The following is a 57,671-nucleotide window of genomic DNA, read 5'->3' on the forward strand; positions in this document are numbered from 1 at the left end:
ACATAAGCGAACCCCTGCCAGGTGCTGAGTAGAGTAAGAGGCAGGGCGTAGTCGGACTATTTCCCTGCCTCTCCTCCCCGAACCGGACGTGTGTTACCGGTTCAATATTCCAGACAGACTCGTGGTTCATTTAAGCATCCATGCTCGCCCTGAACTCCGGGCACACCATAGGTAAAATCAGCCACCCAAAGCTGGTTGGGACGTTCTGCAACGAACTGCCGCTGCACCAGGTCGTCTGTTGTACACCGTTCTTTACCGCTGTGGGTTGTTTTCACTCCTTTTCCACGGGTAACCCCTTCTAAGCCCAACGTTTTCATAAGACGTTCGACGGTGCATCTCGCCACCTTGATACTCTCTCGCGTTAACTGCCGCCAGACCTTACGCACGCCATAGACCTGCTTGTTCACTTCGTAAACACGCTGTATTTCTACACAAAGTGCGTCGTCCCGTTTATCCCGAGCACACCACGTTTCTGGATGCTGGAGCCGCTGCCTGTGCCAGTAAAATGTTGATGGGGCGATAGCCAACTCCTGGCATACCGACTCGACCCCGTGCTTAGCGCTCAGGCTGTCTATTAACGGCATTATCTTTTCCAGTAGCGGTCGAGTTCCGCCTGCGCAAAATAAGCTGATGCTTGGCGCAGAATATCGTTGCTGCGACGAAGTTCACGAACCTCACGCTCCAGTTCGTTTAAACGCTGGCGCTCACTGGTCGTCAGGTTGCTATCACTGGTACTGGTTCCAAAATCGCGTTCATGCTGGCGGACCCAGGCCCTGAGTGTGTCGGGATTACAGTCAATTTTAGGGGCGATGGACTTGAAAGCGGCGTGTTCAGATTTGTATTCACTGCGCTGTTCCAGAAGCATTCTTACTGCGCGTTCCCGCAGTTCGGCTGGATAACGATTTGCTGATTTTGATGTCATCTTGGATCTCCTTTCACTAAGAGTTTAGTCTCCAAGATTCCCGGTGCGGTTCAGGCAGCAGGTGAGCATGGTGGAACATCGCCCACTGAGTACCTATGAGGAGTTGCTGTGATGCATGAGCTTGAAGCGCTGTTGGGGCGTCTGAAAATGGAGCACCTGAGTTACCACGTTGAAAGCCTGCTGGAGCAGGCGGCTAAAAAAGAGCTCAACTACCGAGAGTTCCTGTGCATGGCGCTGCAGCAGGAATGGAACGGTAGACATCAGCGCGGAATGGAATCCCGGCTGAAGCAGGCACGCTTCCCGTGGGTTAAAACGCTGGAGCAGTTCGACTTTAGCTTCCAGCCAGGTATTGATCACAAGGTCGTCCGATAACTGGCGGGACTGGCGTTCGTGGAGCGCTGCGAGAATGTGATCCTGCTGGGGCCACCAGGTGTTGGTAAAACTCATCTGGCCGTTGCTCTCGGAGTGAAAGCGGCAGATGCAGGTCACCGCGTGCTGTTCATGCCGCTGGATAGACTGGTCGCTACGCTGATGAAAGCGAAGCAGGAGAACCGGCTTGAGCGTCAGTTGCAACAACTGAGTTATGCCCGGGTGTTGATCCTGGACGAGATAGGCTATCTGCCAATGACCAGAGAGGAAGCGAGTCTGTTCTTCCGGTTGCTGAACCGCCGATATGAAAAAGCGAGCATCATCCTGACGTCCAACAAAGGCTTCGCAGACTGGGGAGAGATGTTCGGAGATAACGTGTTGGCAATGGCGATCCTGTATAGACTGTTGCACCACTCAACGACACTGAATATCAAAGGAGAAAGCTATCGGTTGAAAGAAAAGCGCAAAGCAGGTGTTCTGTCTAAAAACGCAACGCCAATCAATGAAGATGAGATGGCGGAAAGCGGGCAACAAAAGTGATCAAATAGCGGACATTAAAAATGGCGAAAAACGGTCATAAATCTTGGCGTTGACAGTGTGGCTAAAATTAGTTGACCACTACAAACTCCGGGCACACAGTAGGTAATGTCACCCGACCATTTCTGCTCTGGCCCACAGGCGGTAAAGTCTTATTTCAACAGGTTTTCTGACACCAGCAAACCATGCTCGCGGTAACTGACCGGCCTGAACCGGCGCGAGGCCTTTGCGCGCAGCCCCTGACGACGCAGGCTGCCTGCGATGGTTTTGACGTTGTACGCTGGAGGCTCATCAGCAAGACGCGGCGCACCATACCGCTGTTTTGCGTCACTGAATACCTTTCGAACGGCCTCATCGCAGACAAGACGGAACTGCTGACGCGGGGTTATCTGATGTCGACGCAGACGCCAAGCATACCAGCCGCTGCGGGCGACACGGAGCACCCGACACAGGGCTTTGATGCTGAACTCAGCCTGATGTTTTTCGATAAAGACATACTTCATTTCAGGCGTTTCGCGAAGTATGTCGCGGCCTTTTGGAGAATGTCCAACTTTTCATCTCGTTCTGCCAGTTGGCGCTTGAGCCGGGCATTCTCGGTCGCAAGTTCCTGCTCACGTTCGGAAGCTGACAGGCTCTGCTGTTGCTTGCTCCGCCAGGTATAAAGTTGCGATTCGTAGAGACCGAGTTCACGCGCGGCTGCGGCCACGCCAATACGCTGAGCGAGCTTAAGCGCTTCGTCACGAAAGGCTGGCGTGTGTTGTTTGCGGGGCTTGTTTTTCGTTGCTAATGGGTTAGCCATGAGTCACCTCTGGGTTACGAGTTTACTCACTTAGTGCCGTGTCCACTATTACTGGGTAAGATCAGTCACACGTAATCACTGTTGCCGGACAATGTGGCAATTGCTGAAAAATGTGGGTCAGTTTATGAAAGCCGCCTCCCCCTTCCCGGGCAATAAACCCGGCTTAGCAAAAGTGGAGCTGTATTAGGCGCAGGTATTTAGGCCAGCAAGAGGTAGAACTGATAATAAAATTAATTATTTGGGCTTTCGAAAAAGTAAAACTGCATACATAATTATTTAAATGCTCACATACTATCAGTAAATTACAGCAACGATATGGTTTTGAATCATATAAAATCATAAATTTTTCACAGAATAGTGAGTTTCACTTCTCCTGTTAATCACGTGAGGATCATTATGGGCGAAAAGAAAACCATCGTGCTTGTTGAGGATGATATAGGCTTGGCAACATTGATTCGTGAATTCCTAATTAATCATATGTTTGATGTGATCGTGGTCAACGATGGCAATTCGGCAGTTTCTCGAATCCAACAGCATAATCCTCATTTAGTACTGTTGGATATCATGCTGCCCGGTAAAAGTGGCATGGATGTCTGCAAGGATATCAGGGAGTTCTATCATGGCCCCGTCATTATGCTAACCGCATTGGGGGATAGCCTAGACCAGGTTTTGGGATTAGAGCTTGGTGCTGACGATTACATTGTTAAGCCGATTGAACCCAGAGTTTTGCTGGCACGGATCAGGGCTCAGTTACGGCGCGTTAATAAATCGGCTGAAGTCAGGAGCAAGCCTGCAACTAGCTCTGTGCTAGACCTTGGGCAGTTGGTGATCTCTCCAGATTCACGTACGGTTTCTCTCTACCGGCAAGAGGTTCCCATGACAACAGCAGAGTTTGACCTGTTACTGCTGCTGGCTAAAGATGCAGGCAAAGTACTGACGCGCGATCAACTATTGATGGATCTGAAAGGCATTGATTTCGACGGGGTAGATCGTACGATAGATATTCACATATCCCGGCTGCGCCGAAAGTTGGATGATAATACCGAACACCCTGATAAAATAAAAACGGTCAGAGGGAAGGGGTATCTGCTTAATCGTAACGGCTGGCAATAATATAGCAACGTAGGTATTCAAGAATGAAGATAAAAAACCGATCCAAACTATTGATATTTTTTAATTTTTATCTTTTTTGCCTGCTATTTGGTTCGGGTGCTTATGTTATTATCGATTACGTGAAGATACGCACTTTAGAGTCTTTAACCGCTCAAGCACGTTATGAAATCATTCGTGAGTCTATTGATTTATTGGAAAAAAAATACCTCGCGTATAGTGGGAGTGATGTAGATGGTAAATTCAATGAGTACGGTGAATACTCTATTTACTCGTTAAGGATAGAGAATACATTAAATCTACAAAAAATTCTCCCTCCAGATAAATATGCCAGAATGCTTAATGGAGAGATGATTTTATTTGAAAATGACCTCGCGTTTAAAAAAATAAAAGGTACAAATAAGGTTATCTCTTTCGATATAATGGCGTTAAATATCGACACATCACGGAATAACAGTGCTATACGAAATCGTGTTTATATTAATGGAATGATATGGCTCTCTCTACTGCTTGCCATTTTCTGTTACACGTGGCTGAATCCTATCTGGTGTGACGTAAAAAATGTGCGTGAAACAGCCTTGCTCCTGAGCTCAGGGGAGTTGAATGCCAGAGTTGGTAAGGCATCATCAACAATATTTAATCCGATTGCTACGGCGTTGGACGATATGGCAGATAAAATTAAAGATGCAACTCTGATGCGTAGAGCGATGACAAACACTATGGCTCATGAATTACGTACGCCGATTGCCAGGATACGCTTTCATCTGCACAACTATCTTGAAACAACGGACCATAGTGAAAAAGAGTTGATAATAGAAAGCATCTATCAGGAAATTCATGATGTAGAGTCACTGATTGACACTGCGCTGAGCTATGCCAGCGTAGAGAATTATAATAAAATCCTGTCGCCTCAGAAGCAATATATCTCAACCTGGCTTGATGGAAAAATAAACAGCGATATGATCGGAAGTAAGAATATCCGATTTATAAAAAATTATGACAGCGACCTGGGGTGGGTCTATATGGATATGAATCTGATGGCCCACGTGTTGAGTAATCTGTTGGGTAATGCTAAAAAATATGCCAAGAGTATAATTCAAGTTAGTGTTACACGCACTGAATATGTACTTACTCTCTCTGTTGAAGATGACGGTAAAGGCATTGCCCCTGAGGATTTAAATCATATTTTCAAACCCTTCTACAGAGGGAAAGGGAATAAGAAACTGGGCATCAGAGGTTTTGGTTTGGGATTAACAATTGTTGATAAAATCATTTATTTACACCGGGGGAGTGTATATGTGTCAACGTCTGAGCTAGGGGGGGCCTGTTTCACGGTTAAAGTTCCTTGTAATTATCAGCAGTAATTTAGGTTGTGTCGCATTAGGGTGCAGTTCGATGGTGAACAGTAGCCCACCTGCGACGGGAGCTAAGACTCTGTTAGAGAATGAGTTTCTTCAGGCATCGTAGCTCGCTATACTACCGTGTATGCACTGCGTATTACGGTGATTCTGACCATTGATTTCGGTGATTCCGATCGCGTTTTTCCCGCGCGCTTTTTCTCTCTTTGTTTTTACTCTATGTGATCAGTTTGCGCCAGTTTTCGCATCGACTCTCCCTTGAGTTCGACCCGATGGCCATTGTGCATAAGCCTGTCCATCAGCGCATCCGCTACCGTCGGATTGCTGATCATTTTGTACCACTCGCTAACCGGTAATTGGCTGACGATCACCGTGCTACCATTGCCGTACCGATCTTCCATCACTTCCAGCAGATCCGAGGATTGGCGCGCTGATAACTTGTCCAGTCCCCAGTCGTCCAGGATCAGCAAGGGCGTCTTTGACAGTTTGAACAGCTGTTTCTGATAGCTGCCGTCCGCATGACCGGTCCCAAGATCCTCCAACAGCCGGCTCAGTCGCCAGTAACCCACCGCGATATGCTGCCGGCAGGCTTGTTCCCCAAGCGCGCACGCCACGTACGTTTTTCCGCACCCGGTTGGCCCGGTTATCAATACGTTCTGGTAACGCTGGTGATAACCGCCGCCCAGTAGCTCCGCCATTTGCTGACGGTTAAGGCCCCGGGCCGCACGGTAGTCCAGCCCTGATGGCACTGCCGACAACCGCAGCTTCGCCTGCCTTCGCAAGCGCTCAACCTTGCCTGATTCACGTTGTAACAACTCGTGGTCCAGCAGTAACCCCAGACGTTCATCGAAGCTCAGGTCAAGGTAAGTGCCCGGTTGCGACCATTGCTGTTCCAGCGCCTGACTCAGGTGGCTTAACCTCAGGGCGCGGAGTTGCTCCAGTAACCCGCTTTGCATCGTCATTCTCCTCGTTAGTGGTAATAACCGGCACCACGCACGTTGCCGTGCTGGCTCGGGGTTTCATCCTCGGCTGGCGCGGCCGGTATTTCATCACGCCGGTTATCCAACAGGTTCACGATCACCTGCCGGTGCGGCTTTTCGAGCAGTAACGCCTGACGGCAGGCATTTTCCAGCCGTCCATCTCCGTATTTTCTCGCCAGTGACAGCAGGCCCAGGCAACTGCGGTAAGCCTGCTCCGGGTGTTTTCGTTGTTGCAGATGCCACGCCACCACGGCGCGGGTGGCGCTGCCGATGTTGGCACCCCAGTCCAGTAGCCGTTCCGGACTCCAGCGTTGCTGTTGATGAGACTCGGGCATATGTTCCGTCAGGGTACTGAAGCCGCTTTCCGTGACGTTGCGGGGATGCTGGGCCACCAGTTGCCCCCGGTGATAGAGCCTTATCACCTTGGCACCGGCCTCCAGGTCGATATGGGCGCCGACCAGGACATGGGGAACAGAGTAGGCATGCCGCCGCCAGAGGATGTGATAATCCGGCCCCACTTTCGCTCGGCCGGTTTCCGTGTAGTCATAGCGCTGACGCGGCAGTGCCATCAGCGCCGGTTGGTCCAACTGCTCGAATCGGCTTCGGCGGTTGCCTGGGTAAAGCCGGAACGCCCGCTCGTTCAGTTCTTTAAGCAGACCGGCAAGCGCCTGATTGAGCGACATGAAGGTGTGGAACACCTGGCGGCGCATGAACCGCCCCGGTTTTCTTGGAGAGTGTTTAGTCCGTGAACTCAGGGCTGCCAACGTCTTATTCATTATGGATGCATGATACGCTTTTTCTGCCTCATCTGCCTTTCTACAGCATCCCTCGACCATAAGCTGGATTCAATCAATGTACCGCAAGCCACAGTTACACCCCCCCATTTGGGTGTCATACCCTTATCGTGCCTAATACCCTTGGGGGGGCTCGCCTAACAGTGTTTACGGCAAAAAATAACAAAAAAGCGTGAATCGATAAAAGCCAACAGCGCCAGAAATGATACTGGCGCCGTTGGCATATTCTGGCTTTTGTGGCCGGTTACTGTGTTATGGGCAGCGTCTGCATGACTTCCCCGTGCTCCAGGCTATCGATGTAATCAGCATACCACTGCATCATTTCCCGACGTTGGTCCAAATACAAAGCATGGTTATAAGTACCGCGGATACTGTTCTTGTCCACATGCGCCAACTGGAGTTCAATCCAGGCGGTGTTAAAGCCTTTCTCATGCAAGATGGTACTTAGTGTATGCCGGAAGCCGTGGCCGGTTGTCCTCCCTTTATACCCCAAAGCATAAAGCATATGGTTAATGACCGCTTCTGCACGAGGTTTATCGGGTTCACTGCGTCCAGGTAATAACAGGCGGTGCCCTCCCGTCAGTGTTTGAAGCTGTTTTAATAACGCAACCACCTGACGAGACAACGGAACCAGATGAGGCCGTCGCATTTTCATCTTCTCTGCCGGTATAATCCACACCGTATTCTCCCAGTCAAACCCTCCCCATTCTGCCAGTCGTAACTCCATGGTACGGACTCCAGTCAGTAGCAGTATCTTGGTAGCAATCTGTAATACCGGATTGGCTTCATAGGCTGATAGCGTGCGAAGAAATTCAGGCAATTCTTCTTCTTTCAGATGCGGTAGGTTTTCAGATACCGGAGTTTTGAGCAGCTTTGCCAAATCACTGGCCGGATTGGAATTGACCAGCTCAAGCGCAATGGCGTACACAAAGATTTGGTGGCAGTGCTGACGTACTTTACGCAAGCGAACAAACACCCCCCGTTTTTCCATCCGACGCAGCACGTCCAGCAATAATCTAGGCGTAATATCCCGAATGGGAATTTTGCCAATATGGGGAAAGACATCATTGACCAGCCCCGATTTTACATCGTCAGCGTGGGTTGCCACCCAGGCACCAGATTGTTGTGATTTGTAGTTAAACCACTCCATGGCGATGGCTTCAAATGTATCTTCATGATGCCGTTTCTCAGAAATTCGAGTGGTTCGTTTCAGCGTGTTGGGATCTTTGCCCTCAGCCAGCAGTTTACGGGCATTTTCCCGTTCGAGACGGGCCTGTGCCAATGAAACTTCAGGATATACACCAATAGCCAGCTTTTTCTCTTTGCCATAGATGCGATACTTCATACGCCAGTATTTGGCTCCGTTGGGTTTAACCAGCAGGTAGAGCCCGTTACCATCATATAGTTTGTACTCTTTATCACCGGGTTTGGCGTTCCTGATATCCAATGCACTCAGGCTCTTGGCAGGTTGTCGTGACATGAGAACCTCGGGTAGAAATGCTGTTTAGGGCCCCCATTTGGGCCCCAAAATAGTTGTTGATAGAGGGTAGCGTCAGTTGAACTGTGTTGACAATGAAAATCGATAACCATTTATAAAATAAAGCTAAAAACTAATATTGGTCGAATTGAGTGGAGTTGTGTTGACTTGATGTTTGCTTCCGTACAGGCAGCTTAGAAAGATGTCAGTGAATGGACACTGGACAGCGCAGGGTTCACTGCCGTACAGGCAGCTTAGAAATGGGCGATGAGTTAACCATTTACCCGTATTTCGTTCACTGCCGTACAGGCAGCTTAGAAAAAATATAAAAAAGCGGTGTATGCCTTGGCTAAGTTCACTGCCGTACAGGCAGCTTAGAAATTCGCCTCCGGTGTCCTCACCGCCAAACAGATGTTCACTGCCGTACAGGCAGCTTAGAAAATGCATTAGCCGCCAGGGTCGCCCAGCGTGACGTTCACTGCCGTACAGGCAGCTTAGAAAGACGGGAATTCTTCGTCTTTGCCGGTCAGCGGGTTCACTGCCGTACAGGCAGCTTAGAAAAGCAGGAAACGGGGGAGACAATGACGGTTCAGGTTCACTGCCGTACAGGCAGCTTAGAAATTACTGAAGGCGCGGTTTTTTCCATTCGCTCAGTTCACTGCCGTACAGGCAGCTTAGAAAGAAATCTTGCGCCGCCTGGCCAACGTTATTCGGTTCACTGCCGTACAGGCAGCTTAGAAACACTGGACGTCGGGCCAGACCGGCAATAACCAGTTCACTGCCGTGCAGGCAGCTTAGAAAAAAGGTAATGTGACGCTGCTGAGCTTTGATGGGTTCACTGCCGTGCAGGCAGCTTAGAAAATACAACAAGATCGCCAGATTTTCAGGTGAATGTTCACTGCTGTGCAGGCAGCTTAGAAATGGATCAGACCTTGCCCGCGATACCTTCAGCGGTTCACTGCCGTGCAGGCAGCTTAGAAACGCTAGGGAGATCTAGCGGCAATCTGGGGCCGTGTTCACTGCCGTACAGGCAGCTTAGAAAGGAGCCGGTGGATTACCGGGGCCATGATGGGAGTTCACTGCCGTACAGGCAGTTTAGAAAGTCCAACATATCCAATATCTGTATCGGATCGGGTTTCGTTTCCTGTTACTTTCTGCTGGAAGACTGAAATGTGTCAGGCACTGTGCGCCACTTCAATACCCACTGCAAATTGGCTTCCGCTTATCGTAAGCCGTTGATAAAGTAACCGGTGGGTAGGTGGAGGGAAGCGAGCATGGTCGAGTGCATTAATTATCAGATTGAAAAATACAGCTTTGCGGACGTTAATGAAACGCCGCGTATTGCGAAGCAATGGGCTGAAGTCATCGAAGAATGCAGTCAGATCAGGGCTGGAAGTGCCGAGCGTCTGCGTATCGCCTTGCTGAATGTGGACTACGTCACCAGCTTTGAGCTGCCCTTTCGTCTGCTGTTGGTGCGTGCCCCACAACTGATTGCCGATCTGCGTGATGAATTGCCACTTAGTCAGAAAAACGTTGTTTTTAACGGCAAACGTTTTGGCTGTGTCTACAGCGTGAAATCTGATGTAAATCAGGTGCCGGAGGAGTTTCACTACCGTTTGTCAACCCGCATTCGCCGGGAAGGAGCGTCAGGCGATACCGCTGCGCCTTACCGTGAGATTGCCAGGGAAATAAAAGTGCCGCGCGAGCGGCTTAAGCGGGCGCTGGAGAACGGATTGGCGGTGACGGCGCTGGATGGCCTGTTTTGGTTTGGTATGCAGCGGATCGCAGCCGACATAGCGGTACTCAGAAAAAAGGGGATGCGTATTGCGACCTCTGAGGTCCAGGTCTTGGACAGTCTGACCGCAACCCTCCGCCCGGTACCGGTCTACCGTTGTGCCTGATACGCGCCTTGCCATTGCTGTCGTCTTTTCCTTATATGCCTTTTCGACCCTACCGGCGTTGAAGAAAACACGTATTTATTTGCGCCGAAAACACCGTCGCTGACCCAACGCACGCTTGTGGCAGTAGTTTGGTCGCCCCACGTTAATTTATGCGGCCTGTTTTCTCCGCTCTGGGTTGAGCGTGGCGCTAAATGAAAAGCGTTCACCGAATGGTTAACGTCAGAAATAAATCACGCTCAGCTTAAAACAGCAGAATACATTCACACAAGGAATGTATTTGTGTGTGAGAGACGCTTTTTAAAATCATGATATCCCCTGATCCCGATGTCCTTATAAAAAACATTGGGCAATAAATGCCTTTCTCAACCCTATTATTTACACGTTAATCGGTTGCTGATCGGCTCACTGCTCCGTACCGCCCCTTGCCTGATAAGCGTTGGTGACGCTTGCTTGGAAAATTCTTAATAATCATCATGCTGAGAGAGGTCGAATGATGATTTTTTTGTAATATTTAGTTACATTACTGAGTTTCACTAATGTGATCAAGGTTTCTACACTGCCCCCGATGATTTTTATCCGAATGATCTCAGTATTCAGATAAACCTTATTTACACAGCGCTCTGCCATTATCCGGTAAGGAATGTGCTGGCTTGTGACCCTCTTTTTCGTCTGCATCCGATGATGCAAAAAAGGAAGTTGTTGTCTGGCAGGGTTAGCCATTCTTATTGATCCCCCAGGGGCAGACCGTTCTTTTATTGTCTTAATTGAACAGGGAGACCCATGTCCAATTCCTACCAAAATGAATTGCCGAAAGCGCGCGTTAACATAAAACTCGACCTGCACACCGGCGGCGCACAGAAAAGCGTCGAGCTGCCGCTCAAACTGCTGGCGATGGGCGATTACAGCAATGGGCAAGAATACCGCCCGCTGTCTGAGCGCGAAAAAATCGGCGTCAATAAAAATAACTTCGACAGCGTGTTGGCCGAATTCAACCCTAAGCTCGCCCTTTCCGTGCCCGATACCCTGTCCGATAACCCGAGCGACACCGCCGTCAACCTCAGCTTCAGTGCCATGAAAGACTTCGAGCCGGAACAGGTGGCGCGTCAAATCCCGCAACTGCGCGCCATGCTGGCCATGCGCAATCTGCTGCGTGACCTCAAATCCAACCTGCTGGATAACGCCACTTTCCGCCGCGAGCTCGAAATCATCCTGAAGGATGAGGCGCTGAGCGACGAACTGCGGATGGAACTGGAAATACTGGCACTCGAAAACTGTTAATCGCCCGGGAAGATAAGGAAAAGCCCCATGTCTGGACAGGAAGAAACATTGCAGGAAAGAACGGCACAACGTCAGAGCCCTACCACCACCGTGCTGGAAAAAAACGCCCCGGCGGCGCACAGCGTTTACGCGTCATTATTTGAAAAAATCAACCTTAACCCGGTTTCCCAGTTGAACGGCATTGAGGCCTTTCAGGACGGCGATGCCCTGGCGGACGTCTCGGCCGATGAGCGCGTCACCGCCGCCGTCAGCGTCTTTTTAGACCTGCTCAAGCAGTCGGCGCAGAAGGTCGAAAAACTCGACAAGAACCTGCTGGACAGCCATATCGCCGCGCTGGATGAAAAAATCAGCCGCCAACTGGATGCGGTGATGCATCACCCGGAGTTCCAGAAGGTGGAATCCCTGTGGCGTGGCCTGAAATCGTTGGTGAACAAAACCGATTTTCGCCAGAACGTGAAGCTGGAGCTGCTCGACGTCTCCAAAGACGATCTGCGTCAGGATTTTGAAGACAGCCCGGAAATTATCCAGAGCGGCCTGTATCGCCATACCTATATTGCCGAGTACGACACCCCAGGCGGTGAGCCGATTGGGGCAGTGATTTCCAACTACGAGTTTGATGCCAGCGCCCAGGACGTCGCATTGCTGCGTAACCTCTCCAAAGTGGCGGCCTCTGCCCATATGCCATTTATCGGTGCCGTTGGCCCGGCGTTTTTCCTCAAAAACTCGATGGAAGAAGTGGCGGCCATCAAAGACATTGGCAACTACTTCGATCGTGCCGAATACATCAAGTGGAAATCTTTCCGTGACACCGACGATGCGCGTTATATCGGCCTGACCATGCCACGCGTGCTGGGCCGTCTGCCGTATGGCCCGGATACCGTTCCGGTGCGCAGCTTCAACTATGTGGAAGAAGTCACCGGTCCGGACCACGATAAATACCTGTGGACCAACGCGTCGTTCGCCTTTGCCGCCAATATGGTGAAAAGCTTTATCGACAACGGCTGGTGCGTGCAGATCCGTGGCCCGCAGGCCGGTGGCGCGGTGCAGGACCTGCCGATCCACCTGTACGATCTGGGCACCGGCAATCAGGTGAAGATCCCGTCTGAGGTGATGATCCCCGAGACTCGCGAGTTTGAATTCGCCAACCTCGGCTTTATTCCGCTGTCGTACTACAAGAACCGCGACTATGCCTGCTTCTTCTCCGCCAACTCGGCGCAGAAACCGGCGCTGTATGACACCGCGGACGCGACGGCCAACAGCCGCATCAACTCACGCCTGCCGTACATCTTCCTGCTGTCGCGTATCGCGCATTACCTGAAGCTTATTCAGCGCGAGAACATCGGCACCACCAAAGATCGTCGCCTGCTGGAGCTGGAGCTCAACACCTGGGTGCGTGGCCTGGTGACCGAGATGACCGATCCGGGCGATGACCTGCAAGCCTCTCACCCGCTGCGTGATGCGAAGGTGACGGTAGAAGACATCGAAGACAACCCGGGCTTCTTCCGCGTCAAGCTGTATGCCATCCCGCACTTCCAGGTCGAAGGGTTGGATGTGGCGCTGTCCCTGGTGTCGCAGATGCCGAAAGCGAAGGCGTAAACGGAGACGGAATGAAAATCTATCGTCCGTTATGGAATGAGGGGGCCTTGCTGTCCCCTCAGCAGTTTCAGCAGCAGTCTGCCTGGGGCGCTTTTTGCAGCTCTGGCGTAGCTGCGCTGACCTCCCCGTTCCCGTGGGGGGTGGAGAACGTTGAGTTTGACGACGCGTTGCTCTCTTCGGGGGTGATCCAGGTCCGTCATCTGCGGTTGTGGCTGGCGGATGGCTCGCTGATTGACACGCTTGAGAGCGACTTGCCTCCTGAGCCTCGTGAACTGAGTGCGGCGGACGTCGCCGGTCATGACGTGGTCACCTTGGTGCTTGCCCTGCCGCTGATGCAGTCGGGGATGAGTAACGTTCAGCAGGAGGGCGCGGTTGCCGAACGTCCACTGCGCTACCGTGAAGAATGGATCACCGTGCCTGATGCCTTCGGCCCGGAAGAAGAATCGATGGCGGTGGCTCACTTCAACCTGTCGATCCGTTTTCAGCATGAAAGTAACGCCTCGTGGCAAACCTGTCCGATCGCACGTCTGGTGCGTGACGGGCAAGGGGGATGGCGACAGGATCCGGCCTTTATACCACCGATGGCGCTCTTCTCTGCCAGCGCTGCGCTGCGCGAGCGCCTGGTTCTGCTGAACCGCCAGTTACGTTCCCGCCGCCAGCGTTTGATGTCGATGCGTCGTGAGAGTAACGAACGGTTGGCCGATTTCGCGGTGGCCGATGTTTCCCTGTTCTGGTTGCTCAATGCGCTCAATTCCCATGCCCGCGTGCTGACTGAATACGAGCGTTTTCCTGCGCGTCATCCCGAGCAGGTGTGGGCAGAGTTGGCGCGCCTGGCGGGGAGCATGTTGACCTTCTCGCTCGAGCATGACCTGGATGCTATTCCAGGCTATGACCATGCCGAACCAGCCAACGCCTTCCCGCCGCTGTTTGATCTGATCACCGGCTTGCTGGAAGCCAGCCTGCCATCACAGGTGATCGCTCTAGAGATGTCGCGTCCTGATGCGCAGACCTGGAGAGCTTCTCTGCACGACATGCGTTTGCGGGAAGAGGCGGATCTGTATCTTTCTGTGCGTTCCGATATTCCGGCCTGGCAGATTGCCGAGCGTTTCCCCTCACTCTGCAAGGCGGGGTCTCCTGATGACGTCAATGAAATTTACAGCGTGGCGCTCAATGGCATACCGCTGATTGCCGTCAACCGTATCCCTGCCGCGTTGCCGGTACGTCTGGAGAACCAGTATTTTGCGCTGGATATGGAGAGCGTGGCAGCCCGCGACATGCTGGAGCAGGGGGTGTGCATGTTCTATGTACCTTCGCTGCTGGGTGCGCTCGAACTTGAACTCTTTGCGGTGTTGCGATCATGAAACAGGATATCGATATTGACCAACTGATGGCGGAAACCTGGCTGACCGTCACCCTGCTGCGAAATGGGGCCACTACGCCGGACGGCAAGGCGCTGTACCAGAATTGCTGCCGGCAGGTTGAACACGTCCGAGAGGCGCTGGCCAGGGCGGGTTACGATGACGACAGCGTCGAGCATATCTCCTATGCCCAGTGCGCTCTGCTGGATGAAACCGTGATGAGCCGCAGGCCGAACAACGGGGAAATCGATGAGGGGCAGCTCGCCTGGCGTACGGCCCCGTTACAGGCACGCTATTTTGATTCCCTGCATGCCGGGGAGGCGCTTTGGGATCGGCTTTCCAAGGTACTGCGCCAGCCCGCGCCGGTTATGGCGGTGTTGACTTGCTATCACCGGGTACTTTCTCTGGGCTTTCAGGGGCTATACGGCGTGAAAACGGTGAGCCAGACGCAGCGTGATGAAACGCTGAACATGCTGAACGAGCGGGTCGCCCCTCCTGTGGCCGATCTCTCACTGGTGGTGCGCAAAACGGGCCGGCGGAGTTACACCCTGTTGCGCTCTGTCTGGTTCTGGGTCGCGTTTGCCGTGGTGGTGACGGGGGGGCTATGGTGGGGCGGCCATCTTTGGCTTCAGGCCTTGTTGTCTGCGCAATTACCGGAGTTGCCACGTTAATGCGTAAATCCGTCCTTGTGTCCGTAGTGTTACCGATCCTCGTCAGTGCCACTGCGTTGTTATGGCTCTTGTGGTCCTTTTTTCCTCTGGCTGTCTGGGTCAAAGGCGTGGTGACGCTGATATTGGTCATTGTGGCCTGCCGCTTGGGCTGGCAGCGTGCGGGTCGTCTGTCAACGGCTGCCGTTACGGCTTCTGCCGCCCATTTACCGCCTCTGACGCAGCAGGGAGCCGTAGTGCTGGTGTGTGGTGACGGGTTGGCGGCGTTGTTTGCCGAACAGCCATTGAGAGAAACTTCACAAGGTTGCTGGCTGCGCGTCGGAGATGTCGGTGCATTGGCCGACGTGATACGCACTATCCAACGGCAACAGCCGCACCAGCTCGGCCAGCTTTCAGTGATGTACCACTGCCTGCCGGACGAACATAAGGATGAGGCGGCGTTGCGGGCCTCGCTGAAAGCCTTGCGCCAGCAGATCATACAGCTACGCACCCTGACGGGATGCCCGCTGCCGCTGGTCTTGAACGGCCAGTTTTCCGGCCCTGAAACCCCCTGGACGTTGGTGCGGGGTGACAGCGCGCTTATCTGCCCTACAGATGCGGTGCCGCTTCCGTTACAGGACTGGTTGCAGACTGCCGATCACCTCACTCGGATGCCGGTTCTGAATCAGGCGTTCAGCTTTATCCGTGACATTCTGCTGGATGAGCTGGAGAAAGCGGACCGGTTTTCTCCACCGGTGCATGCTTTTGCCGTGGCGCTGCGCACTGGCGCGCCGCGCGGCGAAGACCATACGCTGTGGTCACGATGGTTATTTCGCCGGACGTGCCTGCGCGTGCCTTATACCCAGAGGTCTGAAGAACCGGCATCGCGTTTTGTCGATCCGTTGCTGCCTTTGCTATCTCCTTTTGCCATTCCCGCACAGGGGGGGCAAACCGCTCGCCGGGTGGTGGTTTTGCTGGGGTTGTGCGCCATGATGGCCGTGGGCTTTTCTGTGGTCAACAACCGTGCGCTTATCGGCCAGGTCAGCGCAGATTTGCAGCGCTGGCAGGCTATTCCGATGACGCACGCGGTGCCGAAAGCGCAGGCTCTGGCGGCGCTTAAGCAGGATGCACTGTGGCTCGAACGCTGGCAACGACAGGGTGAACCCCTGAGATATGGTCTGGGTTTGTATCCAGGACAGCGACTGTGGCTGGCGGTGCAACAGGCGATTGACACCTATGTGCCGCCCGCACAGGCTCCTGCGCCTTCTGTCATACAGACTCCAAACACCCCGCAAACCGTGCGCTTGGACAGTCTGTCGCTGTTTGACACCGGCAAGGCTACGCTCAAGCCCGATTCCACCAAGGTTCTGGTCGAAGCGTTAATCAATATCAAAGCCAAACCCGGCCTGTTGATTGTGGTGGCGGGGCATACCGACAGCACCGGTGATGTGCAGAGTAATCAGCAACTCTCGCTCAAGCGTGCGGAAGCGGTGCGTGACTGGATGTTACACACCAGCGACGTGTCGCCCACCTGTTTTGCCGTCCAGGGTTACGGCGCTAGCCGCCCTGTGGCAACCAACGAGACGGAGGTAGGCCGTGCAGCCAACCGCCGTGTCGAGATCAGTCTGGTACCGCAGGCAGACGCCTGTCAGGTACCTGGCAAAAAAAACGCATCATCGGCAATGGATGATGCGGTAACCCCTGAAATGGAGAAGTAAACATGGCAATTCCAGTCTATCTCTGGCTGAAAGACGACGGTGGTGCAGATATCAAAGGGTCTGTGGACGTCAAAGACCGCGAAGGCAGCATCGAAGTGGTGGCACAGGATCACAGCCTGTACATCCCGACCGATAACAACACCGGTAAACTGACGGGGACCCGCATTCATACGCCGTTCCTGTTTACCAAGGAAATCGACGCCTCCAGCCCGTACCTGTACAAGGCGGTGACCACCGGTCAGACCCTGAAAAAGGCCGAGTTCAAGTGGTACCGCATTGATGACGCTGGCCAGGAAGTGGAGTATTTCAACACCACACTGGAAAACGTCAAGCTGGTGAAAGTGGCGCCGAAGATGCACGACATCAAAGACGCTGCCAAAGAGAAGCACAACCATCTGGAGCAGATTGAGTTGCGCTACGAGAAAATCACCTGGACCTACAAAGACGGCAACATCATTCATTCCGATTCCTGGAACGAACGTACTACCGCCTAAGTCTTGAGAGCAGGCGGGAGACCGCCTGCTCTTGGTGTGTTTGGCTGAGTCTCGCCGTGCCGGTACTCAGCCAAACGCATTCACAATAAATCCAATGACCTTATGGGCCTCGGTTAACGGCTATGGGCGGTAGCGTGCCCGCACGGCGTCATGGCGGGCAGGAAAAGAGAACAGGGAAGAGGCATGAGCACTCACGCAGCACGTTTATTACATCGGTTAAATCCTTACTGTGCCCAGGCGCTGGCGGCAGCGGCGACGCTCTGCCAGACCCGTGGCCATGCGGAGATCACCGTGGAGCACTGGTTGCTCAAATTGTTAGAGCAGGGGGACGGCGATCTGTCGGTGATCGCCCGGCGTTATGACTGGGATCAGGATGCGTTGTGGCAGGGGTTGCTGGCACACCTGGAGCGTTTGCCGCATCAGCTTCAGGGCAAGCCGCAACTGTCGGCCCCGTTGCAGCAGTTGATACAACAGGCCTGGTTGGAAGCCTCGGCACAGGTCAATACGGAGGCGGTACGTTCGCTGCATGTGCTGATGGCCCTGGTCGCCGCCCAGCACCTGGTCATCCAGAACGCCACCTGGCCCTTGCTCAGCCTCAGTGCCACGCAACTGGCCCACCTGCTGCCGCTGCTGGATGCGCAATCGGAAGAGCGCCCGGAAAAGCCCCCGCGCCTGGAATGGCCGGTCGATGCCCCGACGGAGGCCACGTTGCCCCCGGCTATCGAACCGAATCAGGCCTTGCAGGCCGAGCTGGATAAATTTACCCAGGACCTGACCGCCAAAGCGCGGGCGGGTGAGATTGACCCGGTATTGGGGCGTGATAACGAAATCCGCCAGATGGTGGATATACTCTCCCGCCGCCGCAAGAACAACCCGATTTTAGTCGGTGAGCCCGGCGTCGGCAAAACCGCCCTGGTGGAAGGGCTGGCGCTGCGCCTGGCGGAAGGCGATGTCCCGGCCAGTTTGAAAAATATCGCGATACGCACCCTCGACTTAGGCCTGCTGCAGGCGGGGGCGGGCGTGCGCGGCGAGTTTGAACAACGGCTGAAGAACGTGATTGCGGCGGTGCAGCAGTCACCGACGCCGATACTGCTGTTTATCGACGAAGCCCACACCCTGATTGGTGCGGGTAATCAGGCGGGCGGTGCCGATGCGGCCAACCTGCTGAAACCGGCGCTGGCGCGCGGGGAACTGCGTACCATCGCGGCCACCACCTGGTCAGAGTACAAACAGTATTTTGAGCGAGATGCGGCACTGGAGCGGCGCTTCCAACTGGTCAAAGTCGAAGAGCCGGATGATGTGAACGCCTGCCGGATGCTGCGCGGCCTGAAGGCGCGTTATGCCAGCTACCACGGGGTGCATATCTGCGATTCGGCAGTAAAAGCCGCCGTGACGCTCTCGCGCCGTTACCTGACCGGCCGACAGTTGCCGGATAAAGCGGTCGACCTGCTGGATACCGCCAGTGCGCGGGTGCGTATGGGGCTGGACAGTGAGCCCGAGCAAATCGTGCACCTCAGAACAGAGCTGGCGGCGCTGACCATCGAGCAACAGGCGCTTGAGCAGGATAAGGTGCTGGACCCCGCCGTTGACCCGGCCCGGCTGGCGGATATCAGCGACCGGCTCCGTGCATTGCAGAAACATCAGGTCCGGCTGGCGGTGCAATACGAGAAAGAGCGTGCGCTGACCGAACAACTGCTGGTCGCGCGTCAGGAAGGCCACCGCCGTGAGGAGTGTGACGCACTCCGGGCGCAGTTGCACGATATCCAGCGCTGTAACCCGCTGCTGTGGCTGGACGTGGATGCGCGGACGGTGGCGACGGTGATTGCCGACTGGACCGGCGTGCCGCTGGGCAGCCTGCTGAAAGACGACCAGAGCGAGTTATTGCAGCTTGAACGCCAGTTGGCGAAACGGGTTATCGGGCAGGACGTGGCGCTGGGTGACCTGGCACAACGGCTGCGTGCCACCCGCGCCGGGCTGACGCCGGACAACGGCCCACAAGGGGTATTCCTGCTGGTTGGCCCAAGCGGGGTAGGTAAGACCGAAACCGCGCTGGCGCTGGCGGATACCCTGTTTGGCGGTGAAGCGTCGCTAGTCACCATCAACCTCTCCGAATACCAGGAAGCCCATACCGTCAGCCAGCTCAAAGGCTCACCACCGGGCTACGTCGGCTATGGTCAAGGCGGCATGCTGACTGAGGCGGTGCGCCAGCGCCCGTATAGCGTGGTGTTGCTGGATGAGGTGGAAAAGGCCCACCGCGACGTGCTCAACCTGTTCTATCAGGTGTTTGACCGGGGCTTTATGCGCGACGGCGAAGGGCGCGAGATTGATTTTCGCAATACCGTGATAGTCATGACCTCGAACCTCGGCAGCGATGCGCTGATGTCATACCTGAACCAGCACCCCGACGCGCCGGAGAGCGAATTACACGAACGGCTGCGCCCGCTGTTGCGTGACCATTTCCAACCGGCGCTGCTGGCGCGCTTCCAGACCCTGATTTACCGCCCGCTGGGCGCAGAGGCGCTTAAACGCATCGTCGCCATCAAACTGGCGCAGTTGGCCCAACGGTTACAGCAGCATTACGGTTTGCGTTGTGTGATGGAAGACAGTCTGAGCGACGCCCTGGTTGCCGCCTGCCTGCAACCGGACAGCGGGGCACGCCATATCGACAGCCTGCTGAACCAGCATGTCTTGCCGGTGCTGAGCCAACAACTGCTTAGCCAGAAGGCCGCAAAACACCACCCGACCCGGCTGACGCTGGGGTGGAACAAGGACGCGGGCATCACGCTGGCGTTTGATGAACCGAGTACAGAATGAATACTCAAGTAAGTCACCGGAGAGCGAAGGAAGCCAATGCATAGGAAGCTTGCAGTATGACGGTGTTGCATTTAATGGCTGAAAATAAGTTTCCTTTACAAAAAAATATTAAAAGTTAGCTTGCTCGAGCTGTGCAGAAAGTAATTGATAAATTTTCACTCCATAGATAAAAGAGATAAATAGTATGCATAAGAAGTACTTGTTAGCGACCGCTATTGCAGCACTTTCCTTTAATGCAAATGCTGGGTTATTTGATTCCAATGACTTCAAGTGTGGCAGGGAAGATGCGGTTAAGGCATTTTCAGATTTTATTAAAAGTGATGCTTCTGGCCTGTTGCAAAGTAATTTTCTTACTAACGGCAAGGCGTTTTATAGCAAGCCGCTTGATGTTTATCAGAGTAAGTTGAATGCATTAGAGGTTAATGTGGCCAATGTGTCAACATTGAGCACTAGAAGTGAAACATTATACTGTGGTGCCACTGTTTCTGTTAAATTACCACAAGAGGTTATTGATGTTGTTGGCGATATCCCATCAAAGCTATCTGAAATAAAAGGTTATAGTGGCAAGCTTGTTAATGGGAGCGTGGTTTGGAGTAATGCTAACTACAGCATCAAACTTGCTGATAATAAAAAAGATATTCTTATTAGTGATCTTGATGGAATTAACGCATCCTCATCAATGTACAATGCAGTAGTGATGTCTGCGGATAAAGATAAAATAATCGATAGTAACTCCCAAGGGAAGTTAAGCTCAGCGAAATATAACTACGAAGACTCAGATAGAGAGTTAAATAGAGTATGGAAGGATTTGCCTGATTCATCACGTGATGCTTTGAAAAAGAGTCAGGTAGCCTGGGTGGGTGAAAAGGCTATAAAGTGTGGGAAGTTGTCCGATGCGAAATTAGACACTGTCAGTGTGCAACAAAAAATAAATACCTATCAGTGCCAGAAAAAAATGACGGATGAGCGAATTAACTATCTTGTCGGGAATAGCAATTAATTACTGTTATTAAATAGTGGAGTACGTTCAGTGGATGAACGTGTCACAGAGCTGATGTCTGCCTGAGGATCTAAATGATGAGTGATTCCGTGATTAATCTGGCGGGACAAAAAATCCAGCAGTTGCTGGGGCAGTCCCGTTACCGCATGGATGTGCATGAGTGCGAGCACTTTCTGGATGTGTTGAGCTTTCGTGCGCAGGCTTCCTTAAGCCAGCCCTGGCAGTATGAGGTCTCACTCACCTGTACTGAAGCGGATATCGCCTGTGAGACGCTGTTGCTGAAACCGGCGTCATTCACCTATCAGACCCCGATGTTCACCGGTGCCCCTGCGGCACCGGTGCGCACGGTCTACGGTGTGGTGCAGTCTTTTCGTTGTCTTGCCACCTCGGCGGATGAAACGCGTTATTCCCTGACCTTGGTGCCACGCATTGCCCTGCTGCAGCACACCAAAGGTTGCGAAATTTACCTCAACCAGTCGGTGACGGAGGTGGTCGAGCAGGTATTGCGCAAACATGGGCTTGAAGGCCCGGACTTTGAATTCCGCCTGTCGCGTGAATATCCGGCGCGGGAACTGATTACCCAATGGCGGGAAACCGACTTGCAGTTTATTCAGCGTTTGCTGGCAGAAGTCGGGATATTCTGGCGTTTTGAAATGGACAACCGCCTTGAGCAGGATGTGGTGATATTCCAGGATACCCAGGCGCACTATCAGTTCGGCGTAACGCTGCCCTTGCGCTCGCCTTCCGGGATGAGCGACAGCGGCCGGGAGAGTATTTGGGATATCCAGACCGCCCACCATGTGGTGAGTGGCAGCGTGGCTACCCGGGATTATAACTACCGTGAGGCACTGACCCCGCAGGACAGCACGCAGAGCATCAGTAGCCCAGAGGGGATCACCACCGGTGAGGTGTATCACTACGCGGAACCGTTCCTGTCCGAAGGAGAGGTGGAGAGCCCGGAAAGTGGTGCATTTTATGCCCGCACGCGCCATGAGCGTATTCTCAATCAGCAGTTTACCGTCAGTGGCCGCACCAGCAGCCCGCTGCTGGATCCCGGCCAGGTACTGGAAAGCGACGGTCTGCCGAGCGGCCTGAAAGACGGTATCGTCATCACTACCGTGCGCTGTCGTGGTTCACGCCAAAGCCCGTTCCAGCTGGAGTTTGACGGTATTCCCTACAGCGAAACCGTCTGCTACCGCCCGCCGTTGTATAACCGCCCGATTCTTTCCGGCACGCTGCCTGCGCGCATTGAGAGCCGGGAGAAGCACGATACCTACGCCTGGTTGGATGAGCATGGCCGTTATCGGGTAAGGCTGGATTTTGACCGTAGCAGCACTGAACAGGGTTATGCCTACCTGTGGCTACGGCTGGCGAAACCCTATGCCGGTGAGAGTTATGGCTGGCATGCACCGCTGATCGACGGCACCGAGGTCGCCATCGCCTTCAGCAATGGTGATATCGATTTGCCGTACATCGCTTACGCGTTGCACGATTCAGAACACCCGGACCACGTCACCCGTGACAATCACACCCGCAACGTCCTGCGCACTCCCGCGAACAGTAAGCTTCGGCTAGAGGATAAGCGCGGAGAGGAGCATATCAAGCTCGCCACAGAATTTGGCAAGAGCCAGCTTAACCTGGGGCACTTGGTCGACGCACAGCGTGCACAGCGCGGCACCGGGTTCGAGTTGCGTACCGATGAGTTCGGCGCGGTGCGTGCAGCCAAAGGGCTGTTCCTGACGGCAGATGAGCAGCTCAAGGCGCAGGGGCAGGTGCTGGAGATGGCACCTGCCATCAACAAGATCAACCAGGCCAACAGTGAAATGCAGGCGCTGAACAGTGCCGCCGAGCAGGCCGGTGCGCTGGTGTCGGATATTCAAAGCCAGTTAAACCTGGTGACAGACCGACTGAAAGACCTTCAGTCTGCGGTGCTGCTGGTCAGTGCCCCGCAGGGCGTAGCGCTGACCTCGGGTGAACACCTGCAACTGACCAGCACTCGTAATACCCTGATTAACGCCGGTCAGCACCTGGATATGGGCGCGATGAAGAACCTGTCAGTGGTGGTTGAAAAGGCACTGGGGCTGTTTGTGCATAAGGCCGGGGCAAAGCTGGTAGCCAATCAGGGCGATGTGGAGATCCAGGCGCAACACAACCAGATGGCCCTGTTTGCGCAGCAGCAGGTGACCATCACCAGCAGTGACGATGAGATTGTGATTAGCACGCCGAAAACCCTGACGCTGAACGGCGGAGGCTCGTACCTGAAACTGAGCCAGGGCGGGATAGAGCACGGTTCGGCAGGGGATTACATCATTAAAACCGCGCGTTATCAGGTGCCGATGAGTGGTGCGTCACTGGATACTCAAGTGCCTGTCTATGATAAAACCTCTCTTGAACTTCTACCTCCTGCTACAGATGGCAATATATCACGCTAAGGATGGTTGTAATGAAAACAAGTGTTTCTATACGCAAACAGAATGACAGCGAATACTCCACTCTGGAAGAGATTATGGAGCGAGTTGCTCGCAAACTACAGGGGCAAGTTTGACCAGTGAGGCTGAAAATTTTAATGTGACTGATATTACATAGGTAAATAAAGTCACCGGTAAGTCCTTCAATGAGTGGGAATATAGCATGAAGTCATTCAGTTTTACTTTGCGTAATACGTTTTTTTTTATTTTTGTGTTTTCACATTCATCTTTAGCTACTGAGCTTATAGGTCCTGAAAGCACAGTGAGTGATTTTTATAAGGCATATTTAAATGACGACTTGGTGGGTAATGACGCATTAATCAAAAGATATATTTCAGATAAATTAATGAAAAGCATCAACGATTCGGCGATGTGTAATTATGACTCTGATGATTCAGTTTCAGTTGCTGATTTAGAGAAAAGATGTTCTCAGAAACATGAGTGTAAAAAATATAAAGGAAATTACATTTGTGATTGGTATGGTATTTGGGTGGAGTCTGACATCAATTACTTTATAAAATCACAAGACGTCTACCCTTCCTGGAAATCAAATGTTAAAACCAACATCATTTCACAAAAAGGCAAGGAGTCTTTGATTGGCGTAGTTTTAGGTGGCGGTACAACCCCCACAAAAAGACTCAGGGTCACACTAAAACAAGAAAATGATAGCTGGAAAATCATCAATGTAACGGAATAAGAGACTGGAATTATGTGGGATAATGATGCGTCAGTCAGTTATATAAACAGCCATGCTGAGCCCGATGGTAGTCTTGGCAGATGTGCTGCTTATGTAAGAAGAGCAGTGGAAGTCGGTGGGGTCAAAATTCGCATTCCACCACCAAGAATTGGAAATTCTGCATCAGCGTGTGATTACGGTCCTTCTTTTGAGTCAGTTGGTTTTAAGCCTGTATATGTCTATTCAGGAACTGGTCTGACAGATACGGCTATTATACCTGGTCAACAAACTGGCGATGTTGTTGTCATTCAACCCATCGAGGGACATCCACACGGACATATTGCACTATTTAATGGAACCAACTGGGTTTCGGACTTCGTACAGCTTAGAGGATTTTATCCTGGTCAACAATACAGAAACGCTAAGCCTGCTTATACACTTTATCGTTATATAGATGTGAGTGAAAATGAAGGTGCTGGAAGCACAAGATCAACAGATTCAAAGAGAATATGTTTTCCAGCACGTAAAGCTGATGGGAAAGATTACACAACTCTAGAAGAAATAATGGGCTTGATTGGCCGTGAACCACACGGTTCCTGGCTTGCAGGTACTAACCATCTGTGGCATGGCGGTATTCATATCAGTACGGTATCGGCACCTGGTTCTATATTGACTACAGATACCGTAGAAACAGCAGTTCCCTTGCAGTGTATGGCTAATGGGGAGGTGGTTGCCTGGCGTCTGAATCAGGATTACAAAACGGCTGATTATAGTGGTAAGACATTACGCTACTCCAGCACGTTTGTACTGGTGAAATCGTTATTTAAGCCAGACCCGGAAAAAGAGAAAAGCTGGCTAGAATTTTACTCGCTGTATATGGGGCTGGCACCGCTATCTGTGTTCCCAAAGGGGAAGTGCTTTAAAGCGAAAACAACGGTTTCACAGCGTAAAGCGGGTAAGTTTGAGAATAGTGCTTCATCTGACGGAGTCTCTGCTGCCCCTGCAAAATTTGGGCAGCTCAAGAAAGACCAGCGAGTCATTGTGTTGCAGGAAAAACAGTTTCGTAATGGTGACCAGGTTCAACCCTTCGGTCTTGCAAAAAAGCTAAATGGTAAGGGGTACGCCGAGGGAGAGGCATTCTGGGTTACGGTGATGCCCGAGTATATGGAGCCGGATGGCGAACAGTATTTGCAGATGCCTGTGTGGATGCAAAATGCGGTTGATCATGGTGAGTTTGATGAGGTAGTGAAACCGCCGACAGCGCTGGTAATGGAAGCCGGAGAAGCCATTGGTTTTCTGGGGGAAGATATTGCGCCAGCGGGAAAAGGCAATGTTGACTGTTGCCACTATGCGCATATTGAAGTCATCAGTATGGATCCGCGCATGCCTAATTTTCTGAATAACCCGGCTAATGTCACGACAGGGCAGAAATATATCCAGATCCTGTCAGGAAAATCGTTGTACCAGAAGACGGGGGAGGGAAAGGAGAGCACATTTGAGCTGATGTCGAGCATTGTTTTAAAGGACGGCGGCAAATTCCTTCCTTGGGAAAAGTGCAATCCTCTGGTGGATAAAGAAGGTAAGACATGGTTCGAAGTGAGACCACATAGCTGGATGAGTCAGGATGATGTGAAACAAGTGCATCAGTATGATTTGACTGAACGGGGATTCTCCACACTGGAGGAAAAGCCTTCACCGGATGTATCAAAGTCCCTGCGTGAAGACTGGGTCAAAGGCGCTTACGATTGGCTTTCAGAGCAAGTTGGTAAAGAGCGTGGCATACAGCAAAAGCAGGTCTCGGCGTTTTATAAGAATATGGTCATAAAAATAGATGCTGACGGCGACGGTGAACTTTCAGGAAAGGAGCTTTACAACGCTCTGCATCATCCTGAACTGGGGCTAAGAGATATCGCCGCGCGTCTGGTGGTGAAGCATGACAGCGAATGGTTTGGGGGGAGCAGCCATCATCGGTGGAATGTCTTCTTCCAGAACTATGATCGGCTGCGTGCCGATTATGCGAAGCAATGGATTGATGATTGTGAGTGGATGAGTAAGGTATCACCTTTTAATAAGGGCGAGCCAATATGGCATTTTCATCCGGTGATGTTTCTCGATGCCTTGCGCGAGTCGAGAAAGAGAGGTTGGGCGCATAGTAAATTTGCAGATTTCCTTGGAAATGTAGAATCCAAAAATGATTATACAGCTTATAATGTACATGTGACTTATACACCGCATTACAAGACCAATCTAACAACCATGACTCTCAAAGAGGTCATGGCATCGCAAGAAGATGGAACATCTAATGGTTTGTTTGCAACAGGGCGGTTTCAGATCGTACCTGATACATTAAAAGATGCAGTGAATAAATTAAGTTTGGATGTGAGTGCACTCTATAATGAAGTGATGCAAGATAGAATATTTGAAGAGTATCTTATTAAATTAAAGCGCCCTGCTATTATAAATTATTTGGAAGGAAACGGCAGTGTTGAAGATGCTATCTATGATTGGGCAAAAGAGTTTGCATCTGCTGGGGTACAAAAAGGTAAGGAAATCAGCCGATCAAAAACAGAATATGAAACTAATCCAGATGGTTCATTTAAAAGAGACAAAAAAGGAAACCGGATACACAAAAGAAGATTTGCCCAAACTGAGGGCGTTTCTTACTATTCTGGTGATGGGGTAAATAAAGCCCATATCAAACCAGTTGATATGATTAATGTGCTTAAGGAATCAAAAAATGAAGGTAAATAAATTATCTTTTCTGCTAGTGTATATTCCATTTTCACTTTCTGTTTTTGCAAATGAAAATGATGCTCCACTATTTAAAGATAATACAGTCACCATTAACCATGGAGTCTTTACAAAAAAAATAATGCTGACACAAAAACAGCAGGAGAGATCAAGTGCATGGAAAAGTAAAATGCAACAAGAGCTTGCTGAAAAAGTAAACTTTGCTGGTCACTACCGTATTTATATTAGCAAGAATGGCGAGTTCCCCAAAGAATGTGGAAGTATTGGATGGGTTTGTGGATGGGTCATAGATAAAGAAAATGGTGAAATAGTTTCAGAGCTACCATTATTTAATGAAAACACTAACTATTATGCGACTGTAGATAATGGAACTCACTCTCCAGACCCATTTTTCTCTGAGTTTTATCCAAATAGTAATTTAATTTGGGTGAATGGGGAGAATATTCCAAAATCAAAAGTTGGGAATATCTCTTATGGGGATAAGAAATGTTCGAATAATGCGTATCTTTTTAAAGAGAATTCATTTGTGAAAGTTTTCACAGGAGAGTGCGAAGTTGATCATGGTGATGACCCTAACTATAAAAATCAGTAAAGACAGGGTTGCTTATTACTCCGGAAATGGTGTAAGTAAAGCTCATGTTAAAGATGATAATGTGATCAAATTTGGGGTGGGGTAAAATAACGAAAGAAAATAAATCATCTGTTTTTAATAACCTTTATAACATTAGCAGTATCTGTGAGAGAGCGTAATATTCCACAAGCTTTAAACTATCCAGTAGAAGTTAATGTAGAATCTTTTGGTAAAATGCTTATCCTTCAGCACTTCCAGGCTATGAACCCGAGTAGATTCACAGCGGGAGTAATGAGTATTAATGCTGACCATGAGCAGACTTAAAAACTCCGTGTTGTACATTAAAATAAAAAATTTGTGTCATTGCCATTTCCTCAAGGAGTTTGGTTATGAATAGATCAATTCCATTTTTAATCTCTATATACATGGCTTGTTTTTCAGGTGGAGTAAATGCGAAGCAGGCATTAAATGGAATATGGTCTCCAAACTGCGGTGGTTTTGGAGGGTCTATTCTGATAAAAAATATAAATCATGTAGAGATTGAAGTTAGTAGTAACAATATCATTGTGCAAGGGGAGATTAAAAAAATAAAGAAAGCTACGATGTATATTTTGTTAGGACACTTGACTTGTCAGGGTCTATCTTTGATGAAAGTGTAATAGATAAAAGCAAACCAATAGCAAATATTAAGTTTATTAATAGTAATGCAATCATGAATTGGAATGGATTTTATGACAAAGAACGATCTTCGTTTGATGTTGTAGATAATTCTGACTTTGAGGTTTTTAATAATGGAAAAAAAGAAGCCATATCGTTGCATAAATGCAATTATTAATGTGAGGTAAAGCATCAAATATACGAGGTGAATAAATTTTTTTGATGGTTCTACGTGGGGACGTAAACGTATTTGCAATGTCTAAAATTCTTATAAAATAGGAGGTATAATGCAAGGAATTATTCGCATCGGCGATAAAACTACTCATGGCGGAGTGGTTCAGGCCGGTTCTGATACCATGATTTTTGGCGGTATTGGTGTTGCCCGTAAAGGCGATAAAGTATCTTGCCCCATAATCGGTCATGGGCCGACGATGATTGTGGAAGGCAATCCAGATTATCTTGATAATGGTATTCCTGTCGCCTTCCACGGCCATAAATGTGGTTGTGGTTGTACGCTTGTGACGTCGCTGCCGGATGCACTGGTCGGTTAATTATGCCTGTTAATCTTGATGTAATCCCGGCTAAAGCACCGGATATCCGCAGACCCGTTACTATTCGCTGGGTTATGTTTGGTGTTGTGATATTTCTGCTCGGTATGGGTGCTACGCTCTGGTTTTGGCAGGGGGAACGTACGGGGCTAAAGTTCTGGTTCGCAGCGACATGTCTGCCAGCCCTCATCTGGGGCTGCCTTTTTACATTGCGCCGGGCGGCATACAAGCTAGAGTGCGTTGGTACAGCCTCATGGAATAAAGAACGAGAACAGCTGATTGTATCTGAAATAGCCAGAGGGCAGCGTTTTGCCTGGCTAGTGGGGGAGTATCTGGTTAATGCGCTAGAAACAGGCGAACCCGGTGAGGTGAAAACCCATCAGGCTGCAATGAATAAATCTTTTATTCTTGAACATGTCATGGCAAGAAACGGGGGCAGCTCTATACGGCATTCTGCATTGCCGGAGCAGGGAAAATCACAAGAGATTCTTGGCGGATATGCAACTGATATCTGTGGTCATGCCAATGATATGCTTGCCGTACTTCCGAGAAATATGCCTTGTTATCTGGCATTTGATGGTGGCGATAATATCGCTGATTTAGCAGATACGTTATTTTCAAATATTAATTTCCCACTGCGAAGAATACGCAATCTATCGGGCTTCAGTATTATGGATTACTGGCTTGACCGGCACTACGATATTCCTGCTGCATTACTCATTGTGAGTGCTCAGATTTATGATACTCCACCGCAGGATAGTGGCGAAGCTATTACCATAATGTTGTTGAGTAACCAACGTTTTTCTGGAATGCCTACACCTTGCGTTCGGATCCATCGCCCACAGGTCAGTAAACAGGACACACTCAACCATGCTCTGAGTCGTGCGATGCTCTGGGGGAAACTGGAAAATACAGCCCCGCTTCGCGGGTGGCTCACTGGTGGGAATTTAGCCAGTGATGAGCTTTGGAGTAATGCCTGTGCCGCTTTTGCCCCAGAGCTCACGGTGCAACGCACTGTAAATATTGATAACGTAGTCGGCTATGCGGGTACTGCTGCGCCATGGCAATCCATGATACTGGCTGCCCGGCAGTGCCAGGCCGATCACGAACCGCAAATGGTTGCTGTAGAATTCGCGCCTTCCTGTCACCAGTTATGTGCTGTGACGCCAGAATAATTATCAGGGATTGTGTAAATAAGTCATGAAACTCTCATCCATTATTGGCTCTATCGCTCTGTTGTTAATCTGCCTGGTTCTGGCTACCGCCGGTATGTTCTGGTTCTGGCCGGAGGCAGTTGCCAGAAGCACGGGGTTTGGGCCTTACGACGGTATGGGAATTGCCCTGTATTGCGCGTTACTCGTTATAACGGTAGGAAGTATTGCCTGGGCTTTGGAGCGTATGTTTGAACGTGCAGGTAAAGCTGGTCTGCACGTCAAATGGCATGCCAATCAACAGGCAGACAGCGTAGAGACAACGGACCACTCTCATACTGATGTAACAAAAGCTCAGTTTGCCCCAGAATCACTCATCGAACACCTCACCCAGCGCTACGGCCGTCGCTGGAAGCGCAAGGTGCGTATCCTGCTGGTGCAGGGCGACGATAGCGATATTGAGCTTGCCGTACCGGGTCTTTGCCGTGATCGCTGGCAGGAGGGTGACGGTATGGTGCTGATCCACGCCGGTGATGCGCAGATGCAACCGAATGAAACCTTCCTGGCGGAACTGAAACAGGTGCGGCCACGTCGCCCACTGGATGGCATCGTTCAGGTGTTCAATACCACTTATCTTCCTTCTGTCGCTGAACGCGATGCCTATTTACGCCATCGCCAGAAAGCCGACAGAATACTGGGCTGGCAAGCACCGGTTTGGCTGTGGCTGACCGATAAAGCACTCTGGCCCCAGGAGGAGCGTGAAGGTGCTGCTACCGGCGCATTGTTCGGCTTGGGGGCGACAGCGGAAGAGGCGGTGTCATCTCTTGATACCTTGGTGCCGCGCTTGCGCCAGATTGGGATGGCGCAGGTGCTGCGTGATCCGCGTCATGACTGGTTTTTACGCCTTTCTGCCCAGTTGCAGGGCGAACTGAAAGCCCGTTTGTCGGTGCTATTGACCGGGTTAATGCAGGGAGCCAACCCTTACCGGCTGCGGGGGATCATGCTGAGCCCTGAGTTGGCAGACGCGGATACGGCCCCGCACGTTCGCCTGAGTCACCCCGCCTGGCAGGCGCTGGAGGAGGATAGCCGAGAGGTTGGGGCGAAAAAAATCACCGTCGACGGGCTAAAAGTGCTCCGTTTAGCGCTGTTTGCCCTGATCGTCCTTTGGGGGGCTGGTACAGCGTTATCACTCAGCGTCAACCGGGCGCAGATTTATCAGGCGCAGGAGACGGCTCGCCTGGCGGCGGATACCCAACAGCCATTGGCTGAACGCCTGCGTAACCAGCTTATGCTCCAGCAGGCCATCGCGCGTCTGCAACATCGTGAAACTACCGGTGCACCTTGGTATACCCGCTTTGGCCTTAATCAGGACCACGATACCCTGGCGGCCCTCTGGCCGTTGTATGCCCGCAATAACGTGCAACTGATGCGTGATGCCACAGCAGAGCATCTCAAAACGCAACTGAATGCCTTTGTACAACTGCCCCCGGCCAGCGATGCCAGAGCCCAGGGCACACAGCAGACCTACACCTTGTTGAAAGGCTATCTGATGCTGGGTCACCCGGAAAAAGCGGATGCCGAGTGGATGGCGAAAAACGTGCTGACCTTGTGGCCACAGCGTGAGGGGGTACCGACGGGCACTTGGCAGGAGCTGGCTCCGAAACTGCTGGGATTTTATACCCAGCATCTGCCCGATCATCCGCAGTGGAAAACCAAGCCTGACGTTAACCTGGTCGGCACCGTGCGCCAGATCCTGCTTAAGCAGATTGGCCAGCGCAATGCGGAATCTGGGTTGTATCAGGATATGCTGAAACGCGTCGCCAGCAACTGGCCGGACTTGACGCTGGCGGACATGACTGGCGATACGGATCCCGACACGCTGTTTTATACCGATGAGGTGGTACCGGGGATGTTCACCCGCCAAGCCTGGGAAGAGCAGGTTCAGCGTGCCATTGATGAGGTGGTGAAAACCCGCCGTGATGAAATCGACTGGGTGCTGACAGACAAAACGCATCCAGCGGGAAGCGAAGTCTCGTCGGAAGCCCTGAAAGCGCGCCTGACCGAGCGTTATTTTACCGATTTCGGTAATGCCTGGCTGAATATGGTGAACACCATCCAGTGGCAGGAGGCAAATTCCCTGTCGGAAGTCATCGCCCAGCTTAACCTGTTAGCCGATGTACGCCAGTCGCCGCTGGTGGCACTGATGAATACGCTGGCCTGGCAGGGCAAGACGGGTCAGAAGGGCGAGGCACTGGCGGATTCGCTGGTGGATTCGGCGAAAAAGCTGATAGGCCGCGAAAAGGATCCCCAGCAGTTTATTGCGCAGGCTCAGGGGCCGAAAGGGCCATTGGACGCGGTGTTTGGGCCGCTGATGGGGCTGATGGAAGGCAAAGATGGTACCGGCAATAACGGTAACCTGAGCTTCCAGTCGTGGCTGGCTCGCGTTACGCAGGTGCGCCTCAAACTGCAACAGGTGACCAGTGCACCGGATCCGCAGGCGATGTCACAAATGTTAGCCCAGACCGTTTTTCAGGGTAAAGCTGTCGATCTGACGGATACCCGTGATTACGGCAGGCTGGCGGCCGCCAGCCTCGGGCAGGAGTGGAGCGGTTTTGGTCAGTCGCTGTTTGTGCAGCCGCTGGACCTGGCCTGGCGGCAGGTGCTGGCCCCTGCCGCGCGCAGCCTGAATTCCCGCTGGCAGAGTACGATTGTCGAGCAGTGGAATACCGCCTTTGCCGGGCGTTACCCGTTTAAAGCCACCGGTAGCGATGCTTCTTTGCCGCTGCTGGCGCAGTTCCTGCGTGGCGATTCCGGCCGTATCACTGCGTTCTTGAAAGCCAACCTGAGCGGCATTCTGCAGCAGGAAGGCAATCGTTGGGTGGTGGATCCGTCAGCCAGCCAGGGGATGACCGTGGATCCGGCGTTCCTCAGCGCCATCAACCAACTGGCAGAGATTGCGGATATCGTCTTTGCCCAGGGGGATGCCGGCGTGCGGTTTGAACTGATGGCTCGCCCTTCGCGCGATGTCGCCCGTATGCAACTGACAATCGACGAGCAAAATTTGGATTATTTCAACCAGATGGAAAGCTGGCAGAGTTTCACCTGGCCGGGTGAGAGCTATTACCCGGGGGTACAGCTGAGTTGGCGCAGTGTGAAAGCCGACATGCAGTTGTATGCCGACCAACAGGGGAACTGGGGGCTGATCCGCCTGCTGGATAAAGCGCAGGTCACGCCGCTCGACAGTGGCCGCAGCCAACTGGTGTGGGCCACCCCAGATGGCGAGCAGCTCAAGTTCATCCTGCGCAGTGAGCTGGGTGATGGGCCGCTGGTGCTGCGCAAACTCCAAGGGTTCCGCCTGCCAGAGACGATCTTTACCGTTGAGCCAGCTGCCGCGAGCGAGCAACCCGAACCCTGAAATGAATATATGAACGCCGGTGCATCCTCGCACCGGTTTGTATTTCCTCCTTTTTTGACAACGTTTAGGGATCCTGTGCATGGATGATTTGACCCTGCGCTACTATGAAGCCGAAATGCGTTACCTGCGCGAGGCCGGTAAAGAATTTACCCGTGCCCACCCCGATCGGGCTGCCATGCTCAATCTGGATAAACCGGGTGCTCGCGATCCTTACGTGGAGCGCCTGTTCGAGGGCTTCGCCTTCCTGATGGGCCGCCTGCGTGAAAAGCTTGATGACGATCTGCCGGAACTGACCGAAGGGCTGGTCAGCCTGCTCTGGCCACATTACATGCGCACGATCCCGTCACTGGCGATTGTCGAGTTTGCCCCTGAGTGGCAGCACCTGCGCCAGGCAGAGTCTCTGCCTGAAGGGTTCTCTGTGCTGTCCCATCCGGTCGGGCCCCATCAAACCCAGTGCCAGTACCGCACGACGCGCGAACTCACATTGCAGCCGCTGCACCTCGCTGATGCTCGTCTACAAACCGAAAACGACGGGCGTTCTGCTATTCGGCTGCGTTTTGAATGCAGTGAAAAAGTGGACTGGTCCAAAGCCGGGATCGATAAGGTTGCCATCTACCTCAATGCGGAAAGTCCGGTCAGCGCCGCGCTGCATCTGGCGATGACCCGCCGCGTGCATGCCATGTATGCCCGCCATGCCGGAACACGTGCGGATCGCCAGCAGTTTGACGGTTGGTGCAAACCGATGGGCTTTGATGACAAGGATCGCCTATGGCCGAAAGGCGATAGCGCTTTCAGTGGTTATCAACTGCTGCTGGAATACTTCAGCTTCCGCCCGAAGTTTATGTTTGTGGAACTGCGCGGGCTGGAAACCCTCGGCCTTAACCCCGACAGCCGCTGGTTTGAAATCGACATTGTTCTCAGCGAGGCCTGGTCGTCTGACCTGCCGTTTGAAACAGAAAACTTCCGCCTGCATTGCGCACCGGTGATCAACCTGTTCCCGCTGGAGGCCGATCCGCTAACGCCCGATCCGCTGGAAAATGAGTACCTGCTACGCCCCCTGCGTTTGCAGGACGGCCATACCGAAATCTACAGCGTGGATCAGATCCATGGCGCGGTGAAAAACGGCAAACACCCCTATGTTCCCTTCACCAGCTTCCGTCACCGGGGCGGCATGATGCGCCACGATGCACCGGAGCGTTACTACCACACCCGGGTAAAACGCGGGCCTTCTGGCCTGTACGATACCTGGCTGATCCTCGGCGGGCGCTCCTTCGAGTTGGAGCAGTTGGCGGCAAAACCGGAATCGCTCTCCCTACAGCTCACCGGCACCAACGGCCAGCTTCCGCGCAAGGCGCTGGAAAGCACCCTGTTAAGCCGGGTGGTCAAGGCCGGAAAGGTCCCCGTCAAGGTACTGAACCTGTCAGCGCCGACACTGCCACTGTATCCCCCGGCCAACGATCGCTTTCACTGGCGGGTGATGAGCCATTTGGGCTCGAATTTCCTCAGCATGATGGATAACCCCGAAGTGTTGCGGGGTACCCTGGCGCTGTATGACTGGACCGATGACGAGATGAACCGTCGTCGCCTGGCCGCGATTGTGGCGGTAAAACATACCCTTATTCGCCGCTTTGAAAAGGGCTTTATGCTGCGGGGCGTGGACATCGAAATCACGCTTAACAGTGATGACTTTGCGGGCGAAGGCGATGTGAATCTGTTTGGTGAAATGCTGCACCGTTTCTTTGCGCTGTATGCGGATATTCATCTTTTCAACCAGCTCACGCTGGTGCTGCAACCTACAGGGAAACGACTGAGATGGCGCGAGAACCACAGTCAGCACGTACCGGGCTGACGCTCTACCTCGACAAGGATATCTGGCGGGCCAACTTTTACCGTTTCTGCCAGTTGCTGGAGCAGGAAAACCCCGAGGGACCCAAGCTGGGAGCAACCAGTCATCCCGGTAGCGATCCGGTGCGTTTCCGCCCCTGGCCGGGCATGGGGTTTCCGGTCCGTGAATTAAAAGCAGTGGAGACGGACCCCGATAATCCGGCGTTGCCACCCACCGTGCGGACCACCTTTCTTGGGATGTACGGCGTTGACTCCCCGCTGCCCAGTAGCTATCTGGATGATATTGCCCAGCAGAAGGAAGGGCACGAGGCCGTCACTGCCTTTCTGGATATCTTCAGCCACCGGATCACCACCCAGTATTACCGCATTTGGCGCAAATATGCCTATCCGGCCACGTTCGAGGCGGGCGGTACCGACGCCACTTCGCAGTGCCTGTTGGGGCTGGTGGGGTTGGGGATCCCGGGTACGGCAGAGCAGGTTGCCACGCCGGTATCGCGCTTTCTGGCGCTGCTGGGCACCATGCGTTTACCCACCCGTAATGCTGAAGGGATCCGCGCTCTGGTCAGTCTGCTGGCCCCGGAGACCGACGCCAGGGTTGCAGAGCACGATCCGGTGAAGATAGCGATAGCCAATCGCAGTGGTCTGGGGCAGGGCAATCGGGTCGCTCTGGCCCAACGGGCGTCGCTCGGCAAAACCGGGAAAGAGGCTAACAGCCGTGTGTTGGTCACGCTCTTCACCGAGAACCCGACCGAGGCGGCAGGTTGGCTCCCAGGGGGGCAGTTGCATACCGATCTGCTGGTGCTGATGCGCGTCTACTTGGGTTATCGCAGCGATGTGCGGCTGCGCCTGACCATTCCGGTACGGCTGTTGCCGGAACCACGGCTGACCAAAAGCCGCCGTGTTCAACTGGGGCGCACCGGCCTGCTGGGGCTGAAAGACGGCAAACTCAGCAATCACCGTGAAACCCTGACCGTCAGTCTGGGCTGCTACGAAGGGCTGCAATGCAGCGCATTATCCCCGGCAGAAGACGGCCATTACCGCTTTGAATAAACGAACAATCGAAAGGAACTCCTGAATGGCAACACAAATCGGGTGGCGGGCATTGACGCTGATGGCGTGCACCCTGCTGGCAGGTTGCGGTCTGACCCAGACCGTCAAGGACGGCACCGTCAATGCGACGAAGGCCATTTTTTATAAGCAGATCAAAACGCTGCATCTGGATTTTGCCCCACGCACGGCCATCAACGCCGATGGGGCGCAAACGCCGCTGTCCACCATGGTGTGGGTGTATCAGTTGAAAGACCGTAAGGCGGTGGATGAGGCGAGTTATCCAATGCTGCTGCGCAATGCCGACAAGATCCTGAAGGATGACCTGTTGGTGTCCAAATCCCTGTTGGTGATGCCGCAGGGCAGTGTGACGTTGAACATGCCGATGGACGAGAACGCCCAGTATGTGGCAGTGGTGGGGTTGTTCAACCGTCCGGATCTCAAGAAAAACGGCTGGCGCTTGGTGCTGCGCCGTGACGAGCTTGATCCGGATAAACCACGGACTATCGAACTGGCGGATGGCTTCCTCAGTCTGGTGCCGGTAAAGGAGTAGGGTAATGGACAATGGATGGCAAGGTTTCGACAGTCAGTCACGCTATATGCTTGAAATAAGCGATAGCCCGGTTCAGCCTGATGTGTTGCGCTTGCGTGGCCGGGAGGCACTGAGCACGCCGTTTAGCTGGCAGATTGAATTCACCACCCCGCAGGCCGATATTGCGCCTGAGCAGGTGCTGATGAAGTATGCCAGCCTGCGGATGCGCAGCGGCAAGGCCGTGCACGGCATCATCACCGGGTTCGAGTGGCTTTCCACCTCTGCCGACCAGTCACATTACCGGGTGGCGCTGGAATCCCGTCTGGCGTTGCTTTCCCGTACTCGCCGCTGTGCCATTTACCAGAACCAGTCGGTGCCGGAAGTGGTGGAGCAGGTGTTACGTGCCCACGGTCTTGAAGGCCCGGACTTTGAGTTTCGCCTGGAATGCACCTATCCACCGCGTGAACTGATCACCCAGTGGCGTGAAACGGATTTGCAGTTTATCCAGCGTATTCTCGCGGAAGTGGGTATCTGGTACCGCTCCGAGATGCAGGCAGCGACCGAGCAGGAAAAGCTGCTGTTTGCCGACCACCCGCTCCAGTATCAGTTTGATGTCCAACTGCCCTACTGTGAACCCGCAGGCCTGTACGATGGCGCGGAAGAGTCGGTGTGGGGCGTGCGCACCTGGCACCGTGCGGTCACGGGCGGGGTCAATACGCGCGATTACAACTACCGTACCGCCAGCACCCCGCTGGATGCGCAAGTTCGCGTCCGCAGCGAAGCGGTGACCACCGGTGAGCATTACCGCTATGCGGCCCCGTACCGCGAAGCCGGTGATGACTGTGCACTGGAGCCGGAAACGGAAAGCGGGGCGTTCTACGCCCGCCTCTCCCATGAACGTGAACTGAACAACGCCAGCCGCCTGCATCTGTTCAGCAACGCTGCCCATTTGGCCCCCGGTCAGGTGCTGGAGCCGCAGGGCAATCGCATTACAGCCCTGAAAGAGGGGATGCTGATTACGCAGGCCACTTTCCGCGCTGCGCGCGATTCCCGGCTGCATGTGTCGCTGTGGGGCATGCCCTATACCGAACGCTTTGGCTATCGCCCCCCGGAATGCCCGCGCCCGCACATCCACGGTTCACTGCCTGCACGCATCGAAAGCCGCGAGCAGCGCGATACCTACGCCTGGCTGGACGAGCAGGGGCGTTATCGGGTGAAGCTGGATTTTGACCGTGATGACCGCGAACAGGGCTATGCCTATCTGTGGTTGCGGCAGGCAAAGCCCTATGCCGGAGAGGTTTACGGTTGGCACACCCCGCTTATCGATGGCACGGAAGTGGCCATCGCCTATCATAACGGCGATATCGATTTGCCCTACATCGCCTATGCGCTGCACGATTCAGAACACCCCGACCATGTCACCCGCAACAACCACACCCGCAACGTCCTGCGCACCCCAGCCAACAGCAAACTGCGGATGGAGGACAAGCGCAATGAGGAGCATATCAAGCTCGCCACGGAATTTGGCAAGAGTCAGCTAAACAGCGGCCACCTGGTGGATGCGCAGGATAAACCGCGTGGAACGGGCTTTGAGCTGCGTACCGATGAGTACGGGGTGATACGTGTGGCGAAGGGGCTGTTTATCAGCGCCGACGGGCAGGCCAAGGCGCAAGGTGAGGTGCTGGACATGGCGACCGCGCTGAAGGAAATCGACATCTGCTTACGCCAGATACAGCAACTCAATGCCGCCGCCGAACAGGCTGAGGCGCTGAAAGCGGATATCGACAGCCAGATAGCAATGTTTGAGCAGCGACTGAAGCCGCTGAATGACACCCTGCATTTCTCGGCACCGCAGGGAATGGCGTTGACCAGCGGTGAGCACTTACAGCTTGCCGCCAGTAAAAATGTGGCCATCAACGCCGGGGGGGATATCAGCGTTGGTGTGATGGGCAATATGACCGCTCTTGCCGGTGACAAACTGGGGCTGTTTGCCCGCAGTGGGCAACTGAGCCTGAAATCGGGAGAAGGGCCGATAGAGATGCAGGCGCAGAACGGCAACCTGCGGTTGTTTGCGGAGAAAAAGCTGACGCTCACCTCGGCCGATGATATCTCGTTTGCCGGTAAGAAGCGCATCACGCTGATTGGCGGCGGCAGCTACGTGAAAATCGAGATGGGTAAGATTGAATACGGCACCACGGCGCAGTATGTGCGCAAGGTGAAACGCACGGCGAAGATGGGCAAGGCGGATATGCCAATGGAATCATTAAAACAGATGAAAATGATCACTCAGTACTTTGACCGTAAAATTCGTTTTTCATCAAACGTCAACTATCGTATTGAGAATATGGATGGAAAAGAGATTATTTCTGGCAATGGGAATAATGCTTATATCGATAAGACCGATAATGAGTCTGAATATTGGGTCTTTATTAGTTAAGTGAGGGTTTAATGAAGGAAATAAAACTGGAAGTAGATGGTGAGTCATACTTGATTGTAACTAAAGATGAAAAGACAGAGTTGGGGATAAAAGGGAAAACAACGCCAGAAAAGGATGAGAAAGAACATGAAGTCGAAGCTCCTAATATTTTAATAGTAACCCGTAAAAATGCAGATGTTTTATTTGTTTTACGGGGTGCTGAGCAAGACTCATTTAAGATATTGACGGCCCAAGAGCTTTACGACCAGTTTAAATACCAATGGTTCGAGCCTTTGGCTGATGGTTATAGGGAACTTATTTATGTAAATGAGTCCGAAGATGTGAAGGACGCATATAAACATTTTACGTGGGGCGATATTGTTTCGTTTTCGTTGGTTGCTAGACCTTCGTTGTCATACCGAAAAGGGCAAAGTGGTGATTGGAAAGGGAACCCAATAGCTGGTGCCGGGTATTTGCTTGTTATGATTGAAGGGGCGCCATATTGGACTGACGCAGTGGGTCAGATACCATTTGCTATAGATACGTTTCGTTTGTTTCATAATATACCAGCAACTGTGAGGACGGGGATAACTTGGGCTACTGGTATTCCAACTGATGCATTATTAGGAAAAGAAGACGGCTCTAACGAGTACGATAACTTCTTTGTTTTAAGAGGTGCTCTGTATGCAAGCAAAAAATTTCAATATCATACTTCTCAAGGTGGGAATACATATCCGGCAGTGAGGGTTGAGGAGGTCTCTAAAGAGGTAGACCCAGTATCACTTGGACAACCAATTACAAGAAGCGAGTTTGAAAAATATGCAACTTGGAAAAAATAGTATTTTATTTCTTAGAGTAATAACTGCATTCCTATGCTCTATTTTATTGGTTGTGAGCTATAGTTTAGCTATATATATATACCAAATGTATTTCGGCCCCATTAAGCATGACATATCATCAGGGATTACAATTAATTCTGCGGTAATTATTTTCTCTTTTACTTTCTTTTTGGTTGTTTTTACAAGGCCTAAAATTGGTATTTTAATTGCATTTTTTACAGTGTTCTATATGTATTTCTATTGGTTCCCTACTCTGCCGTACAAAGGCATGTTAATGGTGGCTCTGAGTATTGTATATTATATTTTCATATTTTTAATTTGCCATATAATTAATAAAAAACTCAGCGCGGAGTTAATTAAATAGCACGTCGGTCTTAATTGGAGTTTGGCTTGTGATTTCATTCTGTTATTTGATGTGTATCTGAACTAATGATTGGTGTGGATATATTTTTTCGGAATGAGTATTGATTGTTTTGGGTGTTAATTCGGCTATTTTTATATATTAATGTCGTGATGAAGGTAATGCTTGTAATGATTTATGTGTGATATGCTTTGTTGTTAATTACAGGAGGTAAGGGACTATAAAAAATGCAAAACTCATTAAGTTATCTTTGCTTTTTGATCTATTCACGGCTTTGATGGTATTGTCGCCGGTAGTTTTTTATGGTGTATTCAACAAAGTTCATGAAGAGGTGAGTCTAGAAGGAAAATATAAGGTATGTTGCATATACAGTCCTGCCAACAACTCGAATGTCACTTTATCAATCGATGATGAATAGTGATTTATTTCTTGAGTTATTTGATGCAAGTAGAAACTACCTTGGTCAAAACTCTCCATTAAAGTTTGATGAGCATGATTGGTTTAATGGTTTGGGGATAACCATTCATGATACATACTCAATAAATATTTTTCTCAATTATATTTCTATTTCTGATAATAAATTTAAGGCAAATGTGTCTTTTCAGATACAGGATCACTTTGGATTAGATGTTGGGGATTTGAATGGTAAAGGTTTTGAAGATTCACCTTGGTTTTGCTCATGGTTTATCCTTCTGAGTTATAAGTGGTATGGTTGTAACTCATTCATTAATGAGGCTATTTTCAATTTTATTATAGAAGGATGAATTTATGAGGTTTTTAAAAGTGGCTCTTGCTGTGTGCATTGTAGGTGCGATATATATTACATATATATTTTTTTCAAGAGTAGGTGTGATACATGGTGTATATCAGGATATTTCATATGACGAAAACTGGGAAATGGAGTGCAGGTCTACTATCGTTTTAGTTGATGAGGTACCTCTAACCCAAGCTGGTTTAATAAAACTATGGCAGAGAGAAAGGAGTGCGATTATTGATAAGTGGAGACCATTTGTTAATGGTTGTGACTACGTTCTCTTTGTGGGAAATAAACTTGAGTATCCACATAATAGCGAGGAGGTTGAGTATTGGGAAGGTGATCATCAAATATGTTTAAAAGGGCTTTTGGGAAAGTGTATATCTAGGGATAGTCGGTTGTTTTATATCGGAACTAATGAGTTGGTTTACGGAAAAAATATTGCAGGTGAAATAGGGGGGAGAAATTTATATATACACTTTCTTGAATAAGGATACTATTCTCTCGATTAACTTGTAAGCATACGTCGTTTTGGCGAGAAATACGCTCTTTAGCTGGCAGATTAAATTCACCATTCCTCAGGGCGATGTTCAGCAACGCTGCCCATTTGGCCCCCGGTCAGGTGCTGGAGCCGCAGGGCAATCGCATTACAGCCTTGAAAGAGGGGATGCTGATTACGCAGGCGACCTTCCGCGCCGCGCGCGATTCCCGGTTGCATGTGTCGCTGTGGGGCATGCCCTATACCGAACGTTTTGGCTATCGCCCCCCGGAATGCCCACGTCCGCAAATCCACGGTTCACTGCCTGCGCGTATAGAAAGCCGCGAGCAGCGCGATACCTACGCCTGGCTGGACGAGCAGGGGTGTTATCGGGTGAAGCTGGATTTTGACCGTGATGACCGCGAACAGGGCTATGCCTATCTGAGGTTGCGGCAGGCAAAGCCCTATGCCGGAGAGGTTTATGGCTGGCACACCCCGCTTATCGATGGCACGGAAGTGGCCATCGCCTATCATAACGGCGATATTGATTTGCCCTACATCGCCTATGCGCTGCACGATTCAGAACACCCCGACCATGTCACCCGCGACAACCACACCCGCAACGTCCTGCGCACGCCAGCCAACAGCAAACTGCGGATGGAGGACAAGCGCAATGAGGAGCATATCAAGCTCGCCACGGAATTTGGCAAGAGCCAGTTAAATGCTGGTCACCTGGTGGATGCGCAGGATAAACCGCGTGGAACAGGTTTTGAACTGCGTACCGATGAGTACGGTGTGATACGTGTGGCGAAGGGGCTGTTTATCAGCGCCGACGGGCAGGCCAAGGCGCAAGGTGAGGTGCTGGACATGGTGACCGCGCTAAAGGAAATCGACATCTGCTTACGCCAGATACAGCAACTCAACGCCACCGCCGAACAGGTTGAGGCGCTGAAAGCGGATATCGACAGCCAGCTGGCGATGTTTGAGCAGCGTTTGAAGCCGCTGAATGACACCCTGTATTTCTCGGCGCCGCAGGGGATAGCGGTGAGCACTGGCAGCCTGAGTGCCCAGAATTAACACTCTCCAAAAAAACTCGGGGCAGTTCAGTTCAAAACTGATGTGATCTTCAAAAAGTTAGATTTATTTAACGAACCTTGCTGTTTAAAGCATGGTGACTTTTTCTATGAAGGAGGATGCTATGCCTTCTACGTCCATGCGAATACAGCAACTTCGTGTGCGATGCGCATTTTCCAAGATTGGCGTTTAGAACGGGGATTTCATGAGTGGCAGAAGGGATAATTCACAAGTATCTCTAATGTAGAGAATGGTTGATAACTCAAAATACATTGGTTAGTGAAATTAATTGCTATTCAGCTTGATTGTAAATAACAACCAAGAAAACTCTTAATTATTAGCTTGGCGTTGTAAGGTTGGTGACGATAAAAATAGTTTAACCTATGCGTCTCACAATATAAGTGAATCTAAACTATAGATCTATTATATTGAAAATGCGGGTAACTAGTTGAATTTTATACGTCACCAATAAAACAAGCACTAGTGCTGGTTCTTACCTAGCAGTTGGACCACAGCCGCCAATGATTTTAGAGATAGAAATTGCAGGGTGCAGCAGGTAATCGTAGCTGCAATCTTTAGTTTTGTTCTCAATACGCCCAGTACAAGCAGTCAGAGTAGACAGTGCAGCAGCAATAAGTACCAATTTAGCAAATTTGTTCATTTTTTACTTTCCTGTATTTAATAAAAATCCAAGCGGCATGTTACACACTGTATTTATTTGGAACAACATTTTTTATTTGTTTTATTCATCATTATAAACTACCACTCCTGCTGAGCAAGCGTGAGAAGACATTCAAAAAAATCGAATGACATATTTTGTTTTTATATCTTTCGCTAAGATTAATAGGTGAAGGAATAATTATTTTGTATGTGTTCTGTATTTATTTTGTTAAAAACAAACAATTAACTAAGTAGTAATGTTTTTATGATTGGCTAAAAATAAAAGACGATGACCTGTGTTTCTTGGCCTGGTTGGGCTGTTGAACCTGAAAATCATATTTATTCAGACTTTAAGTCTTTTACGGGTTTTTTGTCAGAATTTAGGAGGGTTAAAATAATAACATTCAAAATAGTCGTTCATTTTTTAACTCTTTGTGGCTGTTTTCCCGTGATTATCTCGGTTTTCAAGCCTTGTTCACCGCGTCTCTGTTGGTGAAAAAAGTGCTCTTACATCGTCGAGTGGCCGTAGCGGACAGCGCGAATTGCCAAGGGCACAACCTCGAACCCTTGGCTTGTGTGTTTTAACCCTGTTTGCCCACCAGTTCAAAGCGCGGTGACACCAGGCCGTACAGCGTCCAGCCGAGGAAGGTGGCGATCGCCCCCCACATCATAGCTTCATCACCCGAACTGTAGAGCGCATAGAAGCTGTACAGTGCGCCAATCCCGGCAATCACGTTGGCGATCCGCGCCTGGTTCTCCGGCACTTTGGCGACTTTTTGGATGATCACCAGCGCCGCCATCGAAAGGATGTAGGGGATGATATTGGTCACCACCGCCAGATTAACCAGCACGTTGAACTGCTTATTCAGCGACGGGCTGATGGTCATCAGCGACATCACACTCTGGATAATCACAATGGTCAGCATGCCTTTGATCGGTGCATCGGCCTTACTGACCTTGGCGAAGACTTTCGGGAAGAAGCCGCTTTCGGCGGAAGATCTAAACACTTGGGCGATAGTGAACTGCCAGCCGAGCAACGAACCAACGCAAGACATCACCATCAGCGCCATGATGATTTTGCCCACGGTCGGGTTGAACATGTGGGAAAACGCCAGCCCGAACGGTGCCGTTGAGTTAGCCAGCTCCATATTGGGAACGATGCCTGCGATCACATTGGTGGAAACAATGTAAATCACCGCCGCGCCCAGTGTACCGCCAAGAACGGCGATCGGGACGTTACGTTCCGGGTTTTCCACCACATCGGTATTGGCGCAGGCAGATTCCAGGCCGAGAAAGGCCCACAACGTCATGGAAATGGACGAGCCGATGGCTGAAAAGGTCGGGACGGCGTGTGGATTCCAGGCCGCCAGATAGGCGCTGCCGCTGAACCAGTACCAACCGATGATCGAAATCCCCACCACCGGAATGATCACTCCCCAAACGGTAATGCCGCTGATTTGCCCGGTAATGCGCGCACCGCCGAAGTTGGCCACGGTGGCCAGCCACAGCACGCCGATGGTGGCAATACAAATGCCCAGCGGCGTCAGCACCACGCCAAACAGCTCGGTGCCGTAGCCGACGGCGGAAATGGCGATGGCAATGTTGGCGATCAGCAACGATACGCCGTAGGTATAGTTGGCCATAAAGTTGCCGGATTTACCGAAGGCATATTCGGCATAGCCGCCCATCCCGCCAGATTTGCGGCTGAACATGCCGCATTTGGCAAAAGCGTAGGCCAGCGCCATCGATCCCAGAGCGGTCACTAACCAGGAAACAATGGAGATGGTACCCACTTCGGCCAACTTGGTGGGCAGCATAATTATGCCAGAACCCATCATATTGACCGCCGTCAGGATCGTTAATTGTACGACCCCCATTTTATTATTGGATTTGCTCATGATCTTTCTCTCTATTATGTTCCTCGAATTTCTCGCCGTCGTTTGGCATTAGCTTAAAATTCGAGGGTATCTATCTTTGTGTGGCGGCAAAGTGATGCCGCTTCCCTGTAAGTTAATTAAGGTTTCATAACGTAGCCGTAGGCCCGGTTCCAGCCGTCTTCATCCTGTTGGATATAAACTCCTTGCAGCTCAGGTGCGAAGCCGGGCAATAAATTGATGCCTTCTTCCAGTGCCAGGAAATAACGCTGTGCCGCACCGCCCCATATTTCACCCGGAACCACGCACAAAACACCCGGTGGATAAGGCAGCGCGCCTTCGGCGGCAATTCGCCCTTCGGCTTTAGCCAGTGAAATTAATTCCACATTACCGCGCACGAACTGGGTATTGGCATCCTGCGGATTCATAGCTACGCGCGGGAAATAACTTTTTCGGAACATCTCTTTTTGCAGCTCTTTTACGTTGTAGCTGACGTATAAATCGTGCATCTCTTGGCACAGTTGGCGCAGAGTATAATTCTGGTAGCGTTGCTGATTATTTTTATACACGTTGGGTAGTACGTCGCTCAGCAATGAATCCTGCTCGATGTGTTTTTCGAAGCGGGCAATCAAGGCCACCAGGTGCTGCATTTTGGCGATATCTTCCGCCGGGGTGAGCAGGAACAGAATGGAATTGAGATCGCATTTCTCCGGCACGATGCCGTTCTCACGCAGATAGTTGGCCAGAATGGTGGCCGGAATGCCGAAATCACTGTATTCGCCGCTGGTGGTGTCGATCCCCGGCGTGGTTAACAGCAGCTTGCAGGGGTCGACAAAGTATTGTGATTGTTCATAACCTTCAAAGGCATGCCACTTCTCGCCGGGCACAAAGTCAAAGAAGCGCAGATCCTTTGCCATGGCTTCGGTGCTGTAGGATTGCCAGGGTTTCCCGTCCACGTGGCTTGGCACAAATGGCTTAATCAGCGTGCAGGTTTCCAGCAGCATTTTGCGTGCCTCAATGCCGATGCGCACGCACTCTTGCCACAAGCGCTGGCCGCTCTTGCCCTCGTGCATTTTGGCATTCACATCCAGGGCGGCAAACAGTGGGTAGAACGGGCTGGTGGAGGCGTGCAGCATAAACGCGTTGTTGAAACGCTTATGGTTGCAATAGCGATCCTGCCCTTTGATGTGCCGATCTTTCTTGTGGATCTGCGAGGTCTGCGAAAATCCTGCCTGCTGCTTATGCACCGATTGAGTAACGATAATCCCCGGATCGTTTTCGTTCAGTTCCAGCAACAGCGGCGAACACTCTTTCATCATCGGGATGAACTGTTCGTAACCCACCCAGGCGGAATCAAACAGGATGTAGTCACACAGGTGGCCAATTTTGTCCACCACCTGGCGGGCGTTATACACCGTGCCGTCGTAGGTGCCCAGTTGGATGATCGCCAGCCGGAACGGACGCGCCTGGTTGGCGCGCTCTGGGGCGACTTCGCGGATCTGCTGGCGCAGATAGCGTTCGTCAAAGCAGTGCGCGTCGATCCCGCCGATAAAACCGAAGGGGTTACGCGCCGTTTCCAAATACACTGGCGTGGCTCCGGCCTGAATCAGCGCGCCATGGTGGTTGGATTTATGGTTGTTACGATCGAACAACACCAGATCGCCACGGGTCAGCAGGGCGTTAGTGACCACTTTATTTGAGGCCGAAGTGCCGTTAAGCACAAAGTAGGTTTTATCGGCGTTGAACACTTTGGCTGCGTGTTTTTGCGCATCGCAGGGGGCGCCTTCGTGGATCAGCAAATCCCCCAACTTGACGTCGGCGTTGCACATGTCGGAGCGGAACAGGGTTTCGCCATAGAAATCAAAAAACTGGCGGCCAGCCGGATGTTTGCGGAAGAACTCACCGCCCTGATGGCCGGGGCAGGCAAAGGTGGCATTGCCCATTTCCACATACTGAGTCAGGGTGTTGAAGAACGGCGGTAACAGCTCGCTTTCATATTTTACCGCGGCGGCTTCCAGCTGTTTACCATAAAACTGCGTGTTTTTACCGCAGAGTTCAAATACCCCATGCAACGCCGGTAATACCGCGTTATCCAACTCTTCTTCACAGCACACGGCAACAAATAGCGGAATATTCAGGCCGTTTTCTTCTAACTGCGCCACCATACCTTGCTGAACGTCATCTACGGAAAGCACCACGGCGGCAATATCGGTAAAATCACTGTGATGCACATCGGTAATTTCACGCGTGGTTTCAAAACAAGACAAGGTTTTGCTATTGGCGGCAATTTTTAATTTTTTCATTTTGCTCATTCTTCAGACAAAAATATCCCGTCGGCAAATAATGGCTTTGCCGAAAAATATTTTCGCTAAAATAAAGGTGTGCGCTAGCGTGGTAATGTTCAATGAACATGACACGTTGGCAGTTTATACTCGTCATACTTCAAGTTGCATGGGTGTTGGCTGCGTCCATTCGCACCAGTCACATAGTAGCCTATGCTCCTGGCGACTCCCAGACTTGCCGTCTACAGGCAACTCGAATTATTTAGAGTATATTTTTACGAAATATATTTTCGCTCTTATTTGTAAAGACAAAACGTCAAATGAGCTTTACCTTGAATAAAGACAAAGTGATGCCGTCGCCGTTAGGCGCAAGAAATCAGAATTGACACAGGACGTTCTGCAATACGCAATAATAACGTAGAGGAGGAGGTTATCTGAAGTTAAAGAAAGCAAAGCTAAAAAAACTACGGTGGGCCATCATCATAATATGCGTGGTCCGTCGGATATGTGCCATTTTTCGGTTATTGTTTTCCATCTTTCATCCACCTGTTTGAGTGAAGGTGGCGCCATTTTAACGAATAAAATCACGGTTAATGTGACTTGTATCACCTTTTCGTGGCTGTTTATAAATAATTATTCATTTTATATTCACCGTGATGAATAGGTATGGCTTATACAGCCATTCACCGATGTGAATTAATTGCTACAAAAATGCAGGCTGGCGCGAATCGGCTTGGCTTAAGCCGGTTGAGTATTGGGCAGTATCACGCTAATTTGATCTGTAGATAACCAAATAAAGCCAGAATGTTTTTTTATTGTTATTACATAAGGCCCGCTTGATTTGCATATCAATGCAAAGATTATTTATTAATATGCTATTTTTGGCTTTAAAATGAATTGTCGCTAATTGTGACTGTCTTCAACCGTGAAGATGTCGGTAACAGGAGAGATAACGTTGAGTCAAACCGAAGACCCGCAGCCCATCATCCGTTTTCTCAACAAGCAGCATGTGCTCACGCTGTGTGCCGGTAATGGCGTGGAGATGTGGTGCGCCAACTGTTTTTACGTGTTCGATGCTGAACGCATGGCGCTATGGCTGATGACCGAACCGCACACCCAACATGGCCGCCTGATGCAGCAGAACAGCACGGTAGTGGGAACCATTGCCCCGCAGCCAAAGAGCATCGCGCTGATCAAAGGCGTGCAGTATCGTGGTGATATCGCCCTGTTGCAGGGTGATGAAGATCGGCTGGCCCGCGAGCGTTACTGCAAGCGCTTTCCGGTGGCGAAGGTGATGAAAGCCCAGATCTGGCAGCTCACTTTGCAGGAAGTGAAAATGACTGATAACACGTTAGGATTTGGCAAAAAGCTGCATTGGGTACGCCCCTCATCTTGTTAATACGCTCATTTAATTTTTCATAATATTAGTGTTTGGCCATTAAGGAGAGATGGATTGAAAAACAGAGATAGAGTTGCATTGGCGCTGATGGCCGCATTTGCTCCCTTGGTAATGGCGCAAGACAGTGGTGTTTCTTTCAGCCACAAGAACTGGGAACTGGCCTGTGACAACACTAATACCTGTCGTGCAGCGGGTTATAGCGATGAGAGCGAGTCCAGTGGTTCAGTGCTGCTCACGCGTCTTGCTGGCCCTGGAACGGTGCCAACGGGGGAAGTGACCTTGGGGGATATAGAGTCGAATGGTTCAAACCCTATGGGTAAACTCACCCTCTGGATTGCTGATAAATCTGCCGGTGCGCTCAAAGTGGCAGAGGGTGATACCTGGCGCTTATCAGAAGCCCAGACCCGCGCACTTATCAAAGCAGTGAAAGGGAGTAGTAAAGTTGAATTTAAAGGTGGTCCGCTACCCTTTGTGCTTTCTGGTGACGGCGCTTCCGCCGTGATGCTGAAAATGGATGATGTCCAGGGGCGTATCGGTACGCTGGGGGCATTGACTAAAAAGGGCGACAAGCCGGAAAGCAGCGTGCCTGCCGCAATTCCTGCTCCGGTTATTCGGGCGGTGAAGGTCGCTCAAATGCAGGAGCGTCCGCTGACTGCGCCAGAAATTGCAGCGTTAAAACCCAAGCTGTTGGCCACCTTGAAACCGGATGATTGCGAGAGAATACAGCCCTCGCAGGATGAGAACGAGGGAAGCGAAGAAGCCATCACACTGACGCCGTTGGGGGATAAGTATGCCGTGATCTCCGCGCTGTGCTGGCGAGCCGCCTATAACGAAGGCCGTGGTTACTGGGTGATCGACAATACGTTGAAAGAAGCCCCGGTATTAGTGACGACTTCGGGTTCGGATTATGGCGAAGGCGTTATTTCTTATGGCCACAAAGGGCGCGGGTTGGGCGACTGTTGGGGAATGGCAAGTTGGGTGTGGGACGGTGAAACATTCCGTAAGAGTCGTGAAGCCACGACAGGCATGTGTCGCTATATTCGGTTGGGCGGAACCTGGGATCTGCCGACGTTTGTTGCAGATGTGAAGCCCGCGCAGTAAAGAAATAAAAAAACGTAAGATGCCCGGTTGAGACAAGGGCATCTTTGGACGCTTGCTGGGGAGTAAAGGGAGAACGCATGACCAGAGTATTAATCACAGGGGCTTCCGGCTTGGTTGGGGGCGAGCTGTTGCAACTGTTGCAGGCCGCTCCGCAGGTGACGGAAATCATCGCCCCCACGCGGGCGGCGTTGCCGTCGCACGGCAAGCTGCACAATCCGATGGGGGGCGATCTGTCGGTACTGCTGGCGGGGTTGGAGCAGTCGGTAGATGTGGTGTTCTGTTGCCTGGGCACCACGCGCCGTCAGGCTGGCAGCGCCGAGGCGTTTCGCCATGTGGATTATCAACTGGCGATCGAAACGGCTCTCGCCGGGCAGCGCTTGGGCGCGCAGCATTGCCTGGCGGTGAGCGCCATCGGTGCCAATTCGCGTTCCCCATTTTTGTACAATCGCACCAAAGGGGAAATGGAGCAGGCGCTGCGCGCGCAGAACTGGCCACGCCTCACGCTGGTGCGGCCTTCCATGCTGTTGGGCCGGGCGAAACCGCGCCTGCTGGAGTGGCTCAGCGTGCCGCTGTTTGCGCTGCTGCCCGGGAAATGGCGCTCGGTCGCTGGCAAAGACGTGGCACAAACCCTGCTGACGCAGGCTCTCAGCGCTGGCAATGGGGTGAAAATTTTAGAATCCGACCAGTTGCATTGCTCACGTTGAGCATAGTGGGGGACAGATCGTCACGGCTTGGTCACAATCTGAATCCCCCAGCGTAAAGGAAATCCCCCCTTAACGTGATCCCTGTGATACTGTGTCAGTCAAAAACGCTAAATTCCCCAAACCGCCGGAAAGCCGGTTGCGTCACGATCGGCCTCACATCTTGCAGTTATCCATCCAAATCATAGTAGCGACGGTTGAAGTACATCAGCCCACGTGGGGATTCACTGATGCGCACCGCCTGCACCTGGCAGTAAAACACCGTGTGGCTGCCGATTTCGTGGAATTGATGGATCGTACAATCAAAATTGGCGACGGCCGAATTCAATACCGGCGCACCGCTGGCGAGTACTCGCCAACTGTCATGGAGAAAACGCTGCTCCGAGCGCAACGTGGCACTGGCAAATATCCCCGATAGATCGCGATGGTTGCTGGACAACACGTTGACACACAGCGTACCGTTTTGCTTGAAGTGGGGGTTGGCAAAAGAATTACGGTTCATGCACACCAGCAGGGTGGGAGGTTGATCGGTCACACTGCACACCGCCGAAGCGGTAAAACCGTATTTTCCCGCCGGGCCATCGGTGGTAATCACCGAGACTGCACTAGCCAACTGCGCCATCGCATTACGAAATTCAGTTTGAAGAGTCATCATTTCTTCCTTATAGATCGAGTACTAACTGCGCACTTTTCGCTCGCGAGCAACACAATAGAATCAGATTGTTAGCTGCTTTTTCCTCGTCGGTGAGATAGCTATCGCGATGATCCGGTTCTCCTTCCAGCACGTCGGTCAAGCAACTGCCGCAGATCCCCTGTTTACAGGAAACACATACTTTCAGCCCCGCCTGCGCCAAGGCTTCGACAATGCTCTGATTCTCTGCCACTCGCACCTTGGTGCCGCTGCTGGCCAGGGTGACGTCAAAGGCCGCCCCCTGCATTTCTACTTCAGCCGAAAAACATTCCTGATGAAGGCGATCGTGGCAATAACCCAAGGCGATCGCCTGCTCGGTGACCGCCGTCATCAGGCGTGGCGGGCCGCAGACATAGACATGGGTATTCTCTGGCACATCCGTCAGGGTTGGGGTTAATGCCAGGCGTTGCTCGTCGCTGAAATACAGCCGTACATGGCGGGCATAGGGGGCATGCTCCAACATATCCACAAAGGCGGCCTGTTGGCGGCTGCGGGCGCAGTAATGAAGGGTAAATGAACGGCCAGCGGCATAGAGCGTTGCCGCCATCGCCAGCATGGGCGTAATACCAATCCCCCCGCCAATCAGCAGGCTGTGGGCCGCATTGGGCTCCAGCGCGAACAGATTGCGCGGCGTGCTCACGCACACGTCATCCCCTGGCTGCAAAGCATGCGCCGCCAGCGAACCGCCCTGAGATTGAGCGGCTTTCAGTATGCCCAGTTGGTAGTGATAGCGATCGGCAGGATCGCTACACAGTGAATAAGGGCGAACCAGATCGTTCCCCAAGTGGAGATCGAGATGTGCCCCGGCGGTAAAACCGGGCAACTCCTTGCCTGCTGGATCAGCCAAGGTGAGCAGGACGACATCGCCCTGCAATGCACGGGCAATCACTTTTAATATCAACATATTGACTCCCTTATGCCTTAGCGCATAAACAACCCGCCGTTGATATCCCAGGTGGCACCGGTGACAAAGGCCGCCTGCGGTGAGGCTAATAACGCCACCGCTTGCGCCACAAACTCGGCATCGCCCAGCTTGCCTACCGGGATAATCTGCAATAGCCCCGCCAGCTTTTCTGCCGGGACTAACGCATGAACCGACGGCAAGTCCAGCGGGCCAGGTGCGATCGCATTCACGGTGACGCCGAACTTGCTTAATTCACGGGCAAAGACCTTGGTCAGCGTTAGAATGCCGCCCTTCGAGGCCGCGTAGTGCGCCCCAGAGGCGGTTCCCCCATTTTGCCCCGCCAACGAGGCCAGGTTGATAATCCGGCCGTAGCCCCGTTCGGCAAAATAGCGCCCCACGGTCTGGCAACTGACAAAAGTGCCGCGCAGGTTGGTGGTAAGTACCCGATCAAACTCATCGGGCTGGATGTCCATCACCGGGGTTGCCAAGGTCAGCGCGGCATTGTTGACCAGCACCTCCAGGCTGCCAAAACGCTCTAAGGTGGTGGCCAGCGCGCGTTCAACGTCTTGCACCTGGCGGATATCCAACCCCAGTGCCAGTACGCGATCCCCATGGCTATCCAGCTCACGAGCGGCTTGCTGTGCCCGCTGAAGGTTCACATCGGTTAACACCAGTTGAAAACCCTGCTGTAACAGATGGGTGGCGATAACCTTGCCTAAGCCCGAGGCGGCACCGGTCACTAATGCTGTTTGTGTCATACCTTGCTCCTTAGAGGATGTAGCCGATGCTGTGCAGCACGTCATCGCTGTTAATCAGGCGGATGGTCTTTTGCTGAATCAGCCACTGATCGCCCTGTGGCAACAGGTGGTAAGTGACGTCGGCGGCATAGTGCCTGCTGTTGCCCTTGCGGTGTTCCCATAGGGATTGAGCACAGCGCACCACCACCTGATGTTCGTCTGCCTCCAGCAGGCGAAAACGCGACAGCGTGCGCAACGTGCGGGCGCGCGGCGTAGTGGAGATGGATTCGCCGCTGTCGAGGCGGCGCACCCGTTTCATCCGCATCTGGTGATCGTCATAGGCATAGTTAAGGCTATTTTTAAAATCGGTTTCTTGCGGATCGATGGGGATCACATACAGCCCGTCGGGTTGCCAGAGTGCCAGCCAGGCATTGAAGTCGCCTTGATCGAGCAAATCACCTTCCAGATTAATCAGCGTGATGGCACTGAACAGCACTGCGTTAGAGGCTTCCATTATGAGTTCTCCGTCATCAGTTTTTTCCACATCTGGTAGGCCGCCCGCATCCCGGTTTCGGCGCTGACGTCGCTGCGCAGGCCGTCGGCGGTTGGCTGCTCACCGGCGAGCCCGCGGTTCAGCATGATCCACAACTTGTCCCCGGCGGTCGCACCGCGCTGCACCCGCTCCCAGGCCTCGGAGTCATCCGGCGTGCCAAACCCCATCGGCCCCTGAAAGTGTTCATGCATCCGCAGGCGTGCCTGATTGGCAATGTCCGGCCCGCCGTCCATGGTGATCACCGCGTGATGGATTTCAGTTTCATTCACCGACAGCGGTTGCAGCACCCGGAAAAACGCCATTGAACAGGCGATATTGGGGAAGATATTCAGGTTGAACCCGGAACCGCCAACGGCACGCACAATGCGGCGCACCTGCTGTTCGTCATGATCCTGGCGCAGCGCCTGTGCCAGTTCGAGAAAGCGCTCAGGAATGGGCGCATCCAGGTTGGCTTCCAGATCGACCAACTCTGGGATCATCACCATCACGCTGTGGCCATTGCCCAGATCTTCGACATAGCCACTGCCGCCGACAAAGTTGAGCATCTCTTCGGTCTGTTTATTGACGGAGCTTAAAAACGAGCGATGCACCACGGGGAAGTGATAGCCATCGGTGGTGTTCTCCAACTGGATTTTCCAGTTGCCGGGGAAGCGGAAGCGATGGGCCGGGCCGGTTTTAACCGGATAACCCGCCCCCTGTTTCATAAACAGATCGATCCACTTTTTGGCTGCGCCCAGATAATCATCCAGCGGTTCGATATCTGGATTGAAGGTGGCAAAAATCATTCCTGCGTATTGCTCGGTACGTAACTGCACCAGCCCTAGCTCGGCTTTGTCTAGTTGGTCAGCATAGCTTTCAGGATGCGGCACGCCGCGCAGGCTGCCATCCAGCGCATAGCCCCAGCCGTGGTACGGGCAGACAAAGCTGTTGGTTTTACCCTTGCGCTGCTCACATACCGTTGCCGCCCGGTGACGGCAGCGGTTGAGCAGGGTGCGGATTTCTCCTTTGCGGTCACGCACCACGATCACCGGCTGAGTGGCGATTTCCGTGGTTTTAAAGCTGCCGCTTTCCGGCAGTTCGCTGACGTGCGCCACCCAGACCCAGGTTTTGCTGAAGATCCGCTCCAGCTCAAGTTCAAACAGTTCAGCGGAGGTATACAACGAGGTGTGTACCCGATCGGCTTTAACCAACGCGGCAATCTCGGTGCTGCTGGGCGGTGTCGTCGCTTCGAGGTTTTTTACTGCAATAGCGTGCTGGCAAGACATGGTTATTCCCCTGTACTTATACCCTGCATACTTCAAGTTGCTTGGGTGTTGGCTGCCTTCGTTCACCCTAGTCACATAGTTTATCTATGCTCCTAGGGCTTCTCTCAGTTGCCGCCTACAAGCAACTCGAATTATTTTGGGTATATTCAATTAGCGGCTTTCATCCGGTACCGGCAGTTCATCGGCACTGTTCCAGTGGTTCATCGGGCGGCTAAACAGATTGCGGGTAGTAAAATGAGCGATCTGCATGCCGCCTTCAGCGCGCACAAACCAGGCAATAATTTCAGCCGCATTCAGATGCGCACTCCCGGTACTGAAGGTAGAGGTTTGCAACATCAGCCAACGGCCACGTAAGCGCCCTGGCTGCTCACAGGCGATCGTTTCCGAGCAGAGGAAATGGGCATTCATGGCGAAGTGAGCCGGTTGGCGAACATAGCGCAGCAGCATCGCCACAATGGCTTCACGCCCTTGATGCACGCCAAGACGGGTGGCATAAGGTTCGCCAACCCCTTCCCAGCGGGCGTCTGGGGTAAACAGCTCCCCGGCTGCGCGGGCACTTTCCGGGCTGTTGAGATCGTCACACAGGCGCATGTAGTCACTGATACACAGCCGGACCGCCTGCTGATCCTCCAACTGCTGTAAACGCTGAGCATCCGGTAAGTTCATGATCGGCTCCGTTAGTGCTGTATGATCAGTTCACGGCCGACGCGGGCTTCGATCTTGCAGTACTTCCATAACTTGTAAGCCCCATCGCCGACGGGCGTGGTGCGGAACAAATTGCACACCGCGCTGACGTGTTCCAGCGCGTCGGCGTCGGCCAATACGTAGGTCGTCCACGGCCAGCCTGGCGATGGCCCGACCATAATCTGGTCGTCGTCCATGTTGCCAATCACCCGGATCCCTGGCATTTCCTCCATCCCTTTCATCATTGCGCCAAAGGCGGCCCACACCTGCTTGGCTTCAGGCACGGTAGCATCAAAAAAATTCTGGTTTACGCCGATGCAAAACAGCACCCGCAGTTTGTTTGACTGGCTCATTTGTTGCTCCTGTTGAGTGAAAATCACAAATAACCCGGCAGCGGCTTACCGCCGAAAAACACCGTACCGGCATTGATATAAGAAAGGTCGCCCATAAAAGCGTGTTGAGTAATCACCAGGGTGTCGCGCACATAGCGCTGTAGCGGGCTGGTCAGCGCGATCCCGCCCATGCCATTGAGCGCCAAAGCCTGGCGCGCCACCTCTGCGGCCACCCGGGTGGCGTGAGTCGAAGAGAGGCGTAACGCATTGATTTGCTGGCAAGAAGCGTCGTTACCCGTCAGCAGCCTTTGCCAAACGTCGTCAATCGCCTGATAAAACCAGGAACGGGCAGAGCACAGTTCGGCCTCGCAGCGGGCAATCTGGATCTGCGCCTGTGGCCGTTCGGCCAACTGCGGCGCACCGGTGACCGACTGTTGGCGATGAGCAATAGCGTAGATTTCATTCAGCGCAGCACGCGCCACGCCGAGCGCCACCACAGACAGCACCTGTGTCGCTAGGGAGAGCACCGGATAGCGGTACAACGGCCCATCCAGATTGAGAGCCGCACCGCGGGTAAAGGTCCACTCCTGCGGCACAAACACATCATTCACCACCAGATCGTGGCTACCGGTGCCCGCCAGCCCAACGGTGTTCCAGGTGGGATCAATCTGCACGCTGCTTTGCGGTAACACCGCCATACGCGGCAGCGGTTGCCCGCCTTCCGGCATGATCCCCACGCCAAAGATCGAGGCCCCCATGCAGCCACTGGCAAAGCTCCAGCGCCCGCTGACGCGGTAGCCACCATCCGTCTGCGGCGCGCGCTGCGGGGGAAATATGCCCCCGGCAAAGACCACGTCTGGGCCGTCGCGATACAGGGCCTGTAGCGTATCGGTGGGCAGCGCCCCAAGGTAAAACGGGCTCATACCAAAGCTGGCGACCCACCCGGCAGAACCATCGGCGGTGGCAATCTGTTCAACCAGTTCACAAAATTGTGCCGGGGAACATTCATCACCGCCGTAAACCTTAGGCACCAGCGCGCGGTAAACCCCGATCTGTTTAAAACGGGCAATGATGTCGGCGGAAATATGGCGCTGATGTTCAAAATCCACGCTGTGGGCCGCAATATCATTCAGTAATGGAGCGATATCTTCACGACGATGTAGAGCTGACATGGCTTCCTCCTGGGTGATTCTGTGGTTAGCGGGCAGCCGAGTGCTGCCGCAGTAAGCGGTGCTTACTGAGTTGATTAATCAAATAAGGGCCGAGCGAGTGCTGCTAGCGGAGCCTGGCGAGCAGGTATTCCGCAGCATCAACCAGCAGACTGTCGTGGCCTTTGTTGGCGACTAACTGGAGCGCTACCGGGCGGCCATCAAGCTCACCGATCGGGATTGAGATCGCCGGGTGCCCGCTGAGATTGAAGGGGCGAACCAGCTTTGTCAGGCTGACCATGCTGAGTGGATCGCGGGCTTCGCCCAGCGTCGGCGGCAGCTCCGGCAGGGTAGCCAAGGCCAGCAGCGGCGTGCGTTCCAGCAGCGTATCCAGCCGATCGCTGAAGCTCTGCCGCACGCGTTCAGCCTCGGCCAGCGCGGCGGTGCTCACCGTTTCCCCGGCGCGCAGGCGGGTGGCGACATCGTCGGAGATGCCATCCAGCGCCAGCAATGGGTGAAACGCTTGCCAGTTTTCATGGCTAATGATGGCCATTCCGGCCTGATAAGCCTGGTCAAGCTCGGGTAGCAAGATGGGGTGCAGCGCG

At 52.3% G+C, this 57,671-nt stretch carries 45 protein-coding genes, 5 pseudogenes, 1 CRISPR repeat array and 1 other annotated feature (1 of these 52 running past the window's edge); of the genes and pseudogenes, 32 read left to right on the plus strand and 18 right to left on the minus strand.

What is annotated here, in order from left to right:
- Positions 1–167: 167 nt before the first annotated feature.
- Positions 168–922: pseudogene (locus AC2A1E_RS10335) on the minus strand (IS3 family transposase); the annotation flags it as partial.
- Positions 513–629: a sequence feature (AL1L pseudoknot), on the minus strand. Its footprint overlaps the pseudogene before it by 117 nt.
- Before the next feature lie 111 nt (positions 923–1,033).
- On the opposite strand from AC2A1E_RS10335, the pseudogene istB (AC2A1E_RS10340) reads away from it, so the two are divergent.
- Positions 1,034–1,831 (plus strand): annotated as a pseudogene (gene istB, locus AC2A1E_RS10340) (IS21-like element helper ATPase IstB).
- 152 nt (positions 1,832–1,983) lie between these two features.
- Here the strand turns inward: istB (AC2A1E_RS10340) and AC2A1E_RS10345 are convergent.
- Positions 1,984–2,627, minus strand: a pseudogene (locus tag AC2A1E_RS10345) (transposase); the annotation flags it as partial.
- A gap of 61 nt (positions 2,628–2,688) precedes the next feature.
- Between AC2A1E_RS10345 and AC2A1E_RS10350 the strand changes: the two are divergent.
- The 3 genes and pseudogenes from AC2A1E_RS10350 to AC2A1E_RS10360 all read left to right on the plus strand — a co-directional run.
- Positions 2,689–2,814: pseudogene (locus AC2A1E_RS10350) on the plus strand (IS630 family transposase); the annotation flags it as partial.
- Between the two features lie 209 nt (positions 2,815–3,023).
- Positions 3,024–3,740 carry a winged helix-turn-helix domain-containing protein gene (locus AC2A1E_RS10355; RefSeq protein ID WP_484383664.1) on the plus strand — a complete coding sequence of 239 codons (717 nt, stop codon included), beginning with the start codon at positions 3,024–3,026 and terminating at the stop codon, positions 3,738–3,740.
- Between the two features lie 23 nt (positions 3,741–3,763).
- Positions 3,764–5,101: a sensor histidine kinase gene (locus AC2A1E_RS10360; RefSeq protein WP_484383665.1), complete on the plus strand. Its 1,338-nt coding sequence runs from the start codon at positions 3,764–3,766 to the stop codon at positions 5,099–5,101.
- Positions 5,102–5,307: 206 nt separating this feature from the next.
- On the opposite strand, the gene istB (AC2A1E_RS10365) is transcribed toward AC2A1E_RS10360, so the two are convergent.
- From istB (AC2A1E_RS10365) to AC2A1E_RS10375, 3 genes are all read right to left on the minus strand, one after another.
- Positions 5,308–6,051, minus strand: coding sequence for an IS21-like element helper ATPase IstB (gene istB / locus AC2A1E_RS10365; protein ID WP_484383666.1), 744 nt, complete (start codon positions 6,049–6,051; stop codon positions 5,308–5,310).
- Positions 6,052–6,065: 14 nt separating this feature from the next.
- A complete protein-coding gene (locus tag AC2A1E_RS10370; RefSeq protein ID WP_484383667.1) occupies positions 6,066–6,785 on the minus strand; it encodes a Mu transposase domain-containing protein in 720 nt (239 codons plus the stop codon).
- Positions 6,786–7,113: 328 nt separating this feature from the next.
- Positions 7,114–8,349 carry a tyrosine-type recombinase/integrase gene (locus AC2A1E_RS10375; protein ID WP_484383668.1) on the minus strand — a complete coding sequence of 412 codons (1,236 nt, stop codon included), beginning with the start codon at positions 8,347–8,349 and terminating at the stop codon, positions 7,114–7,116.
- A 170-nt stretch (positions 8,350–8,519) separates the two neighbouring features.
- A CRISPR array of direct repeats spans positions 8,520–9,448; the repeat unit is 28 nt; unit sequence GTTCACTGCCGTACAGGCAGCTTAGAAA.
- A 172-nt stretch (positions 9,449–9,620) separates the two neighbouring features.
- On the opposite strand from AC2A1E_RS10375, the gene AC2A1E_RS10380 reads away from it, so the two are divergent.
- The 25 genes and pseudogenes from AC2A1E_RS10380 to vgrG all read left to right on the plus strand — a co-directional run.
- Entirely contained in the window at positions 9,621–10,247 is a 627-nt protein-coding gene (locus tag AC2A1E_RS10380; protein WP_484383669.1) for an ECs1377 family protein, read from the plus strand.
- A gap of 780 nt (positions 10,248–11,027) precedes the next feature.
- A complete protein-coding gene (gene tssB / locus AC2A1E_RS10385; protein ID WP_484383670.1) occupies positions 11,028–11,525 on the plus strand; it encodes a type VI secretion system contractile sheath small subunit in 498 nt (165 codons plus the stop codon).
- Positions 11,526–11,552: 27 nt separating this feature from the next.
- A complete protein-coding gene (tssC, locus tag AC2A1E_RS10390) occupies positions 11,553–13,121 on the plus strand; it encodes a type VI secretion system contractile sheath large subunit (protein WP_484383671.1) in 1,569 nt (522 codons plus the stop codon).
- Positions 13,122–13,132: 11 nt separating this feature from the next.
- Entirely contained in the window at positions 13,133–14,482 is a 1,350-nt protein-coding gene (gene tssK, locus AC2A1E_RS10395; protein ID WP_484383672.1) for a type VI secretion system baseplate subunit TssK, read from the plus strand.
- Positions 14,479–15,150: a type VI secretion system protein TssL, short form gene (gene tssL, locus AC2A1E_RS10400; protein WP_484383673.1), complete on the plus strand. Its 672-nt coding sequence runs from the start codon at positions 14,479–14,481 to the stop codon at positions 15,148–15,150. Before tssK ends, tssL begins: the two co-directional genes overlap by 4 nt.
- Positions 15,150–16,844, plus strand: a complete 1,695-nt coding sequence (locus AC2A1E_RS10405; RefSeq protein WP_484383674.1) for an OmpA family protein — start codon at positions 15,150–15,152, stop codon at positions 16,842–16,844. The genes tssL and AC2A1E_RS10405 overlap by 1 nt, the downstream gene beginning before the upstream one ends.
- A gap of 2 nt (positions 16,845–16,846) precedes the next feature.
- Positions 16,847–17,338, plus strand: coding sequence for an Hcp family type VI secretion system effector (locus AC2A1E_RS10410; RefSeq protein ID WP_473190765.1), 492 nt, complete (start codon positions 16,847–16,849; stop codon positions 17,336–17,338).
- A 183-nt stretch (positions 17,339–17,521) separates the two neighbouring features.
- The gene (tssH, locus tag AC2A1E_RS10415; RefSeq protein WP_484383675.1) at positions 17,522–20,152 is read left to right on the plus strand and encodes a type VI secretion system ATPase TssH; all 2,631 of its coding nucleotides are present in this window, start codon (positions 17,522–17,524) and stop codon (positions 20,150–20,152) included.
- A 184-nt stretch (positions 20,153–20,336) separates the two neighbouring features.
- Complete coding sequence (locus tag AC2A1E_RS10420) at positions 20,337–21,152, plus strand: lysozyme inhibitor LprI family protein (RefSeq protein WP_473190767.1); 816 nt, start codon at positions 20,337–20,339, stop codon at positions 21,150–21,152.
- Between the two features lie 77 nt (positions 21,153–21,229).
- Entirely contained in the window at positions 21,230–23,584 is a 2,355-nt protein-coding gene (locus AC2A1E_RS10425) for a type VI secretion system Vgr family protein (RefSeq protein WP_484383757.1), read from the plus strand.
- A gap of 199 nt (positions 23,585–23,783) precedes the next feature.
- Positions 23,784–24,317: a DUF3828 domain-containing protein gene (locus tag AC2A1E_RS10430; RefSeq protein WP_484383676.1), complete on the plus strand. Its 534-nt coding sequence runs from the start codon at positions 23,784–23,786 to the stop codon at positions 24,315–24,317.
- 12 nt (positions 24,318–24,329) lie between these two features.
- On the plus strand, positions 24,330–27,047 hold the full coding sequence (locus AC2A1E_RS10435) for a hypothetical protein (RefSeq protein WP_484383677.1): 2,718 nt from the start codon (positions 24,330–24,332) through the stop codon (positions 27,045–27,047).
- Entirely contained in the window at positions 27,034–27,639 is a 606-nt protein-coding gene (locus AC2A1E_RS10440) for a hypothetical protein (RefSeq protein ID WP_484383678.1), read from the plus strand. The genes AC2A1E_RS10435 and AC2A1E_RS10440 overlap by 14 nt, the downstream gene beginning before the upstream one ends.
- 368 nt (positions 27,640–28,007) lie before the next feature.
- Positions 28,008–28,277, plus strand: coding sequence for a hypothetical protein (locus AC2A1E_RS10445; RefSeq protein ID WP_484383679.1), 270 nt, complete (start codon positions 28,008–28,010; stop codon positions 28,275–28,277).
- A 285-nt stretch (positions 28,278–28,562) separates the two neighbouring features.
- Positions 28,563–28,826: a PAAR domain-containing protein gene (locus tag AC2A1E_RS10450; RefSeq protein ID WP_473190776.1), complete on the plus strand. Its 264-nt coding sequence runs from the start codon at positions 28,563–28,565 to the stop codon at positions 28,824–28,826.
- Between the two features lie 2 nt (positions 28,827–28,828).
- Positions 28,829–29,998, plus strand: coding sequence for a hypothetical protein (locus AC2A1E_RS10455; protein WP_484383680.1), 1,170 nt, complete (start codon positions 28,829–28,831; stop codon positions 29,996–29,998).
- Between the two features lie 25 nt (positions 29,999–30,023).
- Positions 30,024–33,389 carry an ImcF-related family protein gene (locus tag AC2A1E_RS10460; protein ID WP_484383681.1) on the plus strand — a complete coding sequence of 1,122 codons (3,366 nt, stop codon included), beginning with the start codon at positions 30,024–30,026 and terminating at the stop codon, positions 33,387–33,389.
- A gap of 79 nt (positions 33,390–33,468) precedes the next feature.
- Positions 33,469–35,238 carry a type VI secretion system baseplate subunit TssF gene (gene tssF, locus AC2A1E_RS10465; RefSeq protein WP_473190779.1) on the plus strand — a complete coding sequence of 590 codons (1,770 nt, stop codon included), beginning with the start codon at positions 33,469–33,471 and terminating at the stop codon, positions 35,236–35,238.
- A complete protein-coding gene (tssG, locus tag AC2A1E_RS10470) occupies positions 35,202–36,284 on the plus strand; it encodes a type VI secretion system baseplate subunit TssG (protein WP_484383682.1) in 1,083 nt (360 codons plus the stop codon). Before tssF ends, tssG begins: the two co-directional genes overlap by 37 nt.
- Before the next feature lie 25 nt (positions 36,285–36,309).
- Positions 36,310–36,834: a type VI secretion system lipoprotein TssJ gene (gene tssJ, locus AC2A1E_RS10475; protein WP_484383683.1), complete on the plus strand. Its 525-nt coding sequence runs from the start codon at positions 36,310–36,312 to the stop codon at positions 36,832–36,834.
- Between the two features lie 4 nt (positions 36,835–36,838).
- Positions 36,839–39,250, plus strand: a complete 2,412-nt coding sequence (locus tag AC2A1E_RS10480; RefSeq protein ID WP_484383684.1) for a type VI secretion system Vgr family protein — start codon at positions 36,839–36,841, stop codon at positions 39,248–39,250.
- 11 nt (positions 39,251–39,261) lie between these two features.
- Positions 39,262–40,068, plus strand: a complete 807-nt coding sequence (locus AC2A1E_RS10485; protein ID WP_484383685.1) for a hypothetical protein — start codon at positions 39,262–39,264, stop codon at positions 40,066–40,068.
- A 750-nt stretch (positions 40,069–40,818) separates the two neighbouring features.
- On the plus strand, positions 40,819–41,193 hold the full coding sequence (locus AC2A1E_RS10490) for a DUF3289 family protein (protein WP_484383686.1): 375 nt from the start codon (positions 40,819–40,821) through the stop codon (positions 41,191–41,193).
- Positions 41,194–41,197: 4 nt separating this feature from the next.
- The gene (locus AC2A1E_RS10495) at positions 41,198–41,674 is read left to right on the plus strand and encodes a hypothetical protein (protein ID WP_484383687.1); all 477 of its coding nucleotides are present in this window, start codon (positions 41,198–41,200) and stop codon (positions 41,672–41,674) included.
- 95 nt (positions 41,675–41,769) lie between these two features.
- Positions 41,770–42,717: pseudogene (gene vgrG, locus AC2A1E_RS10500) on the plus strand (type VI secretion system tip protein VgrG); the annotation flags it as partial.
- Positions 42,718–43,228: 511 nt separating this feature from the next.
- On the opposite strand, the gene AC2A1E_RS10505 reads toward vgrG, so the two are convergent.
- From AC2A1E_RS10505 to speFL, 4 genes are all read right to left on the minus strand, one after another.
- Positions 43,229–43,396 carry a YhfL family protein gene (locus tag AC2A1E_RS10505; RefSeq protein ID WP_484383688.1) on the minus strand — a complete coding sequence of 56 codons (168 nt, stop codon included), beginning with the start codon at positions 43,394–43,396 and terminating at the stop codon, positions 43,229–43,231.
- 580 nt (positions 43,397–43,976) lie between these two features.
- Positions 43,977–45,293 carry a putrescine-ornithine antiporter gene (potE, locus tag AC2A1E_RS10510; protein WP_484383689.1) on the minus strand — a complete coding sequence of 439 codons (1,317 nt, stop codon included), beginning with the start codon at positions 45,291–45,293 and terminating at the stop codon, positions 43,977–43,979.
- A gap of 116 nt (positions 45,294–45,409) precedes the next feature.
- The gene (gene speF / locus AC2A1E_RS10515) at positions 45,410–47,572 is read right to left on the minus strand and encodes an ornithine decarboxylase SpeF (RefSeq protein WP_484383690.1); all 2,163 of its coding nucleotides are present in this window, start codon (positions 47,570–47,572) and stop codon (positions 45,410–45,412) included.
- Between the two features lie 409 nt (positions 47,573–47,981).
- The gene (gene speFL, locus AC2A1E_RS10520) at positions 47,982–48,086 is read right to left on the minus strand and encodes a leader peptide SpeFL (RefSeq protein WP_484383691.1); all 105 of its coding nucleotides are present in this window, start codon (positions 48,084–48,086) and stop codon (positions 47,982–47,984) included.
- 420 nt (positions 48,087–48,506) lie between these two features.
- Between speFL and AC2A1E_RS10525 the strand changes: the two genes are divergently transcribed.
- The 3 genes from AC2A1E_RS10525 (at position 48,507) to AC2A1E_RS10535 (ending at position 50,755) form a co-directional block, all read left to right on the plus strand.
- The gene (locus tag AC2A1E_RS10525; protein ID WP_484383692.1) at positions 48,507–48,950 is read left to right on the plus strand and encodes a YhbP family protein; all 444 of its coding nucleotides are present in this window, start codon (positions 48,507–48,509) and stop codon (positions 48,948–48,950) included.
- Between the two features lie 87 nt (positions 48,951–49,037).
- Positions 49,038–50,051: a DUF1176 domain-containing protein gene (locus AC2A1E_RS10530; protein ID WP_484383758.1), complete on the plus strand. Its 1,014-nt coding sequence runs from the start codon at positions 49,038–49,040 to the stop codon at positions 50,049–50,051.
- Positions 50,052–50,128: 77 nt separating this feature from the next.
- Positions 50,129–50,755, plus strand: a complete 627-nt coding sequence (locus AC2A1E_RS10535) for an NAD(P)H-binding protein (protein WP_484383693.1) — start codon at positions 50,129–50,131, stop codon at positions 50,753–50,755.
- Positions 50,756–50,921: 166 nt separating this feature from the next.
- Here the strand turns inward: AC2A1E_RS10535 and AC2A1E_RS10540 are convergent, their stop codons facing one another.
- The 9 genes from AC2A1E_RS10540 to AC2A1E_RS10580 form a co-directional block, all read right to left on the minus strand.
- A complete protein-coding gene (locus AC2A1E_RS10540) occupies positions 50,922–51,404 on the minus strand; it encodes a flavin reductase (protein WP_484383759.1) in 483 nt (160 codons plus the stop codon).
- A 10-nt stretch (positions 51,405–51,414) separates the two neighbouring features.
- Positions 51,415–52,347 (minus strand): PDR/VanB family oxidoreductase, encoded by a 933-nt coding sequence (locus AC2A1E_RS10545; RefSeq protein WP_484383694.1) that lies wholly within the window; start codon positions 52,345–52,347, stop codon positions 51,415–51,417.
- Between the two features lie 17 nt (positions 52,348–52,364).
- The gene (locus AC2A1E_RS10550; RefSeq protein ID WP_484383695.1) at positions 52,365–53,105 is read right to left on the minus strand and encodes an SDR family NAD(P)-dependent oxidoreductase; all 741 of its coding nucleotides are present in this window, start codon (positions 53,103–53,105) and stop codon (positions 52,365–52,367) included.
- Between the two features lie 10 nt (positions 53,106–53,115).
- Positions 53,116–53,598 (minus strand): aromatic-ring-hydroxylating dioxygenase subunit beta, encoded by a 483-nt coding sequence (locus tag AC2A1E_RS10555; RefSeq protein WP_484383696.1) that lies wholly within the window; start codon positions 53,596–53,598, stop codon positions 53,116–53,118.
- The gene (locus AC2A1E_RS10560) at positions 53,598–54,902 is read right to left on the minus strand and encodes an aromatic ring-hydroxylating oxygenase subunit alpha (protein ID WP_484383697.1); all 1,305 of its coding nucleotides are present in this window, start codon (positions 54,900–54,902) and stop codon (positions 53,598–53,600) included. The genes AC2A1E_RS10555 and AC2A1E_RS10560 overlap by 1 nt, the downstream gene beginning before the upstream one ends.
- A gap of 150 nt (positions 54,903–55,052) precedes the next feature.
- The gene (locus tag AC2A1E_RS10565; protein WP_484383698.1) at positions 55,053–55,568 is read right to left on the minus strand and encodes a nuclear transport factor 2 family protein; all 516 of its coding nucleotides are present in this window, start codon (positions 55,566–55,568) and stop codon (positions 55,053–55,055) included.
- An 11-nt stretch (positions 55,569–55,579) separates the two neighbouring features.
- Entirely contained in the window at positions 55,580–55,939 is a 360-nt protein-coding gene (locus AC2A1E_RS10570) for an IacB protein (protein ID WP_484383699.1), read from the minus strand.
- Positions 55,940–55,962: 23 nt separating this feature from the next.
- On the minus strand, positions 55,963–57,090 hold the full coding sequence (locus AC2A1E_RS10575) for an acyl-CoA dehydrogenase family protein (protein ID WP_484383700.1): 1,128 nt from the start codon (positions 57,088–57,090) through the stop codon (positions 55,963–55,965).
- Between the two features lie 103 nt (positions 57,091–57,193).
- Positions 57,194–57,671, minus strand: the final stretch of a protein-coding gene (locus AC2A1E_RS10580; RefSeq protein WP_484383760.1) for an amidase. It continues 644 nt past the right edge of the window; 478 of the gene's 1,122 nt are visible here — the last part of the coding sequence; its start codon lies beyond the right edge, outside the window; the stop codon is at positions 57,194–57,196.

This window comes from Serratia sp. HNCC26DJ206, from assembly GCF_057180605.1.

Excerpts from the sequence above, each read along its gene's own strand:
- AC2A1E_RS10460 (WP_484383681.1), top strand. The coding sequence starts at position 30,024 with ATGAAACTCTCATCCATTATTGGCTCTATCGCTCTGTTGTTAATCTGC.
- AC2A1E_RS10355 (WP_484383664.1), top strand. The coding sequence starts at position 3,024 with ATGGGCGAAAAGAAAACCATCGTGCTTGTTGAGGATGATATAGGCTTG.
- tssF (WP_473190779.1), top strand. The coding sequence starts at position 33,469 with ATGGATGATTTGACCCTGCGCTACTATGAAGCCGAAATGCGTTACCTG.
- AC2A1E_RS10495 (WP_484383687.1), top strand. The coding sequence starts at position 41,198 with ATGAGGTTTTTAAAAGTGGCTCTTGCTGTGTGCATTGTAGGTGCGATA.
- AC2A1E_RS10380 (WP_484383669.1), top strand. The coding sequence starts at position 9,621 with ATGGTCGAGTGCATTAATTATCAGATTGAAAAATACAGCTTTGCGGAC.
- potE (WP_484383689.1), bottom strand. The coding sequence starts at position 45,293 with ATGAGCAAATCCAATAATAAAATGGGGGTCGTACAATTAACGATCCTG.
- tssG (WP_484383682.1), top strand. The coding sequence starts at position 35,202 with ATGGCGCGAGAACCACAGTCAGCACGTACCGGGCTGACGCTCTACCTC.
- AC2A1E_RS10570 (WP_484383699.1), bottom strand. The coding sequence starts at position 55,939 with ATGAGCCAGTCAAACAAACTGCGGGTGCTGTTTTGCATCGGCGTAAAC.
- AC2A1E_RS10430 (WP_484383676.1), top strand. The coding sequence starts at position 23,784 with ATGAAGTCATTCAGTTTTACTTTGCGTAATACGTTTTTTTTTATTTTT.
- tssB (WP_484383670.1), top strand. The coding sequence starts at position 11,028 with ATGTCCAATTCCTACCAAAATGAATTGCCGAAAGCGCGCGTTAACATA.
- speFL (WP_484383691.1), bottom strand. The coding sequence starts at position 48,086 with ATGGAAAACAATAACCGAAAAATGGCACATATCCGACGGACCACGCAT.
- AC2A1E_RS10490 (WP_484383686.1), top strand. The coding sequence starts at position 40,819 with ATGTCACTTTATCAATCGATGATGAATAGTGATTTATTTCTTGAGTTA.
- AC2A1E_RS10550 (WP_484383695.1), bottom strand. The coding sequence starts at position 53,105 with ATGACACAAACAGCATTAGTGACCGGTGCCGCCTCGGGCTTAGGCAAG.
- AC2A1E_RS10565 (WP_484383698.1), bottom strand. The coding sequence starts at position 55,568 with ATGAACTTACCGGATGCTCAGCGTTTACAGCAGTTGGAGGATCAGCAG.
- tssK (WP_484383672.1), top strand. The coding sequence starts at position 13,133 with ATGAAAATCTATCGTCCGTTATGGAATGAGGGGGCCTTGCTGTCCCCT.
- AC2A1E_RS10505 (WP_484383688.1), bottom strand. The coding sequence starts at position 43,396 with ATGAACAAATTTGCTAAATTGGTACTTATTGCTGCTGCACTGTCTACT.
- speF (WP_484383690.1), bottom strand. The coding sequence starts at position 47,572 with ATGAAAAAATTAAAAATTGCCGCCAATAGCAAAACCTTGTCTTGTTTT.
- AC2A1E_RS10410 (WP_473190765.1), top strand. The coding sequence starts at position 16,847 with ATGGCAATTCCAGTCTATCTCTGGCTGAAAGACGACGGTGGTGCAGAT.
- AC2A1E_RS10445 (WP_484383679.1), top strand. The coding sequence starts at position 28,008 with ATGAATAGATCAATTCCATTTTTAATCTCTATATACATGGCTTGTTTT.
- tssC (WP_484383671.1), top strand. The coding sequence starts at position 11,553 with ATGTCTGGACAGGAAGAAACATTGCAGGAAAGAACGGCACAACGTCAG.
- AC2A1E_RS10375 (WP_484383668.1), bottom strand. The coding sequence starts at position 8,349 with ATGTCACGACAACCTGCCAAGAGCCTGAGTGCATTGGATATCAGGAAC.
- AC2A1E_RS10425 (WP_484383757.1), top strand. The coding sequence starts at position 21,230 with ATGAGTGATTCCGTGATTAATCTGGCGGGACAAAAAATCCAGCAGTTG.
- AC2A1E_RS10435 (WP_484383677.1), top strand. The coding sequence starts at position 24,330 with ATGTGGGATAATGATGCGTCAGTCAGTTATATAAACAGCCATGCTGAG.
- AC2A1E_RS10575 (WP_484383700.1), bottom strand. The coding sequence starts at position 57,090 with ATGTCAGCTCTACATCGTCGTGAAGATATCGCTCCATTACTGAATGAT.
- AC2A1E_RS10420 (WP_473190767.1), top strand. The coding sequence starts at position 20,337 with ATGCATAAGAAGTACTTGTTAGCGACCGCTATTGCAGCACTTTCCTTT.
- AC2A1E_RS10360 (WP_484383665.1), top strand. The coding sequence starts at position 3,764 with ATGAAGATAAAAAACCGATCCAAACTATTGATATTTTTTAATTTTTAT.
- AC2A1E_RS10530 (WP_484383758.1), top strand. The coding sequence starts at position 49,038 with ATGGCCGCATTTGCTCCCTTGGTAATGGCGCAAGACAGTGGTGTTTCT.
- AC2A1E_RS10545 (WP_484383694.1), bottom strand. The coding sequence starts at position 52,347 with ATGTTGATATTAAAAGTGATTGCCCGTGCATTGCAGGGCGATGTCGTC.
- AC2A1E_RS10485 (WP_484383685.1), top strand. The coding sequence starts at position 39,262 with ATGAAGGAAATAAAACTGGAAGTAGATGGTGAGTCATACTTGATTGTA.
- tssJ (WP_484383683.1), top strand. The coding sequence starts at position 36,310 with ATGGCAACACAAATCGGGTGGCGGGCATTGACGCTGATGGCGTGCACC.
- AC2A1E_RS10405 (WP_484383674.1), top strand. The coding sequence starts at position 15,150 with ATGCGTAAATCCGTCCTTGTGTCCGTAGTGTTACCGATCCTCGTCAGT.
- AC2A1E_RS10535 (WP_484383693.1), top strand. The coding sequence starts at position 50,129 with ATGACCAGAGTATTAATCACAGGGGCTTCCGGCTTGGTTGGGGGCGAG.
- AC2A1E_RS10480 (WP_484383684.1), top strand. The coding sequence starts at position 36,839 with ATGGACAATGGATGGCAAGGTTTCGACAGTCAGTCACGCTATATGCTT.
- AC2A1E_RS10450 (WP_473190776.1), top strand. The coding sequence starts at position 28,563 with ATGCAAGGAATTATTCGCATCGGCGATAAAACTACTCATGGCGGAGTG.
- AC2A1E_RS10370 (WP_484383667.1), bottom strand. The coding sequence starts at position 6,785 with ATGCGCCGCCAGGTGTTCCACACCTTCATGTCGCTCAATCAGGCGCTT.
- AC2A1E_RS10560 (WP_484383697.1), bottom strand. The coding sequence starts at position 54,902 with ATGTCTTGCCAGCACGCTATTGCAGTAAAAAACCTCGAAGCGACGACA.
- tssL (WP_484383673.1), top strand. The coding sequence starts at position 14,479 with ATGAAACAGGATATCGATATTGACCAACTGATGGCGGAAACCTGGCTG.
- AC2A1E_RS10440 (WP_484383678.1), top strand. The coding sequence starts at position 27,034 with ATGAAGGTAAATAAATTATCTTTTCTGCTAGTGTATATTCCATTTTCA.
- istB (WP_484383666.1), bottom strand. The coding sequence starts at position 6,051 with ATGCAAAGCGGGTTACTGGAGCAACTCCGCGCCCTGAGGTTAAGCCAC.
- tssH (WP_484383675.1), top strand. The coding sequence starts at position 17,522 with ATGAGCACTCACGCAGCACGTTTATTACATCGGTTAAATCCTTACTGT.
- AC2A1E_RS10555 (WP_484383696.1), bottom strand. The coding sequence starts at position 53,598 with ATGGAAGCCTCTAACGCAGTGCTGTTCAGTGCCATCACGCTGATTAAT.
- AC2A1E_RS10455 (WP_484383680.1), top strand. The coding sequence starts at position 28,829 with ATGCCTGTTAATCTTGATGTAATCCCGGCTAAAGCACCGGATATCCGC.
- AC2A1E_RS10540 (WP_484383759.1), bottom strand. The coding sequence starts at position 51,404 with ATGACTCTTCAAACTGAATTTCGTAATGCGATGGCGCAGTTGGCTAGT.